General features: G+C 73.8%; 4 protein-coding genes and 1 pseudogene (2 of these 5 only partly in view). All 5 read left to right on the top strand.

Annotated features, from left to right (window positions below):
- Nucleotides 1-2,050 carry the 3' portion of a type I polyketide synthase gene (locus tag ACIQRL_RS31220; RefSeq protein WP_401337789.1) on the top strand. It extends 13,466 nt beyond the left edge of the window, so 2,050 of the gene's 15,516 nt are visible here — the last part of the coding sequence; its start codon lies beyond the left edge, outside the window; it ends in the stop codon at nucleotides 2,048-2,050.
- A gap of 255 nt (nucleotides 2,051-2,305) precedes the next feature.
- Complete coding sequence (locus ACIQRL_RS31215; RefSeq protein ID WP_401337787.1) at nucleotides 2,306-18,466, top strand: type I polyketide synthase; 16,161 nt, start codon at nucleotides 2,306-2,308, stop codon at nucleotides 18,464-18,466.
- Nucleotides 18,467-18,736: 270 nt separating this feature from the next.
- Nucleotides 18,737-28,294, top strand: a complete 9,558-nt coding sequence (locus ACIQRL_RS31210; protein ID WP_401337806.1) for a type I polyketide synthase — start codon at nucleotides 18,737-18,739, stop codon at nucleotides 28,292-28,294.
- 62 nt (nucleotides 28,295-28,356) lie between these two features.
- Entirely contained in the window at nucleotides 28,357-50,766 is a 22,410-nt protein-coding gene (locus ACIQRL_RS31205) for an SDR family NAD(P)-dependent oxidoreductase (RefSeq protein WP_401337785.1), read from the top strand.
- Between the two features lie 100 nt (nucleotides 50,767-50,866).
- A pseudogene (locus ACIQRL_RS31200) lies at nucleotides 50,867-57,671 on the top strand (SDR family NAD(P)-dependent oxidoreductase) (its annotated part continues 4,637 nt past the right edge of the window); the annotation flags it as partial.

The following is a 57,671-nucleotide window of genomic DNA, read 5'->3' as shown; positions in this document are numbered from 1 at the left end:
CGCGCTCGACCTGGCCGACCCCACCGGCGCGCCCGTCGCCACCGTCGGCTCGCTCGTACTGCGTCCGGTGCCCGCCGACGGGCTCGGCGAGGACCGCTCCGCCCACCACGAGTCGCTGTTCGCCGTCGACTGGGCCGCGCTGCCCAGCACGAGGAACGCGCCCACCGATGAGCGCTGGGCCGTGCTCGGCGAGGACCCGGACGCCTTCCACCCCGGCGACCGGCCCGTCGAGACCCACGCCGACCTCGCCGCGCTGCGCGCCGCGCTGGAGACGGGCGCACCGGTGCCCGACACCGTCATCGTCCCGCTCACCCCCGCCGTCACCACCAGCGGCCGGGCGGCCACCGCCCGGGCCGCCGCGCACCGCGCGCTCGACCTCGTCCAGCAGTGGCTCGCCGAGGAACGCCTCGACGGCTCCCGGCTGGTGCTGCTCACCAGCGGCGCGGTCGCCGTCGAACCGGGCGAGCCCGTCACCGACCTGGTCCACGCCCCGGTGTGGGGCCTGGTGCGCACCGCCCAGTCGGAGAACCCAGGCCGGTTCGTGCTCGCCGACACCGACGGCACCGACGCCTCCGCCGAAGCGCTGGCCGCCGTCCTGACCGGCGACGAGCCCCAACTGGCCCTGCGGGCCGGTCGCGCGCACGCCTTCCGGCTGCGCCGCGTGGCCCGCACCGAACGCCAGGCGCCCGACCTCGACCCCGAGGGCACGGTCCTGGTCACCGGGGCCACCGGCACCCTCGGCCGGCTCTTCGCCCGTCACCTGGTGGCCGAGCGGGGCGCACGTCGGCTGCTGCTGCTCAGCCGACGGGGCGAGCAAGCCCCGGGCGCGTCCGAACTCGCCAGCGACCTTGGTGAGTTGGGCGCATCGGTCACCTGGGCCGCGTGCGACGCGGCCGACCGGGACGCGCTCGCGGCCGTGCTCGCCGGCATCCCCGCCGAGCACCCGCTGACGGCGGTGGTGCACACCGCCGGGGTCCTGGACGACGGCATCATCGACTCGCTCACCCCCGAGCGCCTGGACACCGTGCTGCGGCCCAAGCTCGACGCGGCCTGGAACCTGCACGAGCTGACCGAGGGACACGAGCTGAGCGCGTTCGTGCTCTTCTCCTCGGTCGCCGGCTGCTTCGGCGCCCCGGGGCAGGGCAACTACGCGGCGGCCAACAGCTTCCTGGACGCCCTGGCCCAGCACCGCAGGGCCCGCGGACTGACCGCGACCTCGCTGGCCTGGGGCCTGTGGGGCGCCGAGGACGGCATGGCCGGCGCCCTGGACGAGGCCGACCTCGCCAGGATGGCCCGCTCCGGCGTGGCCGCCCTGACACCCGAGGAGGGCCTGGCCCTCTTCGACACCGCGCACACCCTGGACGACGCCGTCCTCGTGCCCATGCGGATCGAACCGGCCGCCCTGCGCGCCCAGGCGGCCGACGGCACCCTGCCGCCGCTGCTGCGCTCCCTGGTCCACGTCCCGGTGCGCCGGGCCGCCGCAGACCCCGGGACCCGCACCGGCACCGGGGTCGGCACGGAGGCCGGCGGCTCCCTCGCGGACCGGCTGGCCGCCCTGCCGGCCACCGAGCGGGCCCAGGCCCTCATGGACCTGGTGCGCACCCAGGTCGCCGCCGTCCTCGGCCACACCGGCCCGGACGTCGTCGACCCGGCGCGCGGCTTCCTCGACCTCGGCTTCGACTCGCTGACCGCCGTCGACCTGCGCAACCGGCTCACCGCCGCCTGCGGGCTGCGCCTGCCGGTCACGCTGATCTTCGACTACCCCTCGCCCGAGGCGCTCGCCGGCTATCTCGGCGAGCGGCTGGGCACGGACGACGCCCCCCGGCGGGCCGTCCACACCGAGCTGGACCGGCTCGAATCGATCCTGGCGGGCGTCGGCCCCGACGACGACGAGGACGCCGCGGGCATCGCCGCCCGGCTGCGCGACCTCCTGGCGAAGTGGAACGAAACGCACAGTGCACCGGACACCGATGCCCAGGACCGCTCGATCGAGTCCGCCACGGCCGACGAGATCTTCGACCTGCTCGACGACGAGCTGGGCCTGTCCTGAACGGCACCGGTCCGGCCTGCACCCTGCCGGCCCGGCTTCGGGCCCGGCTTCGGGCCCGAAGCCGGGCCGGGATTCGGGCTGGGATCCGAGGCGGGCCGTGAGCGGGCCCCCGGTGACGGGACGGCACCCGGCTGCTCCCACCGGCTCTCATCCGGCGGTCTCCACCGGCTTTCACCCGGCGGCCCTCACCGGCTCCCACCTGATGACCCACCTGCTCCGCGCGAGCATTCCGACCAAGACCACGGGGATGGCGTAATGGTGAACGAGGAGAAGTACCTCGATTACCTCAAGCGGGCGACGACCGACCTCCGCGAGGCCCGGCGACGGCTGCGCGAGGTCGAGGAGCGCGAGCAGGAACCCATCGCGGTCGTGGCGATGAGCTGCCGCTACCCCGGTGGCGTCGACACACCCGAACGGCTCTGGGAGCTCGTCGCGGGCGGTGTCGACGCGGCCACCCCCTACCCCGACGACCGGGGCTGGCCGGGCGACGTCCTGTTCGACCCCGACCCCGAGTCGGGCATCGACGCGTACGAGAAGGTCGGCGGCTTCCTGCACGACGCGGCCGACTTCGACCCCGCGTTCTTCGGGATCTCCCCGCGCGAGGCCCTCGCCATGGACCCGCAGCAGCGCCTGCTCCTTGAGATCTCCTGGGAGGCGTTCGAGCGCGCGGGCATCGACCCGACCGCACTGCGCGGCAGCCGCACCGGCGTCTTCGCCGGGCTGATGTACCACGACTACGCGGCCCGGCTGTTCAGTGTCGCCGAGGAGGTCGAGCCCTTCCTCGGCAACGGCAGTTCCGGCAGCATCGCCTCCGGCCGTATCGCCTACACCCTCGGCCTGGAGGGCCCGGCCGTCACCGTCGACACCGCCTGCTCCTCCTCGCTGGTCGCCGTCCACCTGGCCGCCCAGGCGCTGCGCAAGGGCGAGTGCACGCTCGCCCTCGCCGGCGGTGTCACCGTGATGTCCACGCCCGGTACCTTCACGGAGTTCAGCCGGCAGCGGGGCCTGGCCGGCGACGGCCGCTGCAAGTCCTTCGCCGCCTCCGCCGACGGCACCGGCTGGGGCGAGGGCGCCGGCATGCTGGTGCTGGAGCGGCTGTCCGAGGCCCGCCGCAACGGCCACCCCGTGCTCGCCCTGGTACGCGGCTCCGCCGTGAACCAGGACGGCGCCAGCAGCGGTCTCACGGCGCCCAACGGCCCCTCGCAGCAGCGTGTCATCCGCCAGGCGCTCGGCGAGGCCCGGCTGCCCGCCGCGCACATCGACGCCGTCGAGGCGCACGGCACCGGTACCACCCTCGGTGACCCCATCGAGGCCCAGGCCCTGCTCGCCACCTACGGGCGCGAGCACACCGAAGGGCAGCCCCTCTACCTGGGCTCCATCAAGTCGAACATCGGACACACCCAGGCCGCCGCGGGTGTCGCGGGCATCATCAAGATGGTCATGGCGATGCGCCACGGCGTCCTGCCCCGCACCCTGCACGCGCACGAGCCCACGACCGACGTCGACTGGACCGAGGGCGCGGTCGAGCTCCTCACCGAGCAGCGCGCCTGGCCCGAGACCGGCCGCCCGCGCCGGGCCGGCGTCTCCTCCTTCGGCATCAGCGGCACCAACGCGCACACCGTCCTGGAACAGGCCCCTGAGCCCGAGCAGACCGTGGAGCCCGCCGTGGCCGGGGCCGCCGCGCCCGCGGCCGTCCCCGTGTTGTGGAACCTCTCCGGGCGCACCCCGGCCGCGCTGCGCGCCCAGGCCGCCCGCCTCCACGCCCACGTGGCCGACCACCCCGACCTCGGCATCCTCGACGCGGCTCGCACCCTCGCCACCGCGCGTACCGACTTCGAGCACCGGGCGGTGCTCACCGCCCCCGACCGCGACGGGCTCACCGCCGCGCTCGCGGCCCTCTCCGACCTCGACTCCGGCTCCGGTTCCGGCTCCGACACCGACTCCGAGGGGACCGTCCCCGGCGTCATCAAGGGCCGACCGGTCGCCGGCAAGCTGGCCTTCCTGTTTACGGGGCAGGGGAGTCAGCGGCTGGGCATGGGGCGTGAGTTGTACGCCGTGTATCCGGTGTTTGCGGCGGCGCTGGACGCGGTCGCGGAGCGGATGGATCTCGAACTCCCGCTGAAGGACGTGCTGTTCGGGGACGATGCGGAGCTGCTGAATCGTACGGAGTTCGCGCAGCCGGCGTTGTTCGCGGTCGAGGTCGCCCTTTTCCGGCTGTTCGAATCGTGGGGTGTGCGGCCGGACTTCGTGTCCGGGCACTCGATCGGTGAGATCGCGGCCGCGCATGTGGCTGGGGTGTTCTCGTTGAAGGACGCCTGCAAGCTGGTGGCTGCTCGTGGTCGGCTGATGCAGGCGCTGCCCGAGGGTGGCGTGATGATCGCGCTCCAGGCGACGGAGGCGGAGGTTGCTCCGCTGCTGTCGGAGCGGGTGAGTATCGCGGCGATCAACGGGCCGCGGTCCGTGGTGATCGCGGGCGACGTGGAGGAGGCCGAGCGGATCGCCGGTTCGTTCTCCCACCGCAGGTCCAAGCGGCTGACCGTGAGCCACGCTTTCCACTCGCCGCACATGGACGGCATGCTCGACGCCTTCCGTGCAGTGGCCGAGGGCCTGGCGTACGCGCTGCCGAAGATATCGGTGATCTCGAATGTGAGCGGTGCTCTCGTTTCGGAGCAGTTGACGCGGCCCGAGTTCTGGGTGCGCCACGTCCGCGAGGCCGTCCGCTTCGCCGACGGCATCCGTACCCTCGCCGACCGCAACGTCACGCACTTCGTGGAACTGGGCCCCGACGGCGTCCTGTCGGCGCTCGCCGAGGACTGCCTCACCGACAGTCCCGCCGCCCTCGTGCCCCTGCTGCGCAAGGACCGCCCCGAGACCGAGGCGCTGACCGACGCCCTGGCCCGCCTGCATGTACGGGGTGTGACCGTTGACTGGGCCGCGTACCACGCCGGTTCAGGAGCCGGGCGCGCAGACCTGCCCACGTACGCCTTCCAGCGCGAGCGCTACTGGCTGGACGCCGGGCGGCCCGCGAACGACGTCACGGCGGCCGGGCTCGGCTCCGCCGGACACCCCCTGCTCGGCGCGGCCGTCGCGCTCGCCGACACCAACGGCTTCCTCTGCACCGGGCGGCTGGGCCTGGACACCCATCCGTGGCTGGCCGACCACGCCGTGCACGGCTCGGTCGTGCTGCCCGGCGCCGCCTTCGTCGAGCTGGCGATGCGCGCCGGTGACCAGGTCGGCTGCGACCTGCTGGAGGAGCTCGCCCTGCAAGCCCCGCTCGTGCTGCCCGAACAGGGCGGCGTGCAGCTCCAGTTGTGGGTCGGCGCCCCCGACACCACCGGCCGGCGCGTTCTCGGCGTCCACTCCCGACCCGAGGGCGCCGACCCCCTCGAACCCTGGACCCGGCACGCGGACGGCGTCCTCACCACCGGGGCCCCCGAACCGACCACCTCCCTCGCCGAGTGGCCGCCCACCGACTCCGTACCGCTGCCCGTCGAGGACCTGTACGCCGGGCTCGCCCAGGCCGGCCTGGAGTACGGGCCCGCCTTCCGGGGCGTGCGCGCCGCCTGGCGCACCGACGACGCCGTGTACGTCGAGGTGGACACCGAGGCCGAACAGAGCGCCGAGCACGCGCAGTTCGGAATCCACCCCGCGCTGCTGGACGCCGCGCTGCACGCCATCGGCCTCGCCGGGCTCGTCGAGGACACCGGCCGGAGCCGACTGCCGTTCGTGTGGAGCGGGGTGTCCCTGCACGCCGTGGGCGCCTCCGTGCTGCGCGTACGACTCGCCCGGGCCGGCACCGACGCGGTGTCGATCGCCCTGGCCGACGGCGCCGGTCGGCCCGTCGCCGACATTGACTCGGTCACGCTGCGGGCCGTTTCGGCGGGCGACCTCGCCACCGGGCGCGGGCACGACTCGCTGTTCCGGGTGGACTGGGCCCCGGTGACGCTGCCCGCCGGAGAGGTCGGGGTGCGGTGGACCGTGCTCGGGGACCTCGCGACGGCGAGGGGCGAACGGGACGCGGAGCTCGCGGAGGCCGGCGGTTGCACGGATCTCGCGAAGGCGGCGGCCGACCGTCACGCGGGCCTCGCCGTGGTGGGCGAGCAGGTGCCGCGGTACGCCGATCTCGCGGCCCTGGTAGCGGCGTTGGACGAGGGCGGGACCGCCCCGGACGCGGTCCTCGTGCCGTACCCGCAGGCGCCCGCCCCGACCCCCGAGGCCGTACGTTCGGCCACGCACCGCACGCTGGCCCTGCTCCAGCAGTGGCTCGCCGAGGAACGGTTCGACCGCACCCGGCTGGTCCTGCTCACCGAGGGCGCGGTCGCCGCGCGCGACGAGGACGCGGTGACCGACCCGGTGCACGCCGCCGTCCAGGGCCTGGTGCGCTCCGCGCAGTCCGAGCACCCGGGCCGCTTTCTCCTCGTGGACGCTGCCGAGCCCCCGCTCGACCTGCTCGCTGCCGCGCTCGCCGGTGACGAGCCCCAACTGGCCCTGCGCGAAGGCGTCGTGCTCGCGCCCCGACTGGCCCGCGTACCCGCCGATGAGCGCGCCGAGGTGCCGACGTACGATGTGAACGGCACGGTGCTGGTCACCGGCGCCACCGGTACGCTCGGCCGGCTCGTCGCCCGTCACCTGGTGGCCGAGCGGGGCGTACGCCACCTGCTGCTGCTCAGCCGCAGGGGAGAGCAGGCCCCGGGTGCCGGCGAACTGACCGCTGAGCTAAAGGAGTTCGGCGCATCCGTGACCTGGGCCGCGTGCGACGCGGCCGACCGGGACGCGCTGGCCGCGGTGCTCGCCTCCGTGCCCGAGGCGCACCCGCTGACGGCGGTCGTGCACACCGCCGGTGTCCTGAGCGACGGCGTCCTCGACTCGCTCACCCCCGACCATCTGGACACCGTGCTGCGGCCCAAGGCCGACGCCGCCCTGAACCTGCACGAGTTGACCCGCGACCGCGATCTTTCGGCGTTCGTACTGTTCTCCTCGGCAGCCGGTGTGTTCGGCGCCCCCGGACAGGCCAACTACGCCGCCGCCAACAGCTTCCTCGACGCCCTTGCCCAGTACCGGCGTGCGGCCGGTCTGCCCGGCCTCTCGCTGGCCTGGGGCCTGTGGGAGGACGCCGACGGTATGGCCGGCGCGCTCGACGACACCGACCGCGACCGGATGCGGCGCGCCGGCGTCCACGGCCTCACCGCCGCCGAGGGCCTCACCCTTCTCGACCTCGCGGACACGCTCGGCGCGGCCGGCCCGGCCCCGGGTCTGCTCGTGCCCATGCGGCTCACCGTGCCGACGACGGGTGCCGAAGTCGCGCCTCTCCTGCGGGCGTTGGTCCGCACCCCAAGGCGCCGCACCGCCTCCGCCGCCAGCCCGACGGACCTGTCCGCGCTGGAGCGGCGGCTCACGGAACACGACGCCGGCGACCGTGAACGCGTGCTGCTGGACCTGGTGCTGCGGCATGTCGCCGATGTGCTCGGCCACGCCTCGCCGGACGCCGTCGACCCCGAACAGGCCTTCAGCGAGCTGGGCTTCGACTCCCTTACCGCTGTCGAACTGCGCAACCGGCTCGGTGCCGCCCTCGGCCGCCGACTGCCCACCACGCTCGTCTTCGACCACCCCTCCTCCCTGGCACTCGCCCGCCACCTGGCCGGAGAACTCGGGGCGGCCGCAGCCCAGCCGGCGACCGGAGCGCCCGCGCCCGCGGCCGCCTCCGACGACCCCATCGCCATCGTGGCGATGAGCTGCCGTTTCCCCGGCGGTGTCACCACCCCCGAAGAGCTGTGGCAGCTCCTGGAGGGTGGGGTGGACGCCATCTCCGGCTTCCCCACCGACCGCGGCTGGGACACCGAGGCGCTGTACGACCCCGACCCGGACCACCCCGGCACCTCGTACACCCGGCACGGCGGCTTCCTGCACGACGCCGCCGCCTTCGACCCGACGTTCTTCGGTATCTCGCCGCGCGACGCCGTCGGCACGGACCCGCAGCAGCGGCTGCTCCTGGAGACCACCTGGGAGGCGTTCGAACGGGCCGGTATCGACCCGGCCACCGTGCGCGGCAGCCGCACCGGCGTCTTCGCCGGGGTGATGTACCACGACTACGCGACCCTGGTGGAGAGCTCCGCCGACGGCGCCGACGGCACCCTCGGCTCGGGCAGCACCGGCAGCATCGCCTCCGGCCGCGTCTCCTACACCTTCGGTCTGGAGGGCCCGGCCGTCACCATCGACACGGCCTGCTCCTCCTCACTGGTCGCGCTGCACCTGGCCGTCCACGCGCTGCGCAGCGGCGAATGCGACATGGCGCTGGCCGGTGGTGTGACCGTCATGGCCACGCCGGGCACGTTCGTCGGCTTCAGCCGGCAGCGCGGCCTGTCGCCCGACGGCCGTTGCCGCGCCTTCTCCGCGGACGCCGACGGCACCGGCTGGGGCGAGGGTGCGGGCATGCTCCTGGTGGAGCGGCTGTCCGACGCCCGCCGCAACGGCCACCCGGTCCTCGCGGTGGTACGCGGCTCGGCGATCAACCAGGATGGCGCCTCCAACGGCCTCACCGCGCCCAACGGCCCGTCCCAACAGCGCGTCATCCGGGCCGCCTTGGCGAGCTCGGGGCTGTCCGCGTCCGAGGTGGACGCGGTCGAGGCGCACGGCACGGGTACGACGCTGGGCGACCCGATCGAGGCACAGGCGCTGCTCGCCACGTACGGCCGCGAACACACCGTCGACCAGCCCCTCTGGCTGGGCTCCATCAAGTCCAACCTCGGGCACACGCAGGCCGCGGCCGGTGTCGCGGGCATCATCAAGATGGTCCAGGCGATGCGCCACGGCATCCTGCCCAGAACGCTGCACGCCGAGCAGCCCTCGCCGCACGTCGAGTGGACCGACGGCGCGGTCTCACTGCTCACCGAGCCCGTCGCCTGGCCGGAGACCGGCCGGCCGCGCCGGGCCGCCGTGTCCTCCTTCGGCATCAGCGGCACCAACGCCCACACCATCATCGAGCAGGCCCCCGAGGAACCGCAGGCTGAGCCGGGCGAGCGTCCCGCTGCCCCGGCCGTGCTCCCGCTGCGCCTCGCCGGGCGGAACGCCGAAGCCCTGGCCGCCCAGGCGCGCGCCCTGCGCGACCACCTCGCGGCCCACCCGGACATCGCGCTCACCGACGTCGCCCGGTCGCTGGCCACCGGCCGCGCCGCCTTCGACCACCGAGCCGTGGTCCTGGCGTCCGCGGACGACACGGCCGCCACCGTGCTCACCCGGCTCGACGCCCTCGCCGAGAACACCCCGGTCCCCGAACTTCTCCGGGGCACAGCCACCAAGAGCGGTCGTACGGCGTTCCTGTTCACGGGGCAGGGGAGTCAGCGGCTGGGTATGGGGCGTGAGTTGTACGCCGTGTATCCGGTGTTCGCGGCGGCGCTGGACGCGGTCGCGGAGCGGATGGATCTCGAACTCCCGCTGAAGGAGGTGCTGTTCGGCGAGGACACCGAGCCGTTGAACCGGACGGAGTTCGCGCAGCCGGCGTTGTTCGCCGTCGAGGTGGCGTTGTTCCGGTTGTTCGAGTCGTGGGGTGTGCGGCCGGACTTCGTGTCCGGTCACTCGATCGGTGAGATCGCTGCCGCGCACGTGGCCGGGGTGCTGTCGCTGGAGGACGCCTGCAGGCTCGTTTCGGCGCGCGGCCAGCTGATGCAAGCCCTTCCCGAGGGCGGGGTGATGATCGCGCTGGAGGCGACCGAGGCCGAGGTCACGCCGCTTCTCAGCCAGCGCGTGAGCATCGCCGCGATCAACGGGCCGCGGTCCATCGTCATTGCGGGTGACTCGGATGAGGCCGAGAGGATCGCCGGTTCATTCAGCGACCGCAGGTCCAAGCGCCTCACCGTGAGTCACGCGTTCCACTCGCCGCACATGGACGGCATGCTGGACGCCTTCCGTGAGGTCGCGGAGGGCATCACGTACGCGACCCCCCGGATAGCACTGATCTCGAATGTGAGCGGTGCTCTCGCTTCGGAGCAGTTGACGCATCCCGAGTTCTGGGTGCGTCACGTGCGTGAGGCGGTCCGCTTCGCGGACGGTATCCGGACCCTCGAAGCCGCCGGTGTCACCACGTACCTCGAACTCGGTCCCGACGGCGTCCTGACCGCCATGGCTCAGGAGTGCGTCGAAGGCGAGGCCGCCTTCGCGGCCGCCCTGCGCGCCGGTCGCGACGAGGCCGAGACCGTTGTCGCGGCCCTCGCCCAGGCCCACGTCCGGGGCGCGAACGCCGACTGGGCCGCGTACTTCGCCGGTTCCGGCGCGCGCCGCGTGGACCTGCCGACGTACGCCTTCCAGCGCGAGCGCTACTGGCCCGAGGCCGGTGCCGTGCCGTCCGGCGACGCGTCCGGGCTGGGCCTGGCCCCGGCAGGGCACCCGCTGCTGGGCGCGGCGGTCGCGCTCGCGGACACCGACGGCAGCGTGTTCACCGGCAGGCTCTCTCTGCGCACCCACCCCTGGCTGGCCGACCATGTGGTCATGGGGTCCGTGCTGCTCCCCGGCGCGGCGCTGGTCGAGCTCGCCCTGCACGCCGGCGAGCGCGTCGGCTGCCCCGCGCTGGACGAGCTGACCCTGCAGGCCCCGCTGGTGCTGTCCGAACCGGGTTCCGTACAGGTGCAGTTGACCGTCGGGACGCCCGACGGTTCCGGTCGGCGGCCGGTCGTGGTGTTCTCCAGGCCCGACCTCGAGGACGAGCCGTGGCTGCGGCACGCCGAGGGCCTGCTCACCGACGAGGTACGGCCCCCCGCCATGGACCTGGGCGCGTGGCCACCGGCCGGCGCGAACCCGCTGCCGACAGAGGCCGCGTACGAGGTGCTGGAGGCCGCGGGGCTCGTTTACGGGCCGGTGTTCCAGGGGCTGCGCGCGGCTTGGCGGCGCGGCGACGAGCTCTTCGCCGAGCTGACCCTGCCCAGTGGGGCGGGGACCGACGCGGCGGCCTTCGGGCTGCACCCGGCCCTGCTCGACTCGGCCCTGCACACCCTCGCCCTCGCCCTCGGCGACGTCCCGTCCGGCAGCGAGGAGGCGGGCGCCCGCCTGCCGTTCGCCTGGAGCGGCGTGCGGCTGCACGCGGCGGGCGCCTCGGCGGTACGGGTGCGACTGGCTCCGGCCGGTCGCGACGCGGTGTCGCTGGAACTCGCCGACACCACGGGTGAACCCGTCGCCTCCGTCGACTCGCTGGTGCTGCGTGCCATGTCCGCCGAGCAGATCGGCGCCGCGCGCGGTGGTCGGCAGGACTCGCTGTACGCGATCGACTGGACCGAGGTCCCGGCCGACCGTTCGGCGCCGGCTCCGGGCCGTGCCGTCCTGGGGGCCGGGCTCCCCGACGTCCACGCCCCGCGTTATTCCGACCTGGCTGCCATCGCGGCAGGTGACGTCCCGGAGTTGGTGGTCGTCGAGCTGGACCCGGACGCCGACACGGTCATGGACGGCGCCGGGCTGCCCGACGCCGTGCACGCGCGAGTCGCCGCGGCGCTCGCGCTGACTCAGGGGTGGCTGGCCGACGAGAAGTTCGCCGCCGCGCGCCTGGTGTTCGTCACACGCGGCAGCACTGCCGTCCGAACCAGCGACTCCGTAACAGACCTCGCGGGTGCGGCGGTGCGCGGTCTCGTCCGCTCCGCGGCCACCGAGAACCCGGGTCGCTTCGGCCTGTTGGAGGCCGACGGCCCCGACCTGCCCGACCCCGCCTTCCTGGCCCTCGCCTCGGGCGAGCCGGAGGTCGCGGTGCGTGCGGGTGCGCTGTTGGTGCCGCGTCTGGTGCGGGCGACCGTGGCCGATGTGGAGCCCGTGTCCCCGGAGGGCGTGGTTCTGGTGACGGGGGCGAGTGGTGCGCTGGGTGGCCTGTTCGCCCGGCACCTGGTGTCCGAACGCGGTGTGCGGAAGCTGTTGTTGGTCTCACGTCGGGGTGGGGATGCTCCGGGAGCGGCTGAACTGACGGCCGAGCTGGCCGAGTTGGGTGCGGAGGTCGTGTGGGCCGCGTGTGATGTGGCCGATCGTGCGGCGCTGGCGGCGCTGCTCGCCCAGCATCCGGTGTCGGGTGTGGTCCATACGGCGGGTGTGCTGGACGACGGTGTGATCGGTTCGTTGACCGCCGAGCGGGTGTCGAAGGTTTTGCGTCCGAAGGTGGACGCGGCCTGGCATCTGCACGAACTGGCCGGGGATCTGGATCTGTTCGTGGTGTTCTCGTCGGCGGCCGGTGTGTTCGGTGGTGCGGGTCAGGCCAACTATGCGGCGGGCAACGTGTTCCTGGACGCGTTGGCTCAGCATCGCAGGGCGCGGGGTCTGGCGGCGACGTCGCTGGCCTGGGGGCTGTGGGCCGCGGAGTCCGCGATGACCGGTGACCTCGGGGAGGGTGACCGGGAGCGGCTGGGCCGTGGTGGGGTCTCCGCGTTGGAGGCGGCCGAGGGTCTGGCGCTCTTCGACGCCGCGACGGCCTCCGGGCAGGCGCTGCTGGTCCCGGTGAAGCTCGACCTGGCCGCGCTGCGCGCCGGAACGGTGCCGCCGCTGCTCAGCGGACTGGTCCGCGCCACCGTGCGCCGCGCCACGCAGGCCGCGGACAGCAGCGGTAACGCCCTGGCCGCGCGCCTGGGCCGGATGACCGTCGAGGAGCAGACCGCGTACGTACTGGAGAGCGTGCGCGGCCAGGTCGCCACGGTCCTCGGATACGCCGGGCCGGAGGCGGTGGAGACGGACCGTTCCTTCCGCGAGCTGGGCTTCGACTCGCTGACCGCCGTCGAGCTGCGCAACCTGCTCGCATCGGTGACCGGCTTGCGGCTGCCCGCCACGCTGGTCTTCGACTACCCGACCGCGACGATCCTCGCTACGCACCTGCGTAGCGAACTCGTGGGTGCCGTGCCGGTGTTGGACACTCCCGTGGCCACCGTCCTCCGGGACGACGAGCCCATCGCCATCGTCGGTCTCGGCTGCCGATATCCCGGTGGCGTGGAGACCCCGGACGACCTGTGGCGGCTCGTCATGGAGGGCCGGGACGCCGTCTCCGGCTTCCCGGAGGATCGCGGCTGGGACGTCGAGGCGCTGTACGACGCCGATCCCGACCATCAGGGCACCAGCTACGCCCGCGAGGGCGGGTTCGTGCGCGACGCGGGCCACTTCGACCCGGCGTTCTTCGGCATCTCGCCGCGCGAGGCACTGGCCATGGACCCGCAGCAGCGGTTGCTGCTGGAGACCTCGTGGGAGGCGATCGAGCGGGTCGGCATCGACCCGACGTCGCTGCGTGGCAGCCGTACAGGTGTCTTCGCCGGCGTCATGTACCACGACTACGCCTCACGTCTCACCGCGCTGCCCGAGGGCGTCGAGGGCTTCCTCGGCACCGGCAACGCCGCGAGCGTGATCTCCGGCCGGCTCTCGTACGCCTTCGGTCTGGAGGGGCCCGCCATCACGGTCGACACGGCGTGCTCGTCGTCCCTGGTGGCGCTGCACCTGGCGGTGCAGGCGCTGCGCAACGGCGAGTGCGACCTGGCGCTCGCGGGCGGTGTGACCGTGATGGCCACCCCCGCGCCGTTCGTGGAGTTCAGCCGACAGCGCGGTCTGGCGGCCGACGGTCGCTGCAAGGCCTTCTCGGCCGACGCGGACGGCACCGGTTGGTCGGAGGGGGCGGGCGTCCTCCTGGTCGAGCGGTTGTCGGACGCGGAGCGCAACGGTCATCCGGTGCTGGCGGTGGTGCGGGGTTCGGCGGTCAATCAGGACGGTGCGTCCAACGGTCTGACCGCTCCGAACGGTCCGTCCCAGCAGCGGGTGATCCGGCAGGCGTTGGCGAACGCCGGTCTGTCGGTGTCCGAGGTGGACGTGGTCGAGGCGCACGGTACGGGTACGACGCTGGGTGATCCGATCGAGGCGCAGGCGCTGCTGGCGACGTACGGTCAGGAGCGTTCTGCCGAGCGGCCGTTGCTGCTGGGGTCGGTCAAGTCGAACATGGGGCACACGCAGGCCGCGGCCGGTGTCGCGGGCATCATCAAGATGGTCCAGGCGATGCGTCACGGTGTGGTTCCCCGGACGCTGCACGTGGACGAGCCGACCCCGCACGTGGACTGGGAGGCGGGCGCTGTACGCCTGTTGACCGAGTCCGTCGCGTGGCCGGAGACCGGCCGACCCCGCCGCGCCGCCGTCTCCTCCTTCGGGTTCAGCGGTACGAACGCGCACACCATCATCGAGCAGGCCCCCGCGCCGACCACCCCGGAGGAGCCCCGGGAGCCCGGGCGCGAGCCGGGCAGTCTGCCCTGGCTGCTCTCGGCGAAGACCCCGGACGCGCTGCGCGCCCAGGCCCAACGCCTCCGCGCCCATGTGATCGCGCACCCCGAACTGTCCCTCACCGGCATCGGGTACGCCCTGACGACGAGCCGCACGCTGCTCGACCGCCGGGCCGCCGTGGTCGCCGGGGATCGCGACGGGTTCCTCTCCGGCCTCGCCGCGCTCGCCGCGGGCGAGACCTCCGCCAACCTGACGATCGGCTCGCCGGACGCCGGCAAGCTCGCCTTCCTGTTCACCGGGCAGGGGAGTCAGCGGGTCGGTATGGGGCGTGAGTTGTACGCGTCCCAGCCCGTGTTCGCGGCGGCGCTGGACGCGGTGGCGGAGCGGATGGATCTCGAACTCTCCCTGAAGGATGTGCTGTTCGGGGAGGATGCGGAGCTGCTGAACCGGACCGCATGCGCACAGCCGGCGTTGTTCGCCGTCGAGGTGGCGTTGTTCCGGTTGTTCGAGTCGTGGGGTGTGCGGCCGGAGTTCGTGTCCGGTCATTCGATCGGTGAGATCGCTGCTGCGCATGTGGCCGGTGTGCTGTCCCTGGATGATGCCTGCAAGCTGGTGTCGGCGCGTGGTCGGCTGATGCAGGCCCTGCCGGAGGGCGGGGTGATGGTCGCGCTGGAGGCGACCGAGGTCGAGGTCACGCCGCTGCTGAGCGAGCGGGTGAGTATCGCGGCCATCAACGGGCCCCGGTCGGTGGTCATCGCGGGTGACCTGGACGAGGCGGAGGGGGTTGTCCGCTCATTCAAGGACCGCAAGTCCAAGCGCCTGTCGGTCAGTCATGCGTTCCATTCGCCGCACATGGACGGGATGCTCGCCGACTTCCGCAAGGTGGCGGAGGGGCTGACCTACGACAGTCCCCGGATCGCGGTCGTGTCGAATCTGACCGGCGCGGTGGTCACCGACGACATGGCCGACCCCGACTTCTGGGTCCGCCATGTCCGTGAGGCGGTCCGCTTCGCCGACGGCATCGGCACCCTCGAAGCCGCGGGCGTGACGACGTACGTCGAACTCGGCCCCGACGGGATCCTCTCCGCCATGGCCCAGGACTGCCTCGATCATCCCGACACCACCGTCCTCACCCCCGCCCTGCGCGGTGGACGCGCCGAGCCGGAGACGATCGCCGCCGCCCTGGCCGGGGCCCACGTCCGGGGCGCGGTCGTGGACTGGCCCGCCTACTTCGCCGTCACCGGCGCCGAGCGCGTGGACCTGCCGACGTACGCCTTCCAGCGCAAGCGCTACTGGCTGGAGGCTCCCCCGCACGCCCTCGCGGGCGATGTGGTCTCCGCGGGACTCGGTTCCGCCGGGCACCCGTTGCTGGGCGCGGCGGTGGAACTGCCGGACTCGGACGGATTCCTGCTGACCGGACTGCTGTCGCTGCGAACCCACCCCTGGCTGGCCGACCACCGGGTGGCCGGCACGGTCGTGGTGCCGGGCGCGGTGCTGGTGGAACTCGCGGTGCGGGCCGGTGACCACGCGGGCCTGGACCTGCTGGAGAGCCTGACGCTGGAGGCGCCGCTGGTGCTGCCGGAGACCGGCGGGGTGCAACTGCGCCTGGCTGTGGCGGGTGCCGACGACGCGGGCCGACGGGAGTTCCACGTCTACTCGCGGCCGGAGGAGGCCGCCTTCGAGGCGGCTTGGACCCGGCACGCGGGCGGTGTGCTGGCGGTCGCCGACGCGGCGGCCGACCTCGCCCCGCACACCGAGTGGCCGCCGGCCGGCGCCGAGGAGTGCGAGGTGACGGACCTCTACCCGTCGTTCGAGGCCATCGGGCTCGGCTACGGCCCGGCCTTCCGCAACCTGCGGGCGGCGTGGCGACGCGGCGACGAGGTGTTCGCCGAGGTCTCGCTCGCCGAGGAGCGACGGGCCGAGGCGGCCACGTACGGGCTGCACCCGGCGCTGCTGGACGCGGCGCTGCACGCGGTGGGCCTGGGCGACTTCTTCCCCGAAGGGCCCGAGGGCGCACGGCTGCCGTTCGCCTGGGACGGTGTGCGGCTGCACGCGGTCGGCGCGAAGGCGCTGCGGGTGACCATGGCCCCCGCGGGGCGCGACGCGGTCGCGCTGGACATCACCGACGAGGCCGGGCAGCCGCTTCTCACGGTGCCGTCGCTGGTGCTGCGACCGCTGGCCGCCGACGCCTTCGAGGGCAGCGGCAGGGGTCCGGTGCGCGACGCGCTGTTCCAGGTGGACTGGACCGCGCTGACCCTGCCCGGGGCGAAAGCACCGGTCGACGGAACGTGGGCGGTGCTGGGCACCGACCCGCTCGGGCTGATGGCCGCGCTGCCCGGCGCGGTCGGCACCGAGCCCTACGCCGACCTGGCGGAACTGGCCGAGGAGGCCGAGGCGTTGGGAGCGCCGGCGACGGTGTTCGTGTCGCTCGACCCGGTCCCCGGCTCCCGTACGGGCGCGGGGCTCGCGCGGGCCGCGCACGAGGCCGCGGGCGACGCCCTGGCGCTGGTGCGCCGCTGGGTGGCGGACGAGAGGTTCGCCGAGGCACGGCTCGTGTTCGTCACGCGCGGGGCCGTCGCCCCGGGCGCCGACGAGGGTGTGAAGGACCTGGCGCACGCCCCGGTGTGGGGCCTGGTGCGCTCCGCACAGGCCGAACACCCGGGCCGGCTGGTCCTGGTGGACGTGGACGGCACGGACGCCTCCTGGCGCGCGCTGCCCGACGCGCTGGCCTCCGACGAGCCGCAGTTCGCCCTGCGCGACGGGGTCGTGCTGGTCCCGCGTCTGGCCCGCACGACCGTCCCCGCGGGCGACGCCGGCCCCACCGAGCCGGGCGACGGCACCCCCACCGAGCTTGGCGACGGCACCCGTGCCGACCCGCAGGGCACGGCCCTGGTCACGGGCGCCGGCGGCACCCTCGGCGCTCTGATCGCCCGGCACCTGGTCACCGAACACGGCGTACGTCACCTGCTGTTGGTGAGCCGACGCGGCGAACAGGCCGAGGGAGCCAGCGAACTCGCCGCCCAGCTAGGAGAGTTGGGTGCGTCGGCAACCTGGGCGGCCTGCGACGTGGCCGATCGGGACGCGGTGGCCGCGCTGCTCGCCTCCGTACCCGCCGAGCACCCCCTGACCGTCGTCGTGCACGCCGCCGGTGTGCTGGACGACGGGACCGTCGAGGCGCTCACCGCCGAAAGGCTGGACCGGGTGCTGCGACCCAAGGTGGACGCGGCCTGGCACCTGCACGAGCTGACCCGTGAGCTGGACCTGTCGGCGTTCGTGCTGTTCTCCTCGGCGGCCGGTGTGTTCGGCAACGCCGGACAGGCCAACTACGCCGCAGGCAACACCTTCCTGGACGCCCTCGCCCAGCAACGGCGCGCGACGGGGCTGCCCGCCGTCTCGCTCGCCTGGGGCCTGTGGGACGACGAGGCGGGCATGGCCGCCACCCTCGACGAGCGCGACCGTGACCGGCTGAGCCGGGGCAGCGTGAACGCCCTGTCGGCCGCCGACGGGCTGGCGCTCTTCGACGCGGCGCTGGTGCCTGCGGCCGGGCCCGCCGTACTGGTGCCCGTCCGGCTGGACCTGCCGGCCCTGCAGGCCCAGGTCGGCGACACCGTGCCGCCGCTGCTGCGCGGCCTGCTCCGCACCCCGGTGCGGCGCCGGGCCGGCGGGGCGACGGCGGACGCCCCCGAGTCGCTGGCACAGCGCCTGGCGCTGCTCCCGGCCGCCGAGCGGGACCGGCTCCTGCTGGACCTGGTACGCACCCAGGTGGCCCAGGTGCTGGGCCATGCCGGGGCGACGGCCGTCGAACCGCACAGCGCCTTCAAGGAGTTGGGCTTCGATTCGTTGACGGCGGTCGAGCTGCGCAACCGGCTCGGCGTGGCCAGCGGGCTGCGCCTGCCGGCCACGCTGATCTTCGACCACCCGACGCCGCAGGCGCTGAGCGACTACCTGCGCTCGGCGCTGCCCCTCGATGCCGACGGCCCGACCGTTTTCGGTGAACTCGACCGGCTGGAGGCCGCGTTGACGGCCGCGGACGCGGACAGCGTCACGCGTTCGCGGATCACCATGCGCCTCCAGGCCCTGATGACCAAGTGGACCGACGACCAGGACCCGACGGGCGGCACCGGAGAGGGCGTCGACGGCGACGACCTCGACTCGGTGACCGACGACGAGCTCTTCGACCTGCTGGACGACGAACTCGGCGCTTCCTGACACCCCACGCCCCACGCCCCATCGTGCCGAGCGGCAGGCGTGACGCATTCCGCGAGGGGGCCCCTCCCGGCCGGACGAGTTCGTCCGGCCAGACCGGGAGGGCCCCCTCCGAGGTGCGGCGCACCCGCCACCCGGCCCGCCCTCGACCGACCCGACAGCCGCCGGGGGTCCCAACCGACCACCCCCGGACCCCGGCCCGGCCCGCCCTGCGGGGCACCCGGCCGGTCCGACCCGTACAACCGCCTCTCTGGCATGGAGCCCACGCACATGGTGAACGAGGACAAGCTTCGCGACTACCTCAAGCGGGCGACCGCCGATCTGCGCCAGGCCCGCAGGCGGCTCCGCGAGGTCGAGGAGAAGAACCAGGAGCCCATCGCGATCATCGCGATGAGCTGCCGCTACCCCGGCGGGGTCCGTACTCCCGAGGATCTGTGGCGGCTCGTCGAGAACGGTGACGACGCCGTCTCCGGCTTCCCCGTCGACCGGGGCTGGGACGTGGAGTCGCTCTACGACGCCGACCCGGACAGCGCCGGGGCCAGCTACGTCAGCGAGGGCGGCTTCCTTTACGACGCCGCCCGCTTCGACCCCGCCCCCTTCGGGATCTCCCCGCGCGAGGCCCTGGCGATGGACCCGCAGCAGCGGTTGCTGCTGGAGAGCTCCTGGGAGGCGTTCGAGCGGGCGGGCATCGACCCGTCCTCGGTGCGCGGCAGCCGCACCGCCGTGTTCGCGGGCGTGATGTACCACGACTACACCGCCCGCCTGGACACCGTGCCCGAGGGCGTCGAGGGCTTCCTCGGCACCGGGAGCTCCGGCAGCATCGCCTCCGGCCGCGTCGCCTACACCTTCGGCCTGGAGGGTCCGGCCGTCACCATCGACACGGCCTGCTCCTCGTCCCTCGTCGCGCTGCACCTGGCGGTGCAGGCGCTGCGCAACGGCGAGTCCACCCTCGCCCTCGCCGGGGGTGTCACCGTCATGGCGACCCCCGCCACCTTCACCGAGTTCAGCCGGCAGCGCGGCCTCGCCCCCGACGGGCGCTGCAAGCCCTTCGCCGCCGAGGCCGACGGCACCGGCTGGGGCGAGGGCGTCGGCATGCTGCTCGTGGAGCGCCTGGCCGACGCGCAGCGCAACGGCCACCCCGTGCTGGCCGTCGTCCGTGGCTCCGCCGTCAACCAGGACGGTGCCTCCAACGGTCTGACCGCGCCCAACGGCCCGTCGCAGCAGCGCGTCATCCATCAGGCGCTCACCAACGCCCGGCTGTCCGCCGCGGATGTGGACGTGGTGGAGGCGCACGGCACCGGTACCACCCTCGGCGATCCCATCGAGGCGCAGGCGCTGCTGGCCACGTACGGCCAGGACCGGGCCGCCGAGCAGCCGTTGCTGCTGGGCTCCATCAAGTCGAACATCGGCCATACCCAGGCCGCCGCCGGTGTCGCCGGCGTGATCAAGATGGTCGAGGCCATGCGCCACGGTGTGGTGCCGAAGACCCTGCACGTCGGCGAGCCGACTCCGCACGTGGACTGGTCGGCGGGCGCGGTGTCCTTGGTGAGCGAGGCGGTCGCGTGGCCCGAGGCGGACCGTCCGCGCCGGGCGGGCATCTCGTCGTTCGGTTTCAGTGGCACGAACGCTCACGTCATCGTGGAGCAGGCGCCGGAGGCCGGGGAGAGCGCGGGTCCGGAGGACGTCGCCCCCGCGGTTGCGGTGGTGCCGTGGGTGTTGTCGGGCAAGGGCATGGCGGCGCTGCGGGCGCAGGCGGCGCGGCTGGGGGAGTGGATCGCACATCGGGATGCCGATGTGGTGGCGGTCGGACGTTCCCTTGCCCTGACGCGGGCCGGGCTGGAGCACCGGGCCGTGGTGCTGGGTCCGGACCATGTGGCCGGAGTGGAGGCGGTCGCTTCGGGTGCGATGGCCGCCGGTGTGGTGACCGGTTCGGTGGTCGGTGGTCGGACGGTGTTCGTGTTCCCCGGTCAGGGGTCGCAGTGGATGGGGATGGCCGAGGGGCTGTTGGAGGCTTCCCCGGTGTTCGCTTCCCGTATCCAGGAGTGCGCGAAGGCACTCGAACCCTTCACCGACTGGTCGTTGACCGACGTGTTGCGTGGTGTGGCAGGTGCTCCCTCGCTGGAGCGGGTGGATGTCGTGCAGCCGGCGCTGTTCGCGGTGATGGTCTCCCTTGCCGAGGTGTGGGGTTCGGTGGGGGTGGTGCCGGACGCGGTGCTGGGGCATTCGCAGGGTGAGATCGCCGCCGCGTGTGTGGCGGGGATCTTGACGCTTGAGGACGCGGCTCGTGTCGTCGCGTTGCGCAGCCAGGCGATCGGCCGGGTGCTGGCGGGTCTGGGCGGGATGGTGTCGGTGCCGTTGCCGGCCGTGCGGGTGCGGGAGCTGATTGCGCCGTGGGGTGAGGACCGTATCTCGGTGGCGGCGGTCAACGGGCCTTCCTCGGTGGTGGTTTCGGGTGAGGCGTCGGCGCTGGACGAGTTCCTGGCGGCCTGTGAGAAGGACGGTGTCCGCGCGAAGCGGATCGCGGTCGATTACGCCTCGCATTCGGCGCAGGTGGAGTTGCTGCGTGAGGAACTTGCCGAACTCCTCACTCCGGTACGTCCGTTGGAGGCGCGGGTTCCGTTCCTGTCCACGGTCACCGGTGAGTGGGTGAGGGGTCCGGAGCTGGACGCGGGTTACTGGTTCGCGAATCTGCGGCGGACGGTGGAGTTGGAGAACGCCACCCGCACCCTGCTGGAGGACGGCTTCGGCGTCTTCGTCGAATCCAGTCCGCACCCGGTGCTGAGTGTCGGTGTGCAGGAGACGGCCGAGGACATCGGCCGTGCGGTGGCTGTGGTGGGCTCGCTGCGTCGTGACGAGGGTGGCCTGGAGCGTTTTTGGCAGTCGGTCGGTGAGGCGTACGTACATGGCGCGTCGGTCGACTGGGATGCCGTGTTCGCCGGTACGGCCGCACGCCACCTCGATCTGCCCACGTACGCCTTCCAGCAGGAGCAGTACTGGCTGGAGAGCGGGACGGTCGAGGAGGCCGCGACGGCGGACCCGGTGGACGCACGGTTCTGGGAGGCCGTGGAGCGGATGGACGTCGCCGCGCTCACGGCCGAGCTCGACATCGACGGGGACGAGACGCTGACCTCGCTGATACCGGCGCTCTCGTCGTGGCGTCGGCGGAGTCGTGAGCAGTCCACGGTGGACGGCTGGCGTTATCGGGTGACGTGGAAGCGGATCGCCGACCCGGCCGCCGCGCGCCTGTCCGGCACCTGGCTGATCGCCGTACCCGAGGGGGCCGACGCCACCGCGATCACCGGCGCGCTCACCGAGCACGGCGCCGAGGTCCTTACCCTCGCGGTCGCCGGCGAGAGCCGCGACGAGCTGGCCGCCCGGATCCACGAGGTGCTCGCCGACGAGCCCGAACTCGCCGGTGTGCTCTCCCTGTTGACCCCGGCCGGGGGCGACTCCCTGAAGGAGGCCGCGCCCGCCGGCGTGATCGCCACCCTCACCCTCGTCCAGGCGCTCGGTGACGCCGAGGTGGCGGCGCCGTTGTGGTGCGTCACCCGGGGTGCCGTCTCCACCGGGCGCGCCGAGCCGATCGCGGACGCCGCGCAGGCGCCGGTGTGGGGCCTGGGCAGGGTCACCGCGCTGGAGCACGGCGAGCGCTGGGGCGGTCTGATCGACCTGCCGCAGGACGCTGACGCGCGGGTCCTGTCCCGGCTCGTCGAGGTCCTCGCCGGCGACGGAGCCGAGGACCAGGTGGCGCTGCGCGCCTCCGGCCAGTACGTGCGCCGCCTGACACGGGCGCGGCTGGCCGACGTTCCGGCCGTACGCGAGTGGAAGCCGCGGGGCACCACGCTCGTCACCGGCGGCACGGGAGCCCTGGGCGCGCACGTCGCCCGCTGGCTCGCGGCCAACGGCGCCGAGCACCTGGTGCTGACCAGCCGGCGCGGTATCGACGCGCCGGGCGCCGCTGAACTGCGCGACGAGATAAAGGCGTTGGGCGCCAAGGTGACCGTGGCGGCCTGTGACGTCTCCGACCGTGAGGCACTGGCCGCGCTGATCGAGGGGATCCCCGCCGAGCACCCGCTGACGGCCGTGGTGCACACCGCCGCCGTCCTGGACGACGGCGTGGTCGAGGCGCTCACGCCCGAGCAGGTCGAACGGGTCTTCCGGGTCAAGGTGGACGCCACGCTGCACCTGCACGAGCTGACCCGCGACCTGGACCTGTCGGCTTTCGTGCTGTTCTCCTCCTTCGCCGCCACGTTCGGCGCGCCGGGCCAGGGCAACTACGCGCCCGGCAACGCCTTCCTGGACGCGTTCGCCGAGCACCGACGCGCGGCCGGGCTGCCCGCCACCGCCATCGCCTGGGGCCCCTGGGGCGACGGCGGCATGGCCGAGGGCGCGGTCGGCGACCGCATGCGCCGACACGGCGTGCTCGAGATGTCGCCCGAGCGGGCCGTGAGCGCTCTCCAGCACGCGCTGGACCGGGACGAGACGACGCTGACCGTCGCCGACATGGAGTGGAAGCGCTTCGTCCTGGCCTTCACCTCCGGCCGCACCCGGCCGCTCCTGCACGACCTGCCCGAGGCACGCGAAGCCGTGGACAGCAACCGCGCCGAGGCGACGGACACCGACGGTGCCGCCGAGCTCGTACGGCAGTTGAGCGGCCGGTCCGAGACCGAGCAGGAGCGGCTGCTGCTCGACCTGATCCGCACCGCGGTCGCCGCCGTCCTCGGCTACGCGGGACCTGACGCCGTCGAGCCCGGCCGGGCCTTCAAGGAGCTCGGCTTCGACTCCCTGACCTCGGTGGAGCTGCGCAACCGGCTGAACGCGGTCACCGGGCTGAAGCTCCCGCCCACCCTGGTCTTCGACCACCCCACGCCCACCGTCCTCGCCCGTCACCTGCGCGGCGAGGTGCTGGGGCGGGGCGGGGCGGCCGTGGCCCCGGTCGCCGCGGCGGGCGTCGCCGACGCCGAGCCGATCGCCATCGTCGCGATGAGCTGCCGCTTCCCCGGCGGGGTGCGCAGCCCCGAGGACCTGTGGCGGCTGCTGTCCTCCGACGGCGACGCGCTCTCGGAGTTCCCGCTGGACCGCGGCTGGGACGTGGAGTCGCTGTACGACCCCGACCCCGACGCGCAGGGCACCTCGTACACCCGTGAGGGCGGCTTCCTGTCCGGCGTGGCCGACTTCGACGCCGGCTTCTTCGGCATCTCGCCGCGCGAGGCGCTGGCCATGGACCCGCAGCAGCGGTTGCTGCTGGAGACCTCGTGGGAGGCGTTCGAGCACGCCGGCATCGACCCGGAGACGCTCCGCGGCACCCAGTCCGGGGTGTTCGTCGGTACCAACGGCTCCGACTACTCCAACCTGGTGCGCGCCGCCACGGACGGGCTGGAGGGGCACCTCGCCACCGGCAGCGCGGGCAGCGTCGTCTCCGGCCGGCTGTCGTACACCTTCGGTCTGGAGGGTCCGGCGGTCACCGTCGACACGGCGTGTTCGGCGTCGCTGGTGGCGCTGCACCTGGCGGTGCAGGCGCTGCGCAACGGCGAGTGCTCCATCGCGCTGGCCGGCGGTGTGACGGTCATGTCCACCCCGGGCACCTTCATCGAGTTCAGCCGGCAGCGCGGGCTGTCCACGGACGGTCGCTGCAAGGCGTTCTCCTCGGACGCCGACGGCTTCAGCCCCGCCGAGGGCGTGGGCATGCTGCTGGTGGAGCGCCTTTCCGACGCCCGCCGCAACGGCCACCCGGTCCTGGCCATCGTGCGCGGCTCGGCCATCAACCAGGACGGCGCCTCCAACGGACTGACCGCCCCCAACGGACCCTCCCAGCAGCGCGTCATCCGCCAGGCCCTCGCCAACGCCCGGCTCTCCGCCGCCGATGTGGACGTGGTGGAGGGGCACGGCACGGGTACGAAGCTGGGCGACCCGATCGAGGCGCAGGCGCTGCTCGCCGCGTACGGCCAGGACCGGCCCGCCGAGCAGCCGCTGCTGCTGGGCTCCATCAAGTCGAACATCGGCCACACCCAGGCCGCCGCCGGTGTCGCCGGTGTGATCAAGATGGTCCTCGCGATGCGGCACGGCGTGCTGCCGCGCAGCCTGCACATCGCCGAGCCCACCCCGCACGTCGACTGGACCATGGGCGAGATCGAGCTGCTGACCGAGCGGCGGGCCTGGCCGGAGACCGGGCGGCCCTGGCGCGCGGGCGTCTCGTCGTTCGGCTTCAGCGGCACCAACGCGCATGCCATCATCGAGCAGGCGCCCGTCGAGCAGGCGCCCGTCGAGCAGGCGCCCGTCGAGCAGGCGCCCGGGGGGCGGGCGACCCCTGTGTCCCCGACCGCACCCCTACTGACCGGCAACACCCCGGACACCGCAGGCGACGACGGCGCCGCCGTGCTTCCGTGGCCGCTGACCGCCCGTACCGACGCGGCCCTGCGTGACCAGGCCCGGCGCCTGCTCGACCACCTGGAAAACCGCTCTGACCTGCGGCTCGTCGACATCGGCCACTCCCTGGCCACCGCCCGTACCGCCCTGGGCACCCGAGCCGTGCTGGTGGGCCGGGAACGCTCGGACTACGTCGCGGCGCTGACCGCGCTGGCCGCGGGGGAGACCTCGCCCCTCCTCACCCAGGGGTCCGCGATCGGGGGCAGGACGGTCTTCGTCTTCCCCGGACAGGGGTCGCAATGGGTAGGCATGGCCGAGGCGTTGTTGGACGCTTCACCCGTGTTTGCCACCCGGGTGGACGAGTGCGCGAAGGCGCTCGAACCCTTCACCGACTGGTCGCTGCGCGACGTACTGCGCGGCGCCGAGGACGCGCCTTCCCTCGACCGGGTGGATGTCGTGCAGCCGGCGCTGTTCGCGGTGATGGTCTCCCTTGCCGAGGTCTGGCGTGCCGCCGGTGTCGAGCCGGACGCGGTGCTGGGGCATTCGCAGGGTGAGATCGCTGCCGCGTGTGTGGCGGGGATCTTGACTTTGGAGGATGCGGCGCGGGTGGTCGCGTTGCGCAGTCAGGCGATCGGCCGGGTGCTGGCGGGTCTGGGCGGGATGGTGTCGGTGCCGTTGCCCGTGGCCCGGGTACGGGAGCTGATAGCGCCGTGGGGCGAGGACCGTATCTCCGTGGCGGCGGTCAACGGGCCTTCCTCGGCCGTGATTTCGGGCGAGGCGTCGGCGCTGGATGAGTTCCTGGCGGCCTGTGAGAAGGACGGTGTCCGGGCGAAGCGGATCGCGGTCGATTACGCGTCCCATTCGGCGCAGGTGGAGTTGCTGCGTGAGGAGCTTGCCGAACTCCTCGCTCCGGTACGTCCGTTGGAGGCGCGGGTTCCGTTCCTGTCCACGGTCACCGGTGAGTGGGTGAGCGGTCCGGAGCTGGACGCGGGTTACTGGTTCACCAATCTGCGGCGGACGGTGGAGTTGGAGAACGCCACCCGCACCCTGCTGGAGGACGGCTTCGGCGTCTTCGTCGAATCCAGTCCGCACCCGGTGCTGAGTGTCGGTGTGCAGGAGACGGCCGAGGACATCGGCCGTGCGGTGGCTGTGGTGGGCTCGCTGCGTCGTAACGAGGGTGGCCTGGAGCGTTTTTGGCAGTCGGTCGGTGAGGCGTACGTACATGGCGCGTCGGTCGACTGGGATGCCGTGTTCGCGGGGACGGGGGCACGTCGGGCGGAGTTGCCGACGTATGCCTTCCAGGGGCAGCGGTTCTGGCCCGAGGCCGCGCCCGTCGAGGTGCCGGTGGCAGCCGAGAGCGCGGTGGACGCGCGGTTCTGGGACGCCGTGGAGCGTGAGGATCTGGAGGCGCTGGCCGCCGAGCTGGACCTGGCCGACAACGACTCGCTGACCTCCGTCCTGCCTTCCCTGTCGTCCTGGCGTCGGCAGAGCCGCGAGCAGTCCACGGTGGACAGTTGGCGCTACCGGGTGACCTGGAAACGGATCGCCGACCCGGCCGGCGCACGCCTGTCCGGCACCTGGCTCGTCGCCCTACCCGAAGGTGCTGACGCCACCGCGATCACAGAGGTACTGACCCAACACGGCGCCGACATAAGGACCCTCGCGGTGCCGGCCGGAGCCGGGCGCGAGGCGCTGACGGACCTGGTCACGGCTTCGGTGGAAGGGGCCGTGCCCGCCGGAGTGTTGTCCCTGCTCGCGGGTGAAGAGGCCGGGAAGGCAGGGCTGTTCGCCACCGCCGCGCTGGTCCAGGCGCTCGGTGACGCAGGGGTGGACGCGCCGCTGTGGTGCGTCACCCGGGGCGCGGTCGCCACCGCGTCCGGCGAGGCGCTCGCCGACCCGGCCGCGGCGCTGGTGTGGGGCTTCGGCCGCACGGTCGCCCTGGAGTACCCGGACAACTGGGGCGGTCTGATCGACCTGCCGCGGCAGACCGACGAGCGTGCTCTCGGCCGCATCGCGGGCATCCTGGCCGGCGACGGCGCCGAGGACCAGGTGGCGCTGCGCTCCAACGCCGCGTACGTACGCAGGCTGGAGCGGGCGCGGCTCGCCGAGACACCGGTGGTGCGCCGCTGGAAGCCGCAGGGCACCACGCTGGTCACCGGCGGCACGGGCGCGCTGGGCGCGCATGTCGCCCGCTGGCTCGCGGCCAATGGCGCCGAGCACCTGGTGCTGACCAGCCGGCGCGGGATCGACGCGCCGGACGCCGTCGAACTGCGCGACGAGATAGAGGCGTTGGGCGCCAAGGTCACGGTCGCTGCCTGCGACGTGGCCGACCGCGAGGCGCTGGCCGCGCTCATCGCGGGGATCCCCGCCGAGCACCCGCTGACCGCCGTGGTGCACACGGCCGGTGTGCTGGACGACGGCGTGATCGACGCGCTGACCCCGGACCGGTTCGCGACCGTGCTCGCCCCCAAGGCGGACGCCGCCGCGCACCTGCACGAGCTGACCCGTGAGCTGGACCTGTCGGCGTTCGTGCTCTTCTCCGGTGTGGCCGGCACCCTCGGCGACGCCGGACAGGGCAACTACGCCGCCGCGAACGCCTACTTGGACGCGCTCGCCGAGCACCGGCACGCCCAGGGGCTGGCCGCGACCTCCGTGGCCTGGGGCCGCTGGGGCGACACCGGGCTCGCCGCGGGCGGCGCGATCGGGGAACGGCTGGACCGGGGCGGGGTGCCCGCGATGCCGCCCGCCGCCGCGATCCGCGCCCTGCAACAGGCCCTGGACCACGCGGAGGTGACCGTGGCGGTCGCCGACATCCAGTGGGAGCGGTTCGCCCCCGGCTACACCGCCGTACGGCCCAGTCCGTTCCTCTCCGACCTGCCCGAGGTGCGCCGGCTCGCCGAGGCGGCCCCGGCCACCGGCGCGGCGGGCGGCGAGCAGTCGCAGGCCGAGCGGCTGCGGCAGCGGCTCGAGGTGATGAGCGCGGCCGAACAGACGCTCACCGTAGTCGAGTTGGTTCGCTCGCACGCGGCCACCGCGCTGGGCCACACCACCACCGACGAGGTGGGTGCCGGGCGCGCCTTCAAGGAGCTCGGCTTCGACTCGCTGATCGCGCTGGAGCTGCGCAACCGGCTCAACGCGGCCACCGGACTCAAACTCCCGGCGACCCTGGTCTTCGACCACCCGACCCCCGAGATCCTGGCCGCGTTCCTGCGCGCCGAGATCACGCAGGACGGCGGCACCGGGGCAGCCCCCGGCATCGCGGAGCTGGAGAAGCTCGAATCCGCGCTCTCCGTGCTCGACCCGGACACCGGCACACGCAACGACATCGCGCTGCGACTGCAGGCCCTGCTGGCGAAATGGGGTGAACCGCACAGCGAAACCCGTGGCGAGGCCGTCACCGAGAAACTCCAGGAGGCCACGCCCGACGAGCTCTTCGACTTCATCGAGAAAGAGCTCGGTATTTAACACCGCGACAGCAGCCAGTAGCAGGTGCAGGGCTTGTGACGAGACGTATGGGTGAGGTTCCAATGGCAGAGCAGGACAAGATCCTCGGTTATCTGAAGCGGGTGACCGCCGATCTGCATCAGACGCGGCAGCGTCTGCGCGAGGTCGAGGCCAAGGAGCCGGAGCCGATCGCGATCGTCGGCATGGCGTGCAGGTTCCCCGGCGGCGTCCGGTCGCCGGAGGACCTGTGGACCCTGGTGTCCGAGGGGCGGGACGCGGTCACCGACTTCCCCACCGACCGCGGTTGGGACATGGAGTCGCTGTACGACGCCGACCCCGACCAGCAGGGCACCTCGTACACCCGTGAGGGCGGATTCCTGGACGGCGTCGGCGAGTTCGACGCCGCGTTCTTCGGGATCTCCCCGCGCGAGACCCTCGGCATGGACCCGCAGCAGCGCCTGCTCCTTGAGAGCTCCTGGGAGACCTTCGAACGGGCCGGGATCGACCCGGCCACCCTGCGCGGCAGCAAGGCGGGTGTCTTCATCGGCACCAACGGCCAGGACTACCCCGAGCTGCTGCGCGAGGTCCCCAAGGGTGTGGAGGGCTACCTCCTGACCGGCAACGCCGCCAGCGTCGTCTCGGGCCGGCTGTCGTACACCTTCGGTCTGGAAGGCCCGGCGATCACCGTCGACACGGCGTGCTCGGCGTCGCTGGTGGCGCTGCACCTGGCGGTGCAGGCGCTGCGCAACGGCGAGTGCACCATCGCGCTCGCCGGCGGTGTCACCGTCATGTCCAGCCCGCGCGCCTTCGTCCAGTTCAGCCGGCAGCGCGGGCTCGCGCCCGACGGCCGCTGCAAGCCCTTCGCGGACGGCGCCGACGGCACCGGCTGGGGCGAGGGCGTCGGCATGCTGCTCGTGGAGCGGCTGTCCGACGCCCGCCGCAACGGTCACCCGGTCCTGGCGATCGTGCGCGGCTCGGCCATCAACCAGGACGGCGCCTCCAACGGTCTGACCGCCCCCAACGGCCCGTCCCAGCAGCGCGTCATCCGCCAGGCACTCACCAACGCCGGTCTCACCCCGGCGCAGGTGGACGTGGTGGAGGCGCACGGCACCGGCACCACCCTCGGCGACCCCATCGAGGCACAGGCCATCCTCGCCACGTACGGGCAGAACCGGCCCGAGGGCCGGCCGCTGTGGCTGGGCTCCGTCAAGTCCAACCTCGGCCACACCCAGGCCGCCGCCGGAGTCGCCGGCATCATCAAGATGGTGCAGGCCATCCGGCACGGGGTCCTGCCCGAGTCGCTGCACATCGACCGCCCGTCGGAGAACGTGGACTGGTCCGCGGGCGACGTGCGACTGCTCACCGAGGCCGTGGCCTGGCCGGAGACCGGCCAGCCGCGCCGCGCGGGCGTCTCCTCCTTCGGTGTCAGCGGAACCAACGCGCACACCGTCATCGAGCAGGCCCCCGAGCCGGTGGAAGCGGAGGCGGCCGACGGCGCGGTCGGCGACGCGTCCGGTAGCGAAACGTCCAGTGGTGACACCTCCGGTGGCGTCGACGCCGTCGCCGGGGCCACCGGACCGGTGCCCCTGCTGGTGTCGGGCCAGACGGACCTGGCGCTGCGCGCCCAGGCCGAGCGGCTCGCCGCCCACCTGCGCGAGCACCCCTCGCTCGCCATCGACCCCGCCGGCCTCACCGACCTCGGGCTCTCGCTGGCCACCAGCCGGTCCTCGCTCGACCGCCGGGCCGTACTGTTCTCCGCCGACCGCGAGTCGCTCCTGGCCGACCTGGCCGCACTGGCGGCCGGCGAGTCCGGCGCGGACACCGTCGTCGGCGCCACCACCGAGGGCAAGACGGCGTTCCTCTTCCCCGGACAGGGCAGCCAGCGCGCCGGCATGGGCCGCGAGCTGTACGCCACCCATCCCGGCTTCGCCCGCGCCCTGGACGAGGTGCGCGACGCCCTCGACCCGCACCTCGAACGCCCGCTGTACGACGTGCTGTTCGCGGCCGAAGGCAGCGACGCGGCCACCCTGATCGACCGCACCGCGTACACCCAGGCGGCGCTGTTCGCCGTCGAGGTCGCCCTGTACCGCCAGCTCGAACAGTGGGGCCTGACCCCCGACTTCCTCGTCGGCCACTCCATCGGCGAACTGGCCGCCGCCCACGTGGCGGGCGTGCTCACCCTCGCCGACGCGGCCCGACTGGTCGCCGCGCGCGGCCGGCTCATGCAGGCCCTGCCCGAGGGCGGCGCCATGATCGCCGTCGAGGCGACCTGGGACGAGGTCGCCCCGCTCCTCGCCGAGCACCCCGGCCTCCTCGGCATCGCCGCCGTCAACGGCCCGCGCTCCGTGGTCGTGTCCGGCGACGCGGACGCCGCCGAGGCCGTCGCGGACGCCCTGCGCGAGCGCGGCCGGCGCACCAAGCGCCTCACGGTCAGCCACGCCTTCCACTCGCCTTTGATGGACGGCATGCTCGACGCCTTCCGCGAGGTTGCCGAGAGCGTCGCGTACGCGGCTCCCGTCGTGCCGCTGGTGTCCAACCTGACCGGCGCCTCCGTCACCGCCGAGGAGATCGGCTCCGCCGACTACTGGGTGCGCCATGTGCGCGAGACCGTCCGTTTCCACGACGGTGTGCGGCGCCTGGCCGACCACGGCGTCACCACCTTCGTCGAGGTGGGCCCCGGCGGAGTGCTCACCGCCCTCGCCCAGGAGAGCGTCACCGAGCCCGACGCCGTCTTCGCGCCCGTGCTGCGCGCCGACCGCCCCGAGCCGGCCGCCCTGGCCACCGCCGTCGCCCGCGCCCACGCCCACGGCACCCGTGTCGACTGGCGCGCCGTCTTCACCGGACGCGGCGGGCGGCGCGTGGAGCTGCCCACCTACGCCTTCCAGCGCGAGCTGTACTGGCCGGAGCAGCCCACCGCTTGGGCCGGCGACGTCACCGCCGCCGGCATCGGCTCGGCCGACCACCCGCTGCTCGGCGCGGCCATCGCGCTCGCCGACGGCGACGGCCACCTCTTCACCGGCCGGCTCTCGCTGGCCACCCACCCCTGGATCGGCGACCACACGGTGATGGACACCGTGCTGCTGCCCGGTACCGCCTTCGTCGAACTCGCCCTCCAGACCGGCAGCCACGTCGGCTGCGAACTGCTCGACGAGCTCACCCTGGAGGCGCCCCTGGTGCTGCCCCCGCACGGCGGGGTGCAGATCCAGCTCGCCGTCGGCGCGCCCGACGAACACGGCGACCGTGTGCTGACCCTGCACTCGCGGCCGGAGGACGCCGCCGACGACAGCTGGGGCGAGGGCGCCTGGACCCGGCACGCCACCGGCCGGCTCACCCCCACCGCCCGTACCGCCGTCGCCGACCCGGAACTGACGAGCTGGCCGCCGCGGGACGCCACCGAGATCGACGTCACCGGCCTGTACGACCACCTCACGGCCAACGGCTTCGCCTACGGACCCGTCTTCCAGGGCCTGACCGCCGCCTGGGAGCGCCGCGGAGAGGTCTTCGCCGAGGTGCGGCTGCCCCAGCAGGCGCACGCCGAGGCCGCCCTGTTCGGGCTGCACCCGGCGCTGCTGGACGCCGCCCTGCACGCCGTCGGCATGGGCTCGCTGCTCACCGAGACCGAGCACGGCCGGCTGCCGTTCTCCTGGCGCGGCGTCACCCTGCACGCGGTCGGCGCCCGCGCCCTGCGGGTCCGGCTCAGCCCGGCCGGCGCCGACACCGTCGCGGTGAGCCTCGCCGACGAGACCGGCGCGCCCGTCGCCGCCGTCGACGCCCTGCTGCTGCGCCCCGTCTCGCCCGAACAGGTGCACGCCGCCCGCAGCGCCTTCCACGAGGCGCTCTTCCGCGTCGAGTGGAGTGCCGCGCCCGTGCCCGCCGCGACCACCGTGGCCGCAGGGCAGTGGGCGCTCCTCGGTGGCGCCGGCGGCGAGCTCGGCACCGCCCTGCCCACCGCGGCCGCCCACACCGACCTGGCCGCCCTCGGCGCCGCCCTCGCAGCGGGCGGTCCCGTCCCCGAGGCCGTCCTCGTCCCCTTCGTCGCCGCGCCCGAGGGCCCGGCAGGCGTGGACGCCGCGCTGCCGGACGCCGTGCGCGAAGTCCTGCACCGCGCCCTGGGACTGGCGCAGGAGTGGCTCGCCGACGACCGGTTCGCCGACTCCCGCCTGGTGTTCGTCACCCGCGGCGCGGTCGCCACCGCGGCCGGCTCCGAGCTGGCCGACCCGGCCCACGCCCCGCTGTGGGGCCTGCTGCGCTCCGCCCAGTCCGAACACCCGGACCGCTTCCGCCTGATCGACCTGGACGGGCGCGCCGAGTCCCTGCGCGCCCTGCCCGCCGCCCTCGCCACCGACGAGCCCCAACTGGCCCTGCGCGAGGGGCGCACGCTGGTGCCACGCCTGTCCCGCGTCGCCGCCCTCCCCGACCAGCAGGCCCCGGCCCTCGACCCCGAGGGCACCGCCCTGGTCACCGGCGCCACCGGCACCCTCGGCGCGCTCGTCGCCCGCCACCTGGTCACCGAACACGGCGTACGCCACCTGCTGCTGACCAGCCGGCGCGGCCCCGCCGCCCCCGGCGCCGCCGACCTCGTCGCCGAACTGGAGCGGGCCGGCGCCCGTGTCACGCTCACCGCCTGCGACACCGCCGACCGCGCCGCGCTCGCGGCGCTGCTGGACGCCGTCCCCGCCGAGCACCCGCTGACCGCGGTCGTGCACACCGCGGGCGTCCTGGACGACGGCATCCTCGCATCCCTCACCCCCGAGCGGATCGACACCGTACTGCGGCCCAAGGCCGACGCCGCCGTGCACCTGCACGAGCTGACCCGCGAGCTGGACCTCGCGGCGTTCGTGCTGTTCTCGGCCGCCGCCGGCACCCTCGGCGGCCCGGGCCAGGCCAACTACGCGGCCGCCAACGTCTTCCTCGACGCCCTCGCCCAGCACCGGCACGCCGCGGGACTGCCCGCCACCTCTCTCGCCTGGGGCCTGTGGGCCGAGCGCAGCGGCATGACCGGCGAGCTCGCCGACGCCGACCTGGAGCGCATCAACCGCGCCGGTGTGGCCGCGCTCTCCTCCGAGCAGGGCCTGGCGCTGATGGACACCGCCCGCGCCGTGGGCGACCCGACCGCCGTGCCCATGCACCTCGACCTGGCCTCGCTGCGCCACGCCGACCCCGACGCCGTCCCCGCGATGCTGCGCGGTCTGGTCCGCGCCCCCGCCCGGCGCGCCGCCCGCACCCGCGACGACATGCCGGCCGGGGGTCTCGCCGACCGCCTGCTGCCCCTGGCGCCCGCCGAGCGGGACCGGCTGCTGCTGGACACCGTGCGTGTCCAGGTCGCCGCCGTCCTGGGCTACCCCGGCCCGGAGGCCGTCGACCCGGCCCGCGCCTTCAAGGAGCTCGGCTTCGACTCGCTGACCGCCGTCGAACTGCGCAACCGCCTCGGCTCCGCCACCGGCGTCCGGCTGCCCGCCACCCTCGTCTTCGACTACCCGACGCCGACCGCGCTCGCCGCGTTCCTGCGCACCGAACTCCTCGGCGACGCCGCCGACACCGCGCCGGCCACCGCGGTCGCCGGCGCGCTCGGCGACGAGCCCATCGCCATCGTCGCCATGGCCTGCCGCTACCCCGGCGGGGTCACCAGCCCCGAGGGACTGTGGAACCTGGTGGCCGGCTCCGGCGACGCCGTCTCGCCCTTCCCCACCGACCGCGGCTGGAACGTCGACGCGCTCTACAGCGACGACCCCGACCGGGCCGGCACCTCCTCCACCCGCGAGGGCGGCTTCCTGCACGACGCCGCCGACTTCGACGCCGACCTGTTCGGCATCAACCCGCGCGAAGCCCTCGCCATGGACCCCCACCAGCGCCTGCTCCTTGAGACGTCCTGGGAGGCCTTCGAACGCGCCGGCATCGCCCCCTCGTCGATGCGCGGCAGCCGCACCGGCGTCTTCGCCGGCGTGATGTACCACGACTACCTGACCCGTCTGCCCGCCGTGCCCGAGGGCCTGGAGGGCTACCTGGGCACCGGCACCGCCGGCAGCGTCGCCTCCGGCCGGGTCTCGTACACCTTCGGACTCGAAGGTCCGGCCGTCACCGTCGACACCGCCTGCTCCTCCTCGCTCGTCGCGCTGCACCTGGCCGCGCAGGCACTGCGCAACCGCGAGTGCGACATGGCGCTGGCCGGCGGTGTGACCGTGATGTCCACCCCGGACACCTTCATCGACTTCAGCCGCCAGCGCGGGCTGTCCACCGACGGCCGCTGCAAGTCCTTCTCCGACGACGCCGACGGCACCGGCTGGGCCGAGGGCGCCGGCATGATCCTCGTCGAGCGCCTCTCCGACGCCCGCCGCAACGGCCACCCGGTCCTGGCCGTGGTGCGCGGCACCGCCGTCAACCAGGACGGCGCCTCCAACGGCCTCACCGCCCCGAACGGTCCGTCACAGCAGCGCGTCATCCGCCAGGCCCTCGCCGACGCGGGCCTGACCACCTCCGACGTCGACGCCGTCGAGGCGCACGGCACCGGCACCACCCTCGGCGACCCCATCGAGGCGCAGGCGCTGCTCGCCACCTACGGCCAGGGCCGGCCCGCCGGGCGCCCGCTGCTGCTGGGCTCCATCAAGTCCAACCTCGGCCACACCCAGGCCGCCGCCGGCGCCGCGGGCCTCATCAAGATGGTCGAGGCCATGCGGCACGGCGTCCTGCCGCCGTCCCTGCACATCGCCGAACCCTCCCGGCACGTCGACTGGCAGGCCGGCGCCGTCTCGCTGCTGACCGAGGCCGCGACCTGGCCCGAGACCGGCCGCCCGCGCCGCGCCGGCATCTCCTCCTTCGGCGTCAGCGGCACCAACGCGCACGTCATCATCGAGCAGCCGCCCGCCGACGAACCCGCCCCCGCCCCCGAGGGCACCCTCCCCGAGGGCACACCGCTGCCGTACGTGCTCTCCGGGCGCACCCCGGCCGCGCTGCGCGCCCAGGCCGCCACGCTCGCCGAGCACCTGGCCCGGCCGGAGCACGCCGGCACCGCCGCGGTCGACCTCGCCCTGTCCCTGGCCACCACCCGCAGCGCCCTCGACCGGCGCGCCGCCGTCGTCGCCGGAGACCGTGCGGAACTCCTCACCGCCTTGCGTGACTTGGCGGAGGAGAAGCTCAACGGCGCGCTGGTGGAGCACCCGCCGGCCGAGGGGCGCCTCGCGGTGCTCTTCAGCGGACAGGGCAGCCAGCGTCTCGGAGCCGGCCGCGAACTGTACGCCGCCCACCCGGAGTTCGCCCGCGCGCTCGACGCCGTATCTGCCGCGTTCGCCCCACACCTCGAACAGCCCCTGGCGGACGTGCTGTTCGCCACCGACGGAGACCTCGCGGACCTCCTCGACCGTACGGAATACACCCAGCCCGCCCTGTTCGCGCTGGAGACCGCGCTGTTCCGGCTGATGGAGTCCTGGGGCGTTCGGCCCGACTTCGTCACCGGCCACTCCATCGGCGAGATCACCGCCGCGCACGTCGCGGGCGTCCTGGACCTCACCGACGCCGCGACCCTCGTCGCCGCGCGCGGCCGGCTCATGCAGGCCCTCCCCGAGGGCGGCGCGATGATCTCGCTGGCCGCCACCGAGGAGGAGGTACTGCCCCTGCTCGCCGGTCATGAGGACCGCGTCGGCATCGCCGCCGTCAACACCGCCGACAGCGTCGTCGTCTCCGGCGAGGAGACCCTCGTCCTGGAGATCGCCGCCGAGTTCGAGCGGCGCGGCCGGCGCACCAGGCGCCTCACCGTCAGCCACGCCTTCCACTCGCCGCTGATGGACGCCATGCTGGACGACTTCCGCGCCGTGGCGCGGGGGTTGACGTACGAACCGCCGAAGATACCGGTGATCTCGAATGTGAGCGGTGCTCTCGCTTCGGAGGAGCTGACACAGCCCGACTTCTGGGTCCGGCATGTCCGCGAGGCGGTCCGCTTCGCCGACGGCGTCCGCGCCCTCGAAGCCGCAGGCGTCACCACGTACCTCGAACTCGGCCCGCAGGGCGTGCTCACCGGCCTGGGCCGCGAGGTGCTCGCCGACTCCGAGGCCGTCCTCGTCGCCGCCCTGCGCCGCGACCGGGACGAGCGCGAGACCCTGACCACCGCCCTCGCCACCGTGCACACCCGCGGCCTGCCCGTCGACTGGGACGCGTACTTCACCGGCACCGGAGCCCGCCGGGCCACCCTGCCCACCTACGCCTTCCAGCGCGAACGGTTCTGGCTGGAGGCCCCCGCAGGACACATCGGCGACGTCGAGTCCGCCGGTCTGGGCGCCGCCCACCACCCGCTGCTCGGCGCCGCCGTCGCCCTCGCCGACGGCGACGGACACCTCTTCACCGGCCGGCTCTCCCTGGACAGCCATCCCTGGCTCGCCGACCACGCCGTCATGGGCACCGTGCTGCTGCCCGGCACCGCCTTCGTGGAGCTGGCGCTGCGCGCCGGCGACCAGGCAGGCTGCGACCTGCTGGAGGAACTCACCCTCGAAGCACCGCTGGTCATCGCCGAGCACGCCGCCGTACGCATCCAGATCGTCGTCGGCGCCGCCGACGAGCGCGGCCGGCGCACCCTCGACCTGTACTCCAGCGACCCCGAGGCACCCGCCGACGAGCCCTGGACCCGGCACGCGAGCGGCATCCTCGCGCCCGGCGCCCCCGCGCCCGCCTTCGACCTCACCGCCTGGCCCCCGCCCGGCGCCGAAGCCGTCGGCGTCGACGGACTCTACGAGCACCTCGCCCAGGGCGGCTTCGCCTACGGCCCGGTCTTCCAGGGCCTGCGCGCCGCCTGGCTGCACGGCGAGGACGTCTACGCCGAGGTCGCCCTGCCCGAGCAGGCCCGCGCCGAGGCCGCCCGCTTCGGCCTGCACCCCGCCCTGCTCGACGCCGCCCTGCACGCCACCTTCGTCCAGCCCGCCCCCGACGGCGGCACCCGGCAGGGCCGACTGCCCTTCTCCTGGCGCGGTGTCGGCCTGCACGCCGTCGGCGCCACCGCCCTGCGGGTGCGGCTGACGCCCGACGGGGAGAACACCCTCTCCCTCCAGCTCGCCGACCCCACCGGCGCGCCCGTCGCCGCCGTCTCCGGCCTCATGCTGCGCCCGGTCTCCGCCGACCAACTCGGCGGCACCCGCACCGCACACCACGAGTCGCTGTACCGCCTCGACTGGGCCACCGTGCCCGTCGCCGCCCCTGCCGAGGACACTCAGGCGGAACGGTCGGCGCACCCCGTGCTCGACCTCCCCGGCACGGGGGCCGTCGACCTGGAAGCGCTGCACGCCGCTGTCGGCCCCGACGTCCCGGGCCATGTGCTGGTCCACCTCGACCGGCAGCCTCCGGGTCACGCCGACGTCCTCGCCGAGGACGTCCACCGCGCCACCCACCAGGCTCTCGCCCTCGTCCAGGCGTGGCTCGCCGACGACCGTTTCGCCGCCGCCCGCCTGGTGTTCGTCACCCGTGGCGCCGTCGCCACCCGGAGCGACTGGGACGTGGCCGACCTGGTCCATGCCCCGGTGTGGGGCCTGGTGCGCACCGCCCAGTCGGAGAACCCCGACCGGTTCGTCCTCGTCGACCTCGACGGCGACACGGCCTCCGCCGACGCCCTCGACACGGCCCTCGCCACCGGCGAACCCCAACTCGCGCTGCGCCGCGGCACCGTACACGCCCCGCGGCTGGCCCGGGTGCCCGCCGCCACCCGCCTCACCCCGCCCGCGGACAGCCTCGCCTGGCGCATGGACATCGAGGACAAGGGCACCCCCGACAACCTCACCCTCGTCGCCGACCCGTCCGTCGAGGCACCTCTGGAGCCCGGCCAGGTCAGGGTCGCCGTGCGCGCCGCGGGCCTCAACTTCCGCGACGTGCTCAACGCCCTGGGCATGTACCCGGGCGACCCCGGCCTGATGGGCAGCGAGGGCGCGGGCGTCGTCCTGGAGACCGGCCCCGGCGTCACCGACCTCGCCCCCGGCGACCGCGTCATGGGCATGCTCCCCGGCGCGTTCGGACCGCTCACCGTGGTCGACCGCCGCATGATCGCCCCGATGCCCGACGGCTGGACCTTCACCGAGGCCGCCGCCGTCCCGATCGTCTTCATGACGGCCTACTACGCCCTGCACGACCTGGCCGGGCTGCGGTCCGGCGAGTCCCTGCTCGTGCACGCCGCAGCCGGCGGCGTCGGCATGGCCGCCGTCCAGCTCGCCCGCCACTGGGGCGCCGACGTCTTCGCGACCGCGAGCCCCGGCAAATGGGACACCCTGCGCGGCCTCGGTCTCGCCGACGACCGGATCGCCTCCTCGCGCACCCTCGACTTCGAGGACACCTTCCGCGCCGCCACCGACGGCCGCGGCGTGGACGTCGTACTGGACTCCCTCGCCCGGGAGTTCGTGGACGCCTCGCTGCGCCTGCTGCCGCGCGGCGGCCGGTTCGTCGAGATGGGCAAGACCGACGTACGCGACCCGCGGGACGTCGCCGCCGCCCACCCCGGCGTCACCTACCAGGCGTTCGACCTCACCGAGGCCGGGCTCGACCGCATCCAGGAGATGCTCACCGAGCTCCTCACCCTCTTCCGCTCCGGCGCGCTGCGCCCGATCCCGGTCTCCGCCTGGGACCTGCGGCAGGCCCCCGACGCCTTCCGCCACCTCAGCCAGGCCCGCCACGTCGGCAAGATCGTGCTGACCGTGCCGGCCGCCTGGGACCCCGAGGGCACCGTCCTGATCACCGGCGGCACCGGCACCCTGGGCGCGCTCGTCGCCCGGCACGCCGTCACCGCCCGCGGCGCCCGTCACCTGGTCCTCACCAGCCGACGCGGCCCCGAAGCGGCAGGCGCACGTGAACTCGTATCCGAACTGGAGGAGTTGGGCGCCTCCGTCACCGTCGCCGCCTGCGACGTCGCCGACCGCGCCGCGGTCGCCGCGCTCCTGACCGGGCTGCCCGACGCCCACCCGCTCACCGCGGTCGTGCACACCGCCGGCGTCCTCGACGACGGCGTCGTCGGGGCCCTCACGCCCGAGCGTCTTGACACCGTGCTCCGGCCCAAGACCGACGCCGCCCTGCACCTGCACGAGCTGACCCGCCACCTGGACCTGGCCGACTTCGTGCTCTTCTCCTCCGCCGCCGGCACCTTCGGCGGCGCGGGCCAGGCCAACTACGCCGCCGCCAACGGCTTCCTCGACGCCCTCGCCCGGCACCGGCAGGCCCACGGCCTCGCCGGCACCTCGCTCGCGTGGGGCCTGTGGGCCGAGACCAGCGGCATGACCGGCGAGCTCGACACCGCCGACAAGGACCGCATGACGCGCTCCGGCGTGCTCGGCCTGTCCTCCGAGGAGGGCCTCGCCCTGCTCGACACCGCGCACACCACCGGCGACGCCTTCCTGGTGCCCATGCGACTCGACGTGGCCGCGCTGCGCCACGCCGACGCGAGCATGGTCCCCGCCCTGCTGCGCGGCCTGGTCCGGGCCCCCGCCCGGCGCGTCGCGGGGGCCGCCGCCACCGCGACCGGCACCTCGCTCGTGGAGCGGCTCGTCCGGCTCCCCGAGGACGAGCGCACCTCGCTCCTGCTCGATCTCGTACGCGGCCAGGTCGCCGCCGTCCTCGGCCACGCCACGCCCGACGCCGTCGAACCCGCCCGCGCCTTCAAGGACCTGGGCTTCGACTCGCTGACCGCAGTGGAGTTCCGCAACCGCCTCGGCGCCACCGCCGGGATCCGGCTGCCCGCCACCCTGGTCTTCGACTACCCCACGCCCTACGCCCTCGCCGGCTACCTGCTGGACGAACTCCTCGGCTCCGAGGCCGCGGCGGCCGTCCCCAGGGCCGCCGCCACGCCCGTCGACGCCGACGACCCCATCGCCATCGTCGCCATGGCCTGCCGCTTCCCGGGCGACGTACGCGCCCCCGAGGACCTGTGGGAGCTGCTCGCCGAGGGGCGCGACGGCATCGACCGGCTGCCCGAGGACCGCGGCTGGGACACCGCGGCGCTCTACGACCCCGACCCGGACAGCCCCGGCACCTCCTACGCCAGGGAGGGCGGCTTCTTCTACGACGCCCACCGCTTCGACCCCGCCTTCTTCGGCATCAACCCGCGCGAGGCCCTCGCCATGGACCCGCAGCAGCGCCTGCTGCTCGAGACGTCCTGGGAGGCGTTCGAGCGCGCCGGCATCGACCCGACGGGGCTGCGCGGCGGACAGGTCGGCGTCTTCGTCGGCCAGATGCACAACGACTACGTCTCCCGGCTGAACACCGTCCCCGAGGGCGTCGAGGGCTACCTCGGCACCGGCGGCTCCAGCAGCATCGCCTCCGGCCGCGTCTCCTACACCTTCGGCTTCGAGGGCCCGGCCGTCACCGTCGACACCGCCTGCTCCTCCTCACTGGTCGCGCTGCACCTGGCCGCCCAGGCGCTGCGCAACGGAGAGTGCACGCTCGCCCTGGCCGGCGGCGTCACGATCATCACCACCCCGGACGTCTTCACCGAGTTCAGCCGGCAGCGGGGCCTGGCCGCCGACGGCCGCTGCAAGCCCTTCGCGGCGGCGGCCGACGGCACCGCCTGGGGCGAGGGCGCCGGCATGCTGCTCGTCGAGCGTCTTTCCGACGCCCGCCGCAACGGCCACAAGGTGCTCGCCGTGGTCCGGGGCACCGCCGTCAACCAGGACGGTGCCTCCAACGGTCTGACCGCCCCGAACGGTCCCTCGCAGCAGCGCGTCATCCGCCAGGCGCTCGCCAACGCGGGCCTGACCACCTCCGACGTCGACGCCGTCGAGGCACACGGCACGGGCACGCGGCTCGGCGACCCGATCGAGGCGCAGGCCCTGCTCGCCACGTACGGCCAGGACCGGCCCGCCGAACAGCCGCTGTGGCTCGGTTCCATCAAGTCCAACTTCGGCCACACCCAGGCCGCCGCCGGGGTCGCGGGCATCATCAAGATGGTCCAGGCGATGCGTCACGGCATCCTGCCGAAGACGCTGCACGTGGACGAGCCGTCCCCGCACGTCGACTGGTCCGCCGGCGCCGTCGAACTCCTCACCGAGCAGCGCGCCTGGCCGGAGACCGGCCGCCCGCGCCGCGCCGGTGTCTCCTCCTTCGGCATGAGCGGCACCAACGCCCACGCCATCATCGAGATGGCACCGGAGACCGCGACCGCCGATGAGCGACGGCCGGAACTCGCGCCCGCGGCGGAGGTCCGGTCGGGAGCCGTGGCCGCGGCTCAGGTTCGGTCGGAAGCCGCGCCCGCGGTCGAGGGTGGCGAGGGGGCCGCGCCCGACGCGCTGCCCTGGTCCCTGTCCGCCCGGACGCCCGAGGCCCTGCGTGCCCGGGCCGCCCAGCTCCTCGCCCACCTCGACGCCCACCCGGAGCGGCCCCTCGCCGACACCGGCCACGCGCTCGTCACCACCCGCGCGCTCTTCGACCACCGTGCCGCGGTCGTGGCGCGCGACGCCGACGGCTACCGGACCGGCCTCGCCGCCCTCGCCGAGGGGCGCGCCGTCCCCGGCGTCGTCAGCGGTTCCGCCGTCGGTGGCAGGCTCGCCTTCCTGTTCACGGGGCAGGGGAGTCAGCGGCTTGGTATGGGGCGTGAGTTGTACGCCGTGTATCCGGTGTTTGCGGCGGCGCTGGACGCGGTCGCGGAGCGGATGGATCTCGAACTCTCGCTGAAGGACGTGCTGTTCGGTGAAGACGCCGAGCTGCTGAACCGTACGGAGTTCGCGCAGCCCGCGCTGTTCGCCGTCGAGGTGGCGTTGTTCCGGCTGTTCGAGTCGTGGGGTGTGCGGCCGGACTTCGTGTCCGGTCACTCGATCGGAGAGATAGCTGCCGCGCATGTGGCCGGGGTGTTCTCACTGGAGGACGCCTGCAAGCTGGTGGCTGCTCGTGGTCGGTTGATGCAGGCGCTGCCCGAGGGTGGCGTGATGATCGCGCTTCAGGGCACCGAGGACGAGGTCACGCCGCTGCTCGGCGAGCGCGTGAGCATTGCCGCCATCAACGGGCCGCGGTCCGTGGTGATCGCGGGTGACGCGGACGAGGCGGAGAGGATCGCCGGTTCGTTCTCCGACCGCAGGTCCAAGCGGCTGAACGTGAGTCACGCGTTCCACTCGCCGCACATGGACGGCATGCTCGACGAATTCCGCGCCGTGGCGGAGACCCTGACGTACGAGCTGCCGAAGATATCGGTGATCTCGAATGTGAGCGGTGCTCTCGTTTCGGAGCAGTTGACGCGGCCCGAGTTCTGGGTGCGGCACGTCCGTGATGCCGTCCGCTTCGCTGACGGCATCCACGCGCTCGAAGCCGCGGGCGTGACCACGTATCTCGAACTCGGCCCCGACGGCGTCCTGTCGGCCATGGCCCAGGACTGCATCCAGGGCGACGCCGCTCTCGCCCCCGCCCTGCGCGCCGGCCGCGACGAGGCCGAGACCGCCGTCACCGTCCTCGCCCTCGCGCACGTGAACGGCGCGACCCTCGACTGGTCGCCCCTCTTCGCGGGTGCCGACGGCCGCCACGTGGACCTGCCCACGTACCCCTTCCAGCGCTCGGAGTACTGGCTGCACGCCGGGCGCTCCCAGGGCGACGTCGCCTCGGCCGGTCTCGGGACGACGGACCACCCGCTGCTGGGCGCGGCGGTCGAACTGCCGGACTCCGACGGCCACGTGTTCACCGCGCGGCTGTCCCTGGCCACGCATCCCTGGCTGGCGGACCACGCCGTCGCGGGCGCGGTGCTGCTGCCCGGCACGGCCTTCGTGGAGCTGGCGCTGAGCGCCGGCGACCAGGTCGGCTGCGACCTGGTGGAGGATCTGACGCTGGAGGTCCCGCTCGTTCTGCCCGAGCAGGGCGGCGTACAGCTGCGCCTCTCGCTCGGCGCGGCCGACGCGCGCGGCAGGCGCTCCGTCGCGTTCCACTCGCGTCCCGAGGGCGCCGACACCGAGCGGCCGTGGACCCGGCACGCCACCGGCACGCTCACCACCAGCACGCTCACCACGGGCACCGGACAGCCCCCGCAGGGACTCGCCGAATGGCCGCCGGCCGGCGCCGAGCGCGTCGAGGTCGACGGACTGTACGAGGGCCTGGCCGCGTCCGGCTTCGGGTACGGCCCGGTCTTCCAGGGCCTACGGGCCGTCTGGCGCAAGGGCGACGAGGTCTTCGCCGAGGTGGCGCTCCCCGACGCGGCGCGCGACGAGGCACCCCGCTTCGGCCTGCACCCCGCGCTGCTTGACGCGGCGCTGCACGCCCTGGCCGTGGGCGGCGGGGACGGCGAGGGCCGTCTCCCGTTCGCGTGGTCGGGCGTGTCCCTGCACGCCGTCGGCGCCGCCGAGCTGCGCGTACGCCTCACCACCGGTCGCGGCGGTGAGGTCGCGCTGACCGTCGCCGACGCCACCGGCGAGCCCGTCGCCTCGATCGCCGGGCTGGCGCTGCGCGCCGTCGACCGCGACCAGCCGGCCGGCGCCGAGGACATCACTCGGGACGCCCTGTTCCGGGTGGAGTGGACGCGACTGCCCGCCGACGACACCTTGGACGACTGGGTGATGCTCGGCTCGGGCTCGCAGGCGTTCGCGGACCTGGCGGCGCTGGGCGCGGCCGTGGTCGAGGGCGCCGAGGTGCCCTCCGTGCTGGTGGTCCCCTGCGCCGGTCCGCTCATCGGTGACGTGCCGGGCGCGGTCCACGAGATCGCCGAGTGGACGCTGGACCTGGTCCAGCAGTGGGTGTCCGACCAGCGGTTCGCCGACTCGCGCCTGGTCTTCCTGACCCGGGGCGCCGTCGCGGCGGTGCCGGGCGAGGACGTGCCCGACCTGGTCCACGCCCCGATGTGGGGCCTGGTCCGCTCGGCCCAGTCCGAGAATCCCGGCCGCTTCGGCCTGATCGACGCGGACGCCCCCGACCTGCTGGGACAGGCACTGGCCACCGGCGAGCCGCAGCTCGCCCTGCGCGCCGGCGCCCTCCTCGTGCCGCGCCTGGCGCGTGCCACCGAGCGGACCGAGCCCACCGTCGAGCCAGCAGGCATGGTTCTGGTGACGGGGGCGAGTGGTGCGCTGGGTGGCCTGTTCGCCCGGCACCTGGTGTCCGAACGCGGTGTGCGGAAGCTGTTGTTGGTCTCACGTCGAGGCGCTGGTGCTCCGGGAGCGGCTGAACTGGCCGCCGAGCTGGCCGAGTTGGGTGCGGAGGTCGTATGGGCCGCGTGTGATGTGGCCGATCGTGCGGCGCTGGCCGCGCTGCTCGCCGAGCATCCGGTGTCGGGTGTGGTTCATACGGCGGGTGTGCTGGATGACGGTGTGATCGGTTCGTTGACCGCCGAGCGGGTGTCGAAGGTGCTGCGTCCGAAGGTGGACGCGGCCTGGCACCTGCACGAACTGACCGGGGATCTCGATCTGTTCGTGGTGTTCTCCTCGGCCGCCGGTGTGTTCGGTGGTGCGGGTCAGGCCAACTACGCGGCGGGCAACGTGTTCCTGGACGCTCTGGCGCAGCACCGCAGGGCACAGGGTCTCGCGGCGACCTCCCTTGCCTGGGGCCTGTGGACCGGAGTGGACGGCATGGGGGGCGACCTCTCGGCCGCCGACCGCGACCGGGCCCAGCACAGCGGCTTCGGCTCGCTCGACGCCCGGACCGGCCTCGCCCTCTTCGACGCGGCCGGCCGCACGGGCGACGCGCTGCTCGTCCCGCTGCCGCTGGACCTGGGGGCGCTGCGCGCCCGGGCCCGCACCGGAATGCTGCCCGACCTGCTGCGCGGACTGGTCCGCGCGCCGCGGCGGGCCGCCGGAGCGGGCGGCGCTGCCGACGGGTCCGCGCTGCGCACCCGACTGGCCGGGCTGGACGCCGAGGCACGGGACTCCGCGCTGCTGGAGCTGGTCCGCACCGAGGTGGCGGGCGTGCTCGGCCACGCCTCCAACGACGAGGTGCCCGCCGACCGGGCCTTCAAGGAGCTGGGCTTCGACTCGCTGACCTCCGTCGAGCTGCGCAACCGGCTCGGCGCGGCCACCGGCGAACGTCTCCCGGCCACGCTGGTCTTCGACCACCCGACACCGAACGCCCTCGCCGCGTACCTGCTCGCCGACGTGCTCGGCCTGGACACCGTAGAGGTCGAGAAGGCTCCGGCACGTGCCGCACGGCCGCTCGCCGACGACCCGATCGCGATCGTCGGCATGGCCTGCCGCTACCCGGGCGGCGTGGAGTCGCCCGAGGATCTGTGGCGTCTGGTGCTGGGCGGCGTGGACGCCATCTCCGAATTCCCGCAGGGCCGCGGCTGGAACCTGGACGCTCTGTACGACCCGGACCCGGACGGCAAGGGCACCAGCTACACCCGCTCCGGCGGCTTCCTGCACGACGCGGGCCGTTTCGATCCGGCGTTCTTCGGGATCTCGCCGCGCGAGGCCGTGGCGATGGACCCGCAGCAGCGGCTGCTCCTTGAGACCACCTGGGAGGCGTTCGAGCGCGCGGGCATCGACCCGGCCTCGATGCGCGGCAGCAGCACGGGCGTCTTCGCGGGCATCATGTATCACGACTACGCGACCCGGATCACGGCCGTCCCTGACGGAGTCGAGGGCTATCTCGGCACCGGCAACTCCGGCAGCATCGCCTCCGGACGCGTCTCGTACGCCTTCGGTCTGGAGGGCCCGGCCGTCACGGTCGACACGGCGTGCTCCTCGTCGCTGGTGGCACTGCACTGGGCGATCCAGGCGCTGCAGAACGGCGAGTGCGAGATGGCGCTGGCCGGTGGTGTGACCGTCATGTCCACCCCGGGCACCTTCACCGAGTTCAGCCGGCAGCGGGGCCTGGCGGCCGACGGCCGCATCAAGTCCTTCGCCGCGGCGGCCGACGGCACCAGTTGGGCCGAGGGCGCGGGCATGCTCCTGGTGGAGCGGCTGTCCGACGCCCGTCGCAACGGGCACCCGGTCCTCGCGGTGGTGCGGGGTTCGGCGATCAACCAGGACGGCGCCTCCAACGGCCTCACCGCGCCCAACGGCCCGTCCCAACAGCGCGTCATCCGAGCCGCGTTGGCGAACGCCGGCCTGACCGCGTCCGAGGTGGACGCGGTCGAGGCGCACGGCACGGGTACGACGCTGGGCGACCCGATCGAGGCACAGGCCCTGCTGGCCACCTACGGTCGGGACCGCGAAGCGGAGGAGCCCCTGTGGCTCGGTTCGATCAAGTCGAACATGGGGCACACCCAGGCCGCGGCCGGCGTCGCGGGCATCATCAAGATGCTCATGGCCATGCGGCACGGGGTACTGCCGAGGACGCTGCACGTGGACCAGCCCACGCCGCACGTGGACTGGGAGACCGGCGCCGTCTCGCTGCTCACCGAGGCCGTGGCCTGGCCGGAGACCGGCCGGCCCCGCCGCGCGGGCGTCTCCTCCTTCGGCATCAGCGGTACCAACGCCCACACGATCATCGAGGAGCCCCCGGCGGAGCCCACCGCGGTCCGTGTCCCCGAGGCCACCGCGGACCCGCTGCCGTACGTACTGTCGGCGAGGTCACCGGAGGCGCTGCGTGCCCAGGCCGCCCGGCTGCGGACGCATCTGGAGGAGCGGCCGGAGCAGCCTGTCACCGACATCGCCTACTCGCTGGCGGCGCACCGCGCGACGTTCGACCACCGAGCGGTGGTCGTGGCCGGTGACCGCGACGAACTGGTACGCGGTCTGGCGGCCGTCGAGGTGGCCGAGCCCCTGAGCGGTGTCGTACGCGGAACCGGCGGCGGCACAGGCAGGCTCGCCTTCCTCTTCACCGGACAGGGGAGTCAGCGGCTGGGCATGGGGCGTGAGTTGTACGCGTCCCAGCCCGTGTTCGCGGCGGCGCTCGACGCGGTGGCGAGCCGCATGGATCTCGAACTCCCGCTGAAGGACGTGCTGTTCGGCGAGGACGCCCAACTGTTGAACCGGACGGAGTTCGCACAGCCTGCGTTGTTCGCTGTCGAGGTGGCGCTGTTCCGCCTCGTCGAGTCGTGGGGTGTGAAGCCGGACTTCGTCGCCGGGCACTCGATCGGTGAGATCGCTGCTGCGCATGTGGCCGGGGTGCTGTCCCTGGACGATGCCTGCACGTTGGTGTCGGCGCGTGGTCGGCTGATGCAGGCCCTGCCGGAGGGCGGGGTGATGATCGCGCTAGAGGCGACCGAGGCCGAGGTCACGCCGCTGCTGAACGAGCGGGTGAGCATCGCGGCCATCAACGGGCCCCGGTCGGTGGTCATCGCGGGTGACCTGGACGAGGCGGAGGGGGTTGTCCGCTCATTCAAGGACCGCAAGTCCAAGCGCCTGTCGGTCAGTCACGCGTTCCATTCGCCGCACATGGACGGGATGCTCGCCGACTTCCGCAAGGTGGCGGAGGGCCTGACCTACGACAGTCCCCGGATCGCGGTCGTGTCGAATCTGACCGGCACGGTGGTCACCGACGACATGGCCGACCCCGACTTCTGGGTCCGCCACGTCCGCGAGGCGGTCCGCTTCGCTGACGGCATCCGCACCCTCGAAGCCGCGGGCGTGACGACGTACGTCGAACTCGGCCCCGACGGGATCCTCTCCGCCATGGCCCAGGACTGCGTCGAGGGCGGAACCTTCGCCCCCGCGTTCCGTTCCGGCCGGCCCGAGGCGGAGACCCTGGCCACAGCCCTGGCCCACGCCCACGCCAACGGCGCGCGCGTCGACTGGCAGTTGTACTTCGAGCCCACCCGGGCGCGCCAGGTCGACCTGCCGACGTACGCCTTCCAGCGCGACTGGTACTGGCTCGACTCGGTCGCCGTGCAGCCCGGTCCGGGCGACGCGATGGACTTCGGGCTCGGCGCGACGGACCATCCGCTGCTGGGCGCGGCGGTCGAACTCCCCGACTCCGGCGGGTTCGTGTTCACCGGGCGCCTCTCGGCGGCGACTCAGCCCTGGCTCGTGGACCACGCCGTCATGGGCTCGGTGCTGCTGCCCGGTACGGCCTTCGTGGAGCTGGCGCTGCGCGCCGGCGAGCAGGTCGGATGCGGGGCGCTGGAGGAACTGACCCTGGAGGCCCCGCTGGTGCTGCCCGAACGCGGCGGCGTCCAGCTGCGGCTCTCGGTCGGCGTCGCCGACGGCTCCGGCCGTCGCGAACTGTCGCTGTACTCCCGTGACGAGGACGCGCAGGCCGACGAGCCGTGGACGCGGCACGCCGCCGGTGTGCTCGCCGTCACCGCGCCGGCCGCTTCCTTCGACCTCGCCGTCTGGCCGCCGGTCGGCGCCGAGCCGATCGAGGTGGACGGGCTGTACGAGGGCATGGCCGATGCGGGCTTCGCGTACGGACCGGCCTTCCAGGGTCTGCGCGCGGCCTGGCGGGACGGCGACACGGTCCTCGCCGAGGTCGTGCTGGACGAGGAGACCGCGTCGACGGCCGACGCCTATGGAGTGCACCCGGCCCTGCTGGACGCCACGCTGCACGCGGCGGCGCTCGGTGGCCTGGTCGACGGCTCCGAGGGCGGCCGACTGCCGTTCGCCTGGAGCGACGTGGCCCTGCACGCGACGGGCGCCTCGGCGGTACGGGTGCGGCTGGCCCCGGCCGGTCGCGACGCGGTGTCGCTGGAACTCGCCGACACCACCGGTACCCCGGTGGCCTCCGTGGGCTCGCTTGTCCTGCGGGCGGTGTCGCGCGAGCAGATCGGTGCCGCGCGCGGCGGCCGACAGGACTCGATCTACGCGGTCGACTGGACGGCGCTGTCCCTGGCCCCCGTCCCCACCACCGGGCAGCGCCCCTGGGCCCTGCTCGTGGCGGACGGCGCGGAGCACACCGGCCTCGAGGCCGTGGGCATACGTCACGAGGCGCGGGCCGACCTGGCGACGGTCGCCGAATCCGGCGCTTCCGTGCCGGAGTTGGTCTGTGTGCCGCTGGTCGCGGAAGAGGGCGCCGACGTCCCGGGCGCGGTTCACTCCGCCACTGCCCGGGCCTTGGCTCTTGTGCAGGAGTGGTTGTCGGACGAGCGGTTCGCCGGTTCCCGGCTGGTGTTCCTGACCCGGGGTGCCGTCGCGGCGGTGCCGGGCGAGGATGTGCCGGACCTGGTGCATGCCGCTGTGTGGGGTCTGGTGCGCTCGGCGCAGTCCGAGAACCCGGGCCGCCTGGTCCTGGCCGACACCGACGGCACCGACGCTTCCTTCCGTGCCCTCCCGGCCGCACTGGCCGAGGGCGAGCAGGAGTTCGCGGTCCGCGGTGGCACCGTACGAGTGCCGCGTCTGGTGCGGGCGACCGTTGCCGACGCGGAGCCTGTGACGTCGGCGGGCGTGGTTCTGGTGACGGGGGCGAGTGGTGCGCTGGGTGGCTTGTTCGCCCGGCACCTGGTGTCCGAACGCGGTGTGCGAAGGCTGTTGTTGGTCTCGCGTCGGGGTGGGGATGCTCCGGGTGCGGCTGAACTGACCGCCGGGCTGGCCGAGTTGGGTGCGGATGTCGTGTGGGCCGCGTGTGATGTGGCCGATCGTGCGGCGCTGGCGGCGCTGCTCGCCCAGCATCCGGTGTCGGGTGTGGTCCATACGGCGGGTGTGCTGGACGACGGTGTGATCGGTTCGTTGACCGCCGAGCGGGTGTCGAAGGTTTTGCGTCCGAAGGTGGATGCGGCCTGGCATCTGCACGAACTGGCCGGGGATCTGGACCTGTTCGTGGTGTTCTCGTCGGCCGCCGGTGTGTTCGGTGGTGCGGGTCAGGCCAACTATGCGGCGGGCAACGTGTTCCTGGATGCGTTGGCTCAGCATCGCAGGGCGCGGGGTCTGGCGGCGACGTCGCTGGCCTGGGGTCTGTGGGCCGCGGAGTCCGCGATGACCGATGACCTCGGGGAGAGTGACCGGGAGCGGCTGGGCCGTGGTGGGGTCTCCGCGTTGGAGGCGGCCGAGGGTCTGGCGCTCTTCGACGCCGCGACGGCCTCCGGGCAGGCGCTGCTGGTGCCGTTGAAGCTCGACCTGGCCGCGCTGCGGGCCCAGGTCGCGGCCGGTGGCATGGTGCCGCCGCTGCTCAGCGGCCTGGTCCGGACCCCGGTCCGGCGCGTCGCGCAGACGGCTGAGGCCGCCGCCGACGCCGGGAACGCGCTGCGTGAGCGGCTGGCCGGACTGTCCCCGGCCGCCCGGGACGACGCCCTGCTGGAACTGGCCTGCACCCACGTGGCCGCCGTGCTCGGGTACGCCGGGCCGGAGGCGGTGGATACGGACCGCTCCTTCCGCGAGCTGGGCTTCGACTCGCTGACCGCCGTCGAACTGCGCAACCGGCTCGCCTCGGCGACCGGCGTACGGCTGCCCGCCACGCTGGTCTTCGACTACCCGACCCCGGCCGCGCTCGCCGAGTTCCTGCGCGAGGAGATCTGGCAGGACGGCGCCGCGGCGGTCCCCCCGCTGCTCGCCGAGCTGGACCGGCTCGAGAAGGCGCTCGTCGCGGCCACCCCGGACGAGGCCGGCCGCGGCCGCATCACCGAGCGGCTGCAGGTCCTGCTGGCCGCCTGGAGCGAAGCCGAAGGCCCGGTCGAGGAGGCAGGCGACGACGTGCCCGTGACGCTGGAGTCGGCCACCGACGACGACCTCTTCGACTTCATCGGCAAGGAGTTCGGGATCTCCTGACACGACGAGGGGTTCGGGATCACCCGAGGCGACCGCCCGCAGCCTCGCCCCACCATCGCGAGGGCTCTGTTCTTCTGGCTTCTGTACGAGGGATGCACGCATGAATGAGGAAAAACTCCGGTACTTCCTGAAGCGGGTCACGGCCGACCTCCACGAGACGCGCCGCCGTCTTCAGGAGGTGGAGTCCGGGGAACAGGAGCCGATCGCGATCGTCGGCATGAGCTGCCGCTACCCGGGGGGCGTCGCGTCCGCCGAGGACCTGTGGCGGCTGGTGTCCGAGGGCACCGACGCCATCTCGCCCTTCCCCACCGACCGCGGGTGGGACACCGGACGCCTCTTCGACGACGACCCCGACGGGCGGGGCACGAGTTACGTGCGGGAGGGCGGTTTCCTGCACGACGCCAACTGGTTCGACCCGGCGTTCTTCGGGATCTCCCCCCGGGAGGCCACCGCGATGGACCCGCAGCAGCGGCTGCTGCTGGAGACGTCGTGGGAGGCGTTCGAGCGCGCCGGCATCGACCCGAACACGCTGCGCGGCAGCCGTACGGGCGTGTTCACGGGCGTCATGTACCACGACTACGCCTCCCGGCTGCGGGCCCTCCCCGAGGAGGTCGAGGGCTACCTCGGCACCGGAGCGTCCAGCAGCATCGCCTCCGGCCGGGTCTCGTACACCTTCGGTCTTGAGGGCCCGGCGCTCACCGTCGACACCGCGTGCTCCTCCTCCCTGGTGACCCTGCACCTCGCCGTCCAGGCGCTGCGCAAGGGCGAGTGCACGCTCGCCCTCGCGGGCGGCGTCACCGTGATGCCCACGCCGGGCACCTTCACCGAGTTCAGCAAGCAGCGAGGGCTGTCCTTCGACGGCCGGTGCAAGTCCTTCGCCGACGCGGCGGACGGCACCGGCTGGGGCGAGGGCGCGGGCATGCTCCTCGTGGAGAAGCTGTCGGACGCGCGGAGGAACGGCCACCCCGTGCTCGCCGTGGTCCGGGGCTCCGCGGTCAACCAGGACGGCGCCTCCAACGGTCTGACCGCCCCCAACGGCCCCTCCCAGCAGCGCGTGATCCGGCAGGCCCTCGCCGACGCCCGGCTCACCGCCGCCGAGGTCGACGTGGTCGAGGCGCACGGCACGGGTACGACGCTGGGCGACCCGATCGAGGCGCAGGCGCTGCTCGCCACGTACGGCCGGGAGCACACCGCCGAGCAGCCGCTCTGGCTGGGCTCGCTCAAATCGAACGTGGGCCACACGCAGGCCGCGGCCGGTGTCGCGGGCATCATCAAGATGGTGATGGCCATCCGCCACGGCGTGCTGCCGAAGACTCTGCACGTCGACACGCCCTCGCGGAACGTGGACTGGTCGGCCGGCGCGGTCTCACTGCTCACCGAGCCCGTCGCCTGGCCGGAGACCGGCCGCCCGCGCCGGGCCGCCGTGTCCTCCTTCGGCATCAGCGGCACCAACGTGCACACCATCATCGAGCAGGCCCCCGAAGTCCTGGCGGATGGTTCAGGGGCGGGCGGCGACGAGGGCTCGGAGGGCTCGGAGGGTACGGATGGTACGGACGCCGCGGCGGAGGCCGTCGCGCCGGTCGCGCCCGTGCCGCCGGTGGTGCCGTGGCCCGTCTCGGGCCGCACCGAAGAGGCGCTGTACGCGCAGGTCGAGCGGCTTCTGGCGCACCTGCGGGCGCACCCGGACGACCGCCCGGTGGACATCGGATTCTCGCTGGCCACCGGCCGCGCCGCACTGGAGCATCGCGCGGTGGTCCTCGCGGCGGACCCCGAGAGCGCGGCGGGCGACCTGAGCGCGCTCGCCTCCGGTACGACCACCGCGCGCGTGGTACGCGGGGAGGCAGGCTCCCGGGGCAAGCTCGCCTTCCTGTTCACGGGGCAGGGGAGTCAGCGGCTGGGGATGGGGCGTGAGTTGTACGCCGTGTATCCGGTCTTCGCGCAGGCGCTGGACGCGGTCGCGGAGCGGCTGGATCTCGAACTCCCGCTGAAGGACGTGCTGTTCGGCGGCGATGCGGGGTTGCTGAACCGTACGGAGTTCGCGCAGCCGGCGTTGTTCGCTGTCGAGGTGGCGTTGTTCCGGCTGTTCGAGTCGTGGGGTGTGAAGCCGGACTTCGTGTCCGGTCATTCGGTCGGTGAGATCGCGGCCGCGCACGTGGCCGGGGTGTTCTCACTGGAGGATGCCTGCAAGCTGGTGTCGGCCCGTGGTCGGCTGATGCAGGCGCTGCCGGAGGGTGGCGTGATGATCGCGCTCCAGGCGACGGAGGCGGAGGTTGCTCCGTTGCTGTCGGAGCGGGTGAGCATCGCGGCGATCAACGGACCGAAGTCCGTGGTGATCGCGGGTGATGCCGACGAGGCCGAGCGGATCGCCGGTTCGTTCAGTGACCGCAGGTCCAAGCGCCTCACCGTGAGCCACGCGTTCCACTCGCCGCACATGGACGGCATGCTGGACGCCTTCCGCGAGGTCGCGGAGAGCATCACGTACGCAACCCCCCGGATAGCACTGATCTCGAATGTGAGCGGTGCTCTCGTTTCGGAGCAGTTGACGCAGCCCGAGTTCTGGGTCCGTCACGTCCGCGAGGCCGTCCGCTTCGCCGACGGCATCCGCGCGCTCGAAGCCGCGGGCGTGACCACGTATCTCGAACTCGGTCCCGACGGCGTCCTCTCGGCCATGGCCCGGAACTCCGTCGAGGGGGAGAGCCGGGTCCTCGTCCCTGCCCTCCGCTCCGGCCGCCCCGAGGCCGAGACCGTCACCGCCGCCCTCGGCCAGGCGCATGTCCGCGGCCTCGCCGCGGACTGGACCGCGTACTTCGCCGGTACGGGGGCCGAGCGCGTGGACCTCCCGACGTACGCATTCCAGCGCGAGCACTACTGGCTGGACGCCGGGGTCGCCGGCGGGGACGTGACCACGGTCGGGCTGCGCGCGGCGGACCACCCGCTGCTCGGGGCCTCCGTGGCACTGGCCAACGCTGATGGGCTGCTCCTCACGGGCCGGCTGTCGCTGGAGACGCACCCTTGGCTGGCCGACCACGCCGTGGCCGGCGTCGTGCTGCTGCCCGGTACGGCCTTCGTGGAGCTGGCGCTGCGCGCCGCCGATCAGGTCGACTGCGACCTGGTGGACGAACTCACGCTCGCGGCCCCGCTGGTGCTGCCCGAGCACGGGGGCGTCGAACTCCAGATCGCCGTGGCCGCGCCCGACGAGTCGGGCCGCCGTGCCGTCGCCTTCCACTCCCGCCCGGACCACGCGGCCGACGACGAGCCGTGGGTGCGCAACGCCACCGCCGTCCTGGCGGAGGGCGCTCCGGCCCCGGCCTTCGACCTGGCGGCCTGGCCGCCGGCGGGGGCCGAGCGGATCGAGACGGACGGGCTGTACGAGGGCCTGGCCGCGTCCGGCTTCGGCTACGGGCCGGCCTTCCAGGGGCTGCGGGCCGCCTGGCGCCAGGGTGACCAGGTATTCGCCGAGGTCGCCCTGCCGGACGGTACCGAGCCGGGTGCCGGACACTTCACCGTGCACCCCGCGCTGCTCGACTCGGTGCTGCACGCCATCGGTCTCGGCTCCCTCGTCGAGGACACCGGCCAGGGCCGGCTGCCCTTCGCCTGGAACGGCGTCGCGGTGCACGCCGTGGGCGCCGACACCCTCCGCGTACGGCTCGCCCCCGCCGGCCGTGACACGGTCGCGCTGGAGATCGCGGACGCCGACGGCGCGCCCGTCGCCTCCGTGGCAGGGCTCACCCTGCGCGCCTTCTCGCCCGGCCGGCTCGCCGGTCCGGGGGGCGGTCGCGCGGACGCCCTGTACCGGGTGGAGTGGTCGGAGCCGACCGTCGGTGGAGCGGCGGTCGACGACTGGGCGATGCTCGCCACCGGCCCGCAGGCCCTCTCCGGCCTGACGGCCATCGAGGCCGAGGTGCCCTCGGTGCTGGTGGTGCCATGCGGCGAGCCGACGGCCGGTGACGACCTGCCGGGCGCGGTTCACTCCGCCACTGCCCGGGCCTTGGCTCTTGTGCAGGAGTGGTTGTCGGACGAGCGGTTCGCCGGTTCCCGGCTGGTGTTCCTGACCCGGGGTGCCGTCGCGGCGGTGCCGGGCGAGGATCTGCCGGACCTGGTGCACGCCGCTGTGTGGGGTCTGGTGCGCTCGGCGCAGTCCGAGAACCCGGGCCGCTTCGGCCTGGTCGACCTCGACACTGATGCCGAGCCGACCGACGTCCTGCCGCGCGCGCTCGGCTCGGGCGAGCCGGAGGTCGCGGTGCGTGCGGGTGTGGTGTTGGTGCCGCGTCTGGTGCGGGCGACCGTTGCCGACGCGGAGCCCGTGTCCCCGGAGGGCGTGGTTCTGGTGACGGGGGCGAGTGGTGCGCTGGGTGGCTTGTTCGCCCGGCACCTGGTGTCCGAACGCGGTGTGCGGAAGCTGTTGTTGGTCTCACGTCGAGGCGCTGGTGCTCCGGGAGCGGCTGAACTGGCCGCCGAGCTGGCCGAGTTGGGTGCGGAGGTCGTATGGGCCGCGTGTGATGTGGCTGATCGTGCGGCGCTGGCGGCGCTGCTCGCCGAGCATCCGGTGTCGGGTGTGGTCCATACGGCGGGTGTGCTGGATGACGGTGTGATCGGTTCGTTGACGGCCGAGCGGGTGTCGAGGGTGCTGCGTCCGAAGGTGGATGCGGCCTGGCATCTGCACGAACTGGCCGGGGATCTCGATCTGTTCGTGGTGTTCTCCTCGGCCGCTGGTGTGTTCGGTGGTGCGGGTCAGGCCAACTACGCGGCGGGCAACGTGTTCCTGGACGCGTTGGCTCAGCACCGCAGGGCGCGGGGTCTGGCGGCGACCTCCCTTGCCTGGGGCCTGTGGGCCGGGGCTTCCGGCATGGCCGACGGGCTCGGCGACAAGGATGTCTCGCGCCTCGGCAGGGGTGGCGTGCTGCCCCTGGAGGCGGCCGAGGGCCTGGCGCTCTTCGACACCGCGACGGCCTCCGGGCAGGCGCTGCTGGTCCCGGTGAAGCTCGACCTCCCTGCCATGCGGGCCCAGGTCGCGGCCGGTGGCATGGTGCCGCCGTTGCTCAGCGGCCTGGTCCGGACCCCTTCGCGCCGTGCGGCCCGGGGCGGCGCGGCACCTGAGGGCAAGCTCGCCCGCACGCTGGCCGCGCTGGGCGAGGCTGAGCGTCCGGCCGTCGTGCTGGAACTGGTCCGTACGCAGGTCGCGGCCGTGCTCGGCTTCGCCGGGGCGGAGGCGGTGGATACGGACCGCTCCTTCCGGGAGCTGGGCTTCGACTCGCTGACCGCCGTCGAACTGCGCAACCGCCTCGGCTCGGCGACCGGCGTACGGCTGCCCGCCACGCTCGTCTTCGACCACCCGACCCCGGCCGTGCTGGCCGAGTTGCTGTACGGCGAACTGCTCGGCGTGGCCGACGTGGTGGCCGCACCCACCGCCACCACGCTCCACGACGACGAGCCGATCGCCGTCGTCGCCATGGCCTGCCGCTTCCCGGGCGGTGTGAGGACGCCCGAGGACCTGTGGCGCCTCGTGGCCGAGGGCCGGGACGCCATCTCGGACATGCCCGACGACCGGGGCTGGGATGCCGAGGGTCTCTTCGACCCGGACCCCGACCGCCCCGGCACCAGCTACAGCATGGCGGGCGGCTTCCTGCACGACGCCCACCACTTCGACCCGACGTTCTTCGGCATCTCGCCTCGTGAGGCACTCGCCACCGACCCGCAGCAGCGGTTGCTGCTGGAGACCTCGTGGGAGACCTTCGAGCGGGCGGGCATCGACCCGGCCTCCCTGCGTGGCAGCCGTACGGGCGTCTTCGCCGGCGTCATGTACAACGACTACGGCACGCTGCTGCACCGCGCGCCCGACGGCCTGGAGGGCTACATGGGCACCTCCAGCTCCGGCAGCGTCGCCTCGGGCCGGGTGTCGTACACCTTCGGTCTGGAGGGTCCGGCGGTCACCGTCGACACGGCCTGCTCGTCGTCCCTGGTCACCCTGCACCTCGCCGCCCAGGCGCTGCGCAACGGCGAGTGCGACCTGGCGCTCGCGGGCGGTGTGACCGTGATGGCCACCCCCGGCACGTTCGTGGCGTTCAGCCGACAGCGGGGCCTCGCGACCGACGGCCGGTGCAAGCCCTTCGCGGCGGCGGCCGACGGCACGGCCTGGGGCGAGGGCGTCGGCATGCTGCTCGTGGAGCGGTTGTCGGACGCGGAGCGCAACGGTCATCCGGTGCTGGCGGTGGTGCGGGGTTCGGCGGTCAATCAGGACGGTGCGTCCAACGGTCTGACCGCTCCGAACGGTCCGTCCCAGCAGCGGGTGATCCGGCAGGCGTTGGCGAACGCCGGTCTGTCGGTGTCCGAGGTGGACGTGGTCGAGGCGCACGGTACGGGTACCACGCTGGGTGACCCGATCGAGGCGCAGGCGCTCCTGGCGACGTACGGTCAGGAGCGTTCTGCCGAGCGGCCGTTGCTGCTGGGCTCGGTCAAGTCGAACATGGGGCACACGCAGGCCGCTGCCGGTGTCGCGGGCATCATCAAGATGGTCCAGGCGATGCGTCACGGTGTGGTGCCCCGGACGCTGCACGTGGACGAGCCGACCCCGCACGTGGACTGGGAGGCGGGCGCTGTACGCCTGTTGACCGAGTCCGTCGCCTGGCCCGAGACCGGCAGGCCCCGCCGCGCCGCCGTCTCCTCCTTCGGCATCAGCGGTACGAACGCCCACACGATCATCGAGCAGCCGCCGACCGCGTCCGTCCCGGAACCGGTCGGGGACACCACGGGTCCGCTGCCGTACGTGCTGTCGGCGCGGTCACCGGAGGCGCTGCGCGATCAGGCCGCCCGGCTGCGGGCGCATCTGGAGCAGACTCCGGGCGAGCGGACCGCGGACGTGGCCCACACACTGGCGGTGCACCGTGCGGTGTTCGACCACCGCGCGA

This window comes from Streptomyces sp. NPDC091209, from assembly GCF_044757755.1.
Lineage (GTDB): Bacteria > Actinomycetota > Actinomycetes > Streptomycetales > Streptomycetaceae > Streptomyces.
Note: the sequence above shows the minus strand (reverse complement) of the source record. Positions and strands in the feature narration are given on the sequence as shown.

Coding starts and splice junctions, on each gene's coding strand:
- ACIQRL_RS31205 (WP_401337785.1), top strand. CDS start 28,357: ATGGCAGAGCAGGACAAGATCCTCGGTTATCTGAAGCGGGTGACCGCC.
- ACIQRL_RS31215 (WP_401337787.1), top strand. CDS start 2,306: ATGGTGAACGAGGAGAAGTACCTCGATTACCTCAAGCGGGCGACGACC.